The sequence below is a fragment of the Bacillus sp. CH30_1T genome (genome assembly GCF_008364765.1).
In the GTDB taxonomy this organism is placed as follows: domain Bacteria; phylum Bacillota; class Bacilli; order Bacillales; family Bacillaceae_B; genus Rossellomorea.
This window is the reverse complement of the sequence record NZ_VTUY01000018.1, coordinates 1-55,625: the sequence shown is the minus strand read 5'-3', so window position 1 is coordinate 55,625 and position 55,625 is coordinate 1. Positions and strand designations below refer to the sequence as shown.

At 41.7% G+C, this 55,625-nt stretch carries 72 protein-coding genes, 1 rRNA gene and 2 other annotated features (1 of these 75 running past the window's edge); of the genes, 71 read left to right on the top strand and 2 right to left on the bottom strand.

Features of this window, described 5'->3' with window-relative positions:
* The 68 genes from clpC to F0342_RS23120 form a co-directional block, all read left to right on the top strand.
* On the top strand, positions 1-646 hold the 3' end of the coding sequence (gene clpC / locus F0342_RS23455; RefSeq protein ID WP_149158161.1) for an ATP-dependent protease ATP-binding subunit ClpC. The gene continues 1,820 nt to the left of window position 1, outside the view; the window shows 646 of its 2,466 coding nt (coding positions 1,821-2,466); the start codon falls outside the window, past its left edge; its stop codon occupies positions 644-646.
* A gap of 457 nt (positions 647-1,103) precedes the next feature.
* On the top strand, positions 1,104-2,480 hold the full coding sequence (radA, locus tag F0342_RS23450; RefSeq protein WP_149158160.1) for a DNA repair protein RadA: 1,377 nt from the start codon (positions 1,104-1,106) through the stop codon (positions 2,478-2,480).
* A 3-nt stretch (positions 2,481-2,483) separates the two neighbouring features.
* Positions 2,484-3,557, top strand: a complete 1,074-nt coding sequence (gene disA / locus F0342_RS23445; RefSeq protein WP_149158159.1) for a DNA integrity scanning diadenylate cyclase DisA — start codon at positions 2,484-2,486, stop codon at positions 3,555-3,557.
* Positions 3,558-3,772: 215 nt separating this feature from the next.
* The gene (locus F0342_RS23440; RefSeq protein WP_149158158.1) at positions 3,773-4,864 is read left to right on the top strand and encodes a PIN/TRAM domain-containing protein; all 1,092 of its coding nucleotides are present in this window, start codon (positions 3,773-3,775) and stop codon (positions 4,862-4,864) included.
* A gap of 73 nt (positions 4,865-4,937) precedes the next feature.
* Positions 4,938-5,642: a 2-C-methyl-D-erythritol 4-phosphate cytidylyltransferase gene (gene ispD, locus F0342_RS23435; RefSeq protein WP_149158157.1), complete on the top strand. Its 705-nt coding sequence runs from the start codon at positions 4,938-4,940 to the stop codon at positions 5,640-5,642.
* Positions 5,635-6,111: a 2-C-methyl-D-erythritol 2,4-cyclodiphosphate synthase gene (gene ispF, locus F0342_RS23430; protein WP_149158156.1), complete on the top strand. Its 477-nt coding sequence runs from the start codon at positions 5,635-5,637 to the stop codon at positions 6,109-6,111. The genes ispD and ispF overlap by 8 nt, the downstream gene beginning before the upstream one ends.
* Before the next feature lie 87 nt (positions 6,112-6,198).
* On the top strand, positions 6,199-7,656 hold the full coding sequence (gltX, locus tag F0342_RS23425; RefSeq protein ID WP_149158155.1) for a glutamate--tRNA ligase: 1,458 nt from the start codon (positions 6,199-6,201) through the stop codon (positions 7,654-7,656).
* A gap of 43 nt (positions 7,657-7,699) precedes the next feature.
* Positions 7,700-7,921, top strand: a binding site (T-box leader).
* 78 nt (positions 7,922-7,999) lie between these two features.
* A complete protein-coding gene (gene cysE, locus F0342_RS23420; protein WP_149158154.1) occupies positions 8,000-8,650 on the top strand; it encodes a serine O-acetyltransferase in 651 nt (216 codons plus the stop codon).
* On the top strand, positions 8,647-10,047 hold the full coding sequence (gene cysS, locus F0342_RS23415) for a cysteine--tRNA ligase (RefSeq protein WP_149158153.1): 1,401 nt from the start codon (positions 8,647-8,649) through the stop codon (positions 10,045-10,047). Before cysE ends, cysS begins: the two co-directional genes overlap by 4 nt.
* Entirely contained in the window at positions 10,047-10,466 is a 420-nt protein-coding gene (locus F0342_RS23410) for a Mini-ribonuclease 3 (protein ID WP_149158152.1), read from the top strand. The genes cysS and F0342_RS23410 overlap by 1 nt, the downstream gene beginning before the upstream one ends.
* A gap of 2 nt (positions 10,467-10,468) precedes the next feature.
* Positions 10,469-11,212 carry a 23S rRNA (guanosine(2251)-2'-O)-methyltransferase RlmB gene (gene rlmB / locus F0342_RS23405; protein WP_149158151.1) on the top strand — a complete coding sequence of 248 codons (744 nt, stop codon included), beginning with the start codon at positions 10,469-10,471 and terminating at the stop codon, positions 11,210-11,212.
* Positions 11,213-11,218: 6 nt separating this feature from the next.
* Positions 11,219-11,728 carry an NYN domain-containing protein gene (locus F0342_RS23400; RefSeq protein ID WP_149158150.1) on the top strand — a complete coding sequence of 170 codons (510 nt, stop codon included), beginning with the start codon at positions 11,219-11,221 and terminating at the stop codon, positions 11,726-11,728.
* A 68-nt stretch (positions 11,729-11,796) separates the two neighbouring features.
* Positions 11,797-12,450 carry an RNA polymerase sporulation sigma factor SigH gene (gene sigH, locus F0342_RS23395; RefSeq protein WP_395940720.1) on the top strand — a complete coding sequence of 218 codons (654 nt, stop codon included), beginning with the start codon at positions 11,797-11,799 and terminating at the stop codon, positions 12,448-12,450.
* Between the two features lie 72 nt (positions 12,451-12,522).
* On the top strand, positions 12,523-12,669 hold the full coding sequence (gene rpmG, locus F0342_RS23390) for a 50S ribosomal protein L33 (protein ID WP_079534455.1): 147 nt from the start codon (positions 12,523-12,525) through the stop codon (positions 12,667-12,669).
* A gap of 48 nt (positions 12,670-12,717) precedes the next feature.
* Positions 12,718-12,897, top strand: a complete 180-nt coding sequence (gene secE, locus F0342_RS23385) for a preprotein translocase subunit SecE (protein ID WP_044340513.1) — start codon at positions 12,718-12,720, stop codon at positions 12,895-12,897.
* Positions 12,898-13,066: 169 nt separating this feature from the next.
* Positions 13,067-13,600, top strand: coding sequence for a transcription termination/antitermination protein NusG (gene nusG, locus F0342_RS23380; RefSeq protein ID WP_098353402.1), 534 nt, complete (start codon positions 13,067-13,069; stop codon positions 13,598-13,600).
* Positions 13,601-13,775: 175 nt separating this feature from the next.
* Positions 13,776-14,201, top strand: coding sequence for a 50S ribosomal protein L11 (rplK, locus tag F0342_RS23375; RefSeq protein ID WP_032085258.1), 426 nt, complete (start codon positions 13,776-13,778; stop codon positions 14,199-14,201).
* Positions 14,202-14,320: 119 nt separating this feature from the next.
* On the top strand, positions 14,321-15,022 hold the full coding sequence (gene rplA, locus F0342_RS23370; protein ID WP_148971231.1) for a 50S ribosomal protein L1: 702 nt from the start codon (positions 14,321-14,323) through the stop codon (positions 15,020-15,022).
* A 51-nt stretch (positions 15,023-15,073) separates the two neighbouring features.
* Positions 15,074-15,218, top strand: a sequence feature (ribosomal protein L10 leader region).
* A gap of 42 nt (positions 15,219-15,260) precedes the next feature.
* A complete protein-coding gene (gene rplJ, locus F0342_RS23365) occupies positions 15,261-15,761 on the top strand; it encodes a 50S ribosomal protein L10 (protein ID WP_149158149.1) in 501 nt (166 codons plus the stop codon).
* Positions 15,762-15,818: 57 nt separating this feature from the next.
* Positions 15,819-16,178 (top strand): 50S ribosomal protein L7/L12, encoded by a 360-nt coding sequence (gene rplL, locus F0342_RS23360; RefSeq protein WP_148971233.1) that lies wholly within the window; start codon positions 15,819-15,821, stop codon positions 16,176-16,178.
* Positions 16,179-16,334: 156 nt separating this feature from the next.
* Positions 16,335-16,943 carry a class I SAM-dependent methyltransferase gene (locus F0342_RS23355; protein WP_149158164.1) on the top strand — a complete coding sequence of 203 codons (609 nt, stop codon included), beginning with the start codon at positions 16,335-16,337 and terminating at the stop codon, positions 16,941-16,943.
* Between the two features lie 232 nt (positions 16,944-17,175).
* On the top strand, positions 17,176-20,733 hold the full coding sequence (gene rpoB / locus F0342_RS23350) for a DNA-directed RNA polymerase subunit beta (protein ID WP_148971235.1): 3,558 nt from the start codon (positions 17,176-17,178) through the stop codon (positions 20,731-20,733).
* A 51-nt stretch (positions 20,734-20,784) separates the two neighbouring features.
* Positions 20,785-24,384, top strand: a complete 3,600-nt coding sequence (gene rpoC / locus F0342_RS23345) for a DNA-directed RNA polymerase subunit beta' (RefSeq protein ID WP_149158148.1) — start codon at positions 20,785-20,787, stop codon at positions 24,382-24,384.
* Positions 24,385-24,544: 160 nt separating this feature from the next.
* Complete coding sequence (locus F0342_RS23340; RefSeq protein WP_148971237.1) at positions 24,545-24,793, top strand: 50S ribosomal protein L7ae-like protein; 249 nt, start codon at positions 24,545-24,547, stop codon at positions 24,791-24,793.
* Positions 24,794-24,892: 99 nt separating this feature from the next.
* Complete coding sequence (gene rpsL / locus F0342_RS23335; RefSeq protein ID WP_032085266.1) at positions 24,893-25,315, top strand: 30S ribosomal protein S12; 423 nt, start codon at positions 24,893-24,895, stop codon at positions 25,313-25,315.
* A gap of 44 nt (positions 25,316-25,359) precedes the next feature.
* Positions 25,360-25,830 carry a 30S ribosomal protein S7 gene (gene rpsG, locus F0342_RS23330; protein WP_034765993.1) on the top strand — a complete coding sequence of 157 codons (471 nt, stop codon included), beginning with the start codon at positions 25,360-25,362 and terminating at the stop codon, positions 25,828-25,830.
* 51 nt (positions 25,831-25,881) lie between these two features.
* Positions 25,882-27,960, top strand: a complete 2,079-nt coding sequence (fusA, locus tag F0342_RS23325) for an elongation factor G (protein ID WP_149158147.1) — start codon at positions 25,882-25,884, stop codon at positions 27,958-27,960.
* A gap of 129 nt (positions 27,961-28,089) precedes the next feature.
* On the top strand, positions 28,090-29,280 hold the full coding sequence (gene tuf / locus F0342_RS23320; protein WP_113970887.1) for an elongation factor Tu: 1,191 nt from the start codon (positions 28,090-28,092) through the stop codon (positions 29,278-29,280).
* A gap of 592 nt (positions 29,281-29,872) precedes the next feature.
* The gene (gene rpsJ / locus F0342_RS23315) at positions 29,873-30,181 is read left to right on the top strand and encodes a 30S ribosomal protein S10 (protein ID WP_007085291.1); all 309 of its coding nucleotides are present in this window, start codon (positions 29,873-29,875) and stop codon (positions 30,179-30,181) included.
* 35 nt (positions 30,182-30,216) lie between these two features.
* Positions 30,217-30,846: a 50S ribosomal protein L3 gene (gene rplC / locus F0342_RS23310; protein ID WP_148971239.1), complete on the top strand. Its 630-nt coding sequence runs from the start codon at positions 30,217-30,219 to the stop codon at positions 30,844-30,846.
* 30 nt (positions 30,847-30,876) lie between these two features.
* Positions 30,877-31,500 (top strand): 50S ribosomal protein L4, encoded by a 624-nt coding sequence (gene rplD, locus F0342_RS23305; protein WP_149158146.1) that lies wholly within the window; start codon positions 30,877-30,879, stop codon positions 31,498-31,500.
* On the top strand, positions 31,500-31,784 hold the full coding sequence (gene rplW, locus F0342_RS23300; protein ID WP_058300085.1) for a 50S ribosomal protein L23: 285 nt from the start codon (positions 31,500-31,502) through the stop codon (positions 31,782-31,784). Before rplD ends, rplW begins: the two co-directional genes overlap by 1 nt.
* A gap of 31 nt (positions 31,785-31,815) precedes the next feature.
* Positions 31,816-32,646, top strand: a complete 831-nt coding sequence (rplB, locus tag F0342_RS23295) for a 50S ribosomal protein L2 (protein WP_044340525.1) — start codon at positions 31,816-31,818, stop codon at positions 32,644-32,646.
* Between the two features lie 60 nt (positions 32,647-32,706).
* The gene (rpsS, locus tag F0342_RS23290) at positions 32,707-32,985 is read left to right on the top strand and encodes a 30S ribosomal protein S19 (RefSeq protein WP_148971241.1); all 279 of its coding nucleotides are present in this window, start codon (positions 32,707-32,709) and stop codon (positions 32,983-32,985) included.
* A gap of 19 nt (positions 32,986-33,004) precedes the next feature.
* A complete protein-coding gene (gene rplV / locus F0342_RS23285) occupies positions 33,005-33,346 on the top strand; it encodes a 50S ribosomal protein L22 (protein WP_034765976.1) in 342 nt (113 codons plus the stop codon).
* A gap of 3 nt (positions 33,347-33,349) precedes the next feature.
* Positions 33,350-34,006 (top strand): 30S ribosomal protein S3, encoded by a 657-nt coding sequence (rpsC, locus tag F0342_RS23280; protein ID WP_034765973.1) that lies wholly within the window; start codon positions 33,350-33,352, stop codon positions 34,004-34,006.
* A 2-nt stretch (positions 34,007-34,008) separates the two neighbouring features.
* Positions 34,009-34,443, top strand: a complete 435-nt coding sequence (gene rplP, locus F0342_RS23275; protein WP_044340527.1) for a 50S ribosomal protein L16 — start codon at positions 34,009-34,011, stop codon at positions 34,441-34,443.
* Positions 34,433-34,636, top strand: a complete 204-nt coding sequence (gene rpmC / locus F0342_RS23270) for a 50S ribosomal protein L29 (RefSeq protein WP_032085278.1) — start codon at positions 34,433-34,435, stop codon at positions 34,634-34,636. Before rplP ends, rpmC begins: the two co-directional genes overlap by 11 nt.
* Before the next feature lie 20 nt (positions 34,637-34,656).
* Positions 34,657-34,920 (top strand): 30S ribosomal protein S17, encoded by a 264-nt coding sequence (gene rpsQ, locus F0342_RS23265; protein ID WP_032085279.1) that lies wholly within the window; start codon positions 34,657-34,659, stop codon positions 34,918-34,920.
* 44 nt (positions 34,921-34,964) lie between these two features.
* Positions 34,965-35,333: a 50S ribosomal protein L14 gene (rplN, locus tag F0342_RS23260; RefSeq protein WP_032085280.1), complete on the top strand. Its 369-nt coding sequence runs from the start codon at positions 34,965-34,967 to the stop codon at positions 35,331-35,333.
* A gap of 40 nt (positions 35,334-35,373) precedes the next feature.
* A complete protein-coding gene (gene rplX / locus F0342_RS23255) occupies positions 35,374-35,685 on the top strand; it encodes a 50S ribosomal protein L24 (RefSeq protein ID WP_034765969.1) in 312 nt (103 codons plus the stop codon).
* Between the two features lie 26 nt (positions 35,686-35,711).
* Positions 35,712-36,251 carry a 50S ribosomal protein L5 gene (gene rplE / locus F0342_RS23250; RefSeq protein ID WP_148971242.1) on the top strand — a complete coding sequence of 180 codons (540 nt, stop codon included), beginning with the start codon at positions 35,712-35,714 and terminating at the stop codon, positions 36,249-36,251.
* 24 nt (positions 36,252-36,275) lie between these two features.
* On the top strand, positions 36,276-36,461 hold the full coding sequence (locus F0342_RS23245; protein ID WP_010191505.1) for a type Z 30S ribosomal protein S14: 186 nt from the start codon (positions 36,276-36,278) through the stop codon (positions 36,459-36,461).
* Positions 36,462-36,491: 30 nt separating this feature from the next.
* Positions 36,492-36,890, top strand: coding sequence for a 30S ribosomal protein S8 (rpsH, locus tag F0342_RS23240; RefSeq protein WP_060674108.1), 399 nt, complete (start codon positions 36,492-36,494; stop codon positions 36,888-36,890).
* A gap of 30 nt (positions 36,891-36,920) precedes the next feature.
* A complete protein-coding gene (rplF, locus tag F0342_RS23235) occupies positions 36,921-37,460 on the top strand; it encodes a 50S ribosomal protein L6 (RefSeq protein ID WP_148971243.1) in 540 nt (179 codons plus the stop codon).
* A 33-nt stretch (positions 37,461-37,493) separates the two neighbouring features.
* On the top strand, positions 37,494-37,856 hold the full coding sequence (rplR, locus tag F0342_RS23230) for a 50S ribosomal protein L18 (protein ID WP_149158145.1): 363 nt from the start codon (positions 37,494-37,496) through the stop codon (positions 37,854-37,856).
* A gap of 23 nt (positions 37,857-37,879) precedes the next feature.
* On the top strand, positions 37,880-38,380 hold the full coding sequence (rpsE, locus tag F0342_RS23225; RefSeq protein ID WP_113970896.1) for a 30S ribosomal protein S5: 501 nt from the start codon (positions 37,880-37,882) through the stop codon (positions 38,378-38,380).
* 13 nt (positions 38,381-38,393) lie between these two features.
* A complete protein-coding gene (rpmD, locus tag F0342_RS23220) occupies positions 38,394-38,576 on the top strand; it encodes a 50S ribosomal protein L30 (protein WP_044340532.1) in 183 nt (60 codons plus the stop codon).
* Positions 38,577-38,608: 32 nt separating this feature from the next.
* The gene (gene rplO / locus F0342_RS23215; RefSeq protein ID WP_113970897.1) at positions 38,609-39,049 is read left to right on the top strand and encodes a 50S ribosomal protein L15; all 441 of its coding nucleotides are present in this window, start codon (positions 38,609-38,611) and stop codon (positions 39,047-39,049) included.
* Complete coding sequence (secY, locus tag F0342_RS23210; RefSeq protein ID WP_113970898.1) at positions 39,049-40,341, top strand: preprotein translocase subunit SecY; 1,293 nt, start codon at positions 39,049-39,051, stop codon at positions 40,339-40,341. Before rplO ends, secY begins: the two co-directional genes overlap by 1 nt.
* A gap of 63 nt (positions 40,342-40,404) precedes the next feature.
* Entirely contained in the window at positions 40,405-41,055 is a 651-nt protein-coding gene (locus tag F0342_RS23205; RefSeq protein ID WP_034765951.1) for an adenylate kinase, read from the top strand.
* Positions 41,055-41,801: a type I methionyl aminopeptidase gene (gene map, locus F0342_RS23200; protein WP_148971245.1), complete on the top strand. Its 747-nt coding sequence runs from the start codon at positions 41,055-41,057 to the stop codon at positions 41,799-41,801. Before F0342_RS23205 ends, map begins: the two co-directional genes overlap by 1 nt.
* Positions 41,802-41,816: 15 nt before the next feature.
* A complete protein-coding gene (locus F0342_RS23195; RefSeq protein WP_148971246.1) occupies positions 41,817-42,140 on the top strand; it encodes a KOW domain-containing RNA-binding protein in 324 nt (107 codons plus the stop codon).
* On the top strand, positions 42,133-42,351 hold the full coding sequence (gene infA, locus F0342_RS23190; RefSeq protein ID WP_034765945.1) for a translation initiation factor IF-1: 219 nt from the start codon (positions 42,133-42,135) through the stop codon (positions 42,349-42,351). Before F0342_RS23195 ends, infA begins: the two co-directional genes overlap by 8 nt.
* A 38-nt stretch (positions 42,352-42,389) precedes the next feature.
* Positions 42,390-42,503 (top strand): 50S ribosomal protein L36, encoded by a 114-nt coding sequence (gene rpmJ, locus F0342_RS23185; protein ID WP_003156543.1) that lies wholly within the window; start codon positions 42,390-42,392, stop codon positions 42,501-42,503.
* A gap of 24 nt (positions 42,504-42,527) precedes the next feature.
* A complete protein-coding gene (rpsM, locus tag F0342_RS23180; protein WP_034765943.1) occupies positions 42,528-42,893 on the top strand; it encodes a 30S ribosomal protein S13 in 366 nt (121 codons plus the stop codon).
* Positions 42,894-42,918: 25 nt separating this feature from the next.
* Entirely contained in the window at positions 42,919-43,308 is a 390-nt protein-coding gene (rpsK, locus tag F0342_RS23175; RefSeq protein WP_032085294.1) for a 30S ribosomal protein S11, read from the top strand.
* 171 nt (positions 43,309-43,479) lie between these two features.
* Positions 43,480-44,424 (top strand): DNA-directed RNA polymerase subunit alpha, encoded by a 945-nt coding sequence (locus F0342_RS23170; protein WP_034765941.1) that lies wholly within the window; start codon positions 43,480-43,482, stop codon positions 44,422-44,424.
* 46 nt (positions 44,425-44,470) lie between these two features.
* The gene (gene rplQ / locus F0342_RS23165; RefSeq protein WP_034765940.1) at positions 44,471-44,833 is read left to right on the top strand and encodes a 50S ribosomal protein L17; all 363 of its coding nucleotides are present in this window, start codon (positions 44,471-44,473) and stop codon (positions 44,831-44,833) included.
* Between the two features lie 282 nt (positions 44,834-45,115).
* Positions 45,116-45,952 (top strand): energy-coupling factor ABC transporter ATP-binding protein, encoded by an 837-nt coding sequence (locus tag F0342_RS23160; protein WP_149158144.1) that lies wholly within the window; start codon positions 45,116-45,118, stop codon positions 45,950-45,952.
* Positions 45,928-46,797, top strand: coding sequence for an energy-coupling factor ABC transporter ATP-binding protein (locus F0342_RS23155; protein ID WP_149158143.1), 870 nt, complete (start codon positions 45,928-45,930; stop codon positions 46,795-46,797). Before F0342_RS23160 ends, F0342_RS23155 begins: the two co-directional genes overlap by 25 nt.
* Positions 46,794-47,591, top strand: coding sequence for an energy-coupling factor transporter transmembrane component T family protein (locus F0342_RS23150; RefSeq protein ID WP_149158142.1), 798 nt, complete (start codon positions 46,794-46,796; stop codon positions 47,589-47,591). The genes F0342_RS23155 and F0342_RS23150 overlap by 4 nt, the downstream gene beginning before the upstream one ends.
* Positions 47,592-47,604: 13 nt before the next feature.
* Positions 47,605-48,351 (top strand): tRNA pseudouridine(38-40) synthase TruA, encoded by a 747-nt coding sequence (truA, locus tag F0342_RS23145; RefSeq protein ID WP_149158141.1) that lies wholly within the window; start codon positions 47,605-47,607, stop codon positions 48,349-48,351.
* A gap of 418 nt (positions 48,352-48,769) precedes the next feature.
* Entirely contained in the window at positions 48,770-49,207 is a 438-nt protein-coding gene (gene rplM, locus F0342_RS23140) for a 50S ribosomal protein L13 (protein WP_044340542.1), read from the top strand.
* Positions 49,208-49,229: 22 nt separating this feature from the next.
* Complete coding sequence (rpsI, locus tag F0342_RS23135; RefSeq protein ID WP_148971251.1) at positions 49,230-49,622, top strand: 30S ribosomal protein S9; 393 nt, start codon at positions 49,230-49,232, stop codon at positions 49,620-49,622.
* A gap of 128 nt (positions 49,623-49,750) precedes the next feature.
* Positions 49,751-50,197, top strand: a complete 447-nt coding sequence (locus tag F0342_RS23130) for a DUF2521 family protein (RefSeq protein ID WP_149158140.1) — start codon at positions 49,751-49,753, stop codon at positions 50,195-50,197.
* A 105-nt stretch (positions 50,198-50,302) separates the two neighbouring features.
* A complete protein-coding gene (gene cwlD / locus F0342_RS23125; RefSeq protein ID WP_149158139.1) occupies positions 50,303-51,031 on the top strand; it encodes an N-acetylmuramoyl-L-alanine amidase CwlD in 729 nt (242 codons plus the stop codon).
* A gap of 145 nt (positions 51,032-51,176) precedes the next feature.
* Complete coding sequence (locus F0342_RS23120) at positions 51,177-52,226, top strand: P-loop NTPase (protein WP_149158138.1); 1,050 nt, start codon at positions 51,177-51,179, stop codon at positions 52,224-52,226.
* Between the two features lie 57 nt (positions 52,227-52,283).
* Here the strand turns inward: F0342_RS23120 and gerD are convergent, their stop codons facing one another.
* A complete protein-coding gene (gerD, locus tag F0342_RS23115; RefSeq protein ID WP_149158137.1) occupies positions 52,284-52,931 on the bottom strand; it encodes a spore germination lipoprotein GerD in 648 nt (215 codons plus the stop codon).
* 149 nt (positions 52,932-53,080) lie between these two features.
* On the opposite strand from gerD, the gene F0342_RS23110 reads away from it, so the two are divergent.
* Positions 53,081-53,716 (top strand): KinB-signaling pathway activation protein, encoded by a 636-nt coding sequence (locus F0342_RS23110; protein WP_149158136.1) that lies wholly within the window; start codon positions 53,081-53,083, stop codon positions 53,714-53,716.
* 46 nt (positions 53,717-53,762) lie between these two features.
* On the opposite strand, the gene pdaB is transcribed toward F0342_RS23110, so the two are convergent.
* Positions 53,763-54,512, bottom strand: coding sequence for a polysaccharide deacetylase family sporulation protein PdaB (gene pdaB / locus F0342_RS23105; RefSeq protein ID WP_149158135.1), 750 nt, complete (start codon positions 54,510-54,512; stop codon positions 53,763-53,765).
* A 140-nt stretch (positions 54,513-54,652) separates the two neighbouring features.
* Between pdaB and F0342_RS23100 the strand changes: the two genes are divergently transcribed.
* Positions 54,653-54,880 carry a hypothetical protein gene (locus tag F0342_RS23100; protein WP_113970914.1) on the top strand — a complete coding sequence of 76 codons (228 nt, stop codon included), beginning with the start codon at positions 54,653-54,655 and terminating at the stop codon, positions 54,878-54,880.
* Positions 54,881-55,256: 376 nt separating this feature from the next.
* Positions 55,257-55,625 (top strand): 16S ribosomal RNA (locus tag F0342_RS23095); the annotation flags it as partial.

The window sequence follows — 55,625 nt, the reverse complement described above, 5'->3', positions numbered from 1 at the left end:
CCGTAAACCGTATTCCGTCGTTCTATTGGATGAAATTGAAAAAGCACACCCAGATGTATTTAACATTCTTCTGCAAGTCTTGGAAGATGGTCGATTGACGGATTCTAAAGGAAGAACGGTAGACTTTAGAAACACGGTGTTAATTATGACATCTAACGTTGGTGCCCAGTCCCTTAAGAGCAATAAATATGTTGGGTTCAATATTCAAGATGGAAAACAGGATTATAAGGATATGAAAGGCAAGGTAATGGAGGAGCTGAAACGAGCGTTCCGACCAGAGTTCCTTAACCGTATCGATGAAATCATTGTGTTCCATTCCCTTGAAAAAGACCACTTAAAAGAGATTGTGACCTTGATGTCCAACCAATTGACAAACCGCTTGAAAGAGCAGGATATTCATTTAGAGCTTTCAGTTGCTGCTAAAGAAAAAATTGCAGATGAAGGATTCGATCCTGAATACGGTGCGCGTCCACTGCGTCGTGCCATTCAAAAACATGTAGAGGATAGACTGTCTGAAGAGCTATTAAGAGGCAAGGTACTGACAGGACAGAATATATTAATCGATGTAGAAGATAGTGAGTTTGTTGTGAAGGTAAAAGAAGCAGAAGCAGAAGCAGAAGCAGAAGCAGCTAATACTACTACTTAATACAAGAGGTATAAAAGAGGTACACGTATTTTTTTTTCGTGTACCTCTTTTATAATAATAGAGCTTTTCCTGGGCAACTTGTCGGGCCTGAGCAAGCCGGCTGCGCTTTTCTGATTGTCTAGCTCCGCTGGCTAGAGGCTCGAGGTCATAAGCCAAGTTAACCAAAAAGGCAAAAAGCGCCTTTCCGGTTTACTCGTCTTATGCTTGTCGCCTCTGAACAAGCCACCTGCGATTTTCTGATTGTCTAGCTCCGGTGGCTAGTCCCTCGAGGTCATAAGTCAAGCTCGCCAAAAAGGCAAAGACCGCCTTTTCAGCGAGCTGCCTTATGCTTGTCTGGCCTGATCAAGCCACCTGCGCTTTTCTTGTAACCATTACATAAAACCGTTACAATCATTCCAAAAGGGTATTTATATGGAATGGTTAGAGTACAAATAGAGTAAAAGAGGAGAAGAATAGATTGGCAAAGAAAAAGACAAAGTTTGTATGTTCATCATGTGGATATGAGTCTGCTAAATGGATGGGGAAATGTCCAGGATGTAACGAGTGGAACACGATGGTGGAAGAGGTTGAGATGACTGGAAAGAAGCCTCGTGGGTCGTTTATGCATTCTGAAAATAGCGGGCCAACTAAAGCAGAGAAGCTTATCTCAATCGAAACAAAGCAAGAACCAAGAGTATTGACCGAGTCAAAAGAGCTGAATCGGGTGTTGGGTGGAGGAGTCGTTCCGGGATCACTTGTGTTGATCGGTGGAGATCCGGGAATCGGTAAATCTACTTTATTGCTCCAGGTTTCTGCCCAGCTGGCTGATCAAAAGCAGAAGGTTTTATATATATCCGGAGAAGAATCCATCAAGCAAACAAAACTTCGGGCAGATCGATTACATGTGAAATCCGATGATCTATATATATATGCAGAAACAAATCTTGAGTTGATTCATCAGACGATTGAACAGATTTCACCTGATTTTGTCATCATCGACTCGATTCAAACGATTTTTCACCCTGAAGTGACGTCTGCTCCAGGCAGTGTTTCTCAGGTAAGGGAATGTACAGCGGAATTAATGAGAATAGGGAAAACAAAAGGCATCGCCATCTTTATTGTAGGGCATGTTACAAAAGAAGGATCAATTGCAGGGCCTCGTTTATTGGAGCATATGGTTGATACCGTGCTTTATTTTGAAGGGGAGCGTCATCATTCGTATCGTATTTTAAGGGCCGTAAAGAATCGCTTTGGGTCGACGAACGAGATGGGGATTTTTGAAATGAAGGAGCTTGGCTTGGAGGAAGTCGCAAATCCTTCTGAGATATTCCTGGAGGAGCGCTCCCAAGGCGCGGCAGGCTCAACGGTCGTTGCTTCCATGGAAGGTACAAGACCTGTTCTAGTGGAGATACAAGCCCTTGTCACTCCGACCAGCTTCAATAACCCGCGACGGATGGCAACAGGGATTGATCATAGTCGTGTTTCACTCATTATGGCCGTATTGGAGAAACGGGCAGGAATGCTATTGCAGCAGCAGGATGCCTATCTGAAAGTGGCAGGTGGAGTTAAACTGGATGAACCGGCGATTGATTTGGCCGTAGCAGCGAGTATTGCGTCGAGTTTTCGTGATAAAGCGTCAAGTGCCCACGATTGTATCATTGGAGAAGTCGGTTTGACAGGTGAAATAAGAAGGGTTTCGAGGATTGAGCAACGTGTTCAGGAAGCAGCTAAACTAGGCTTTAAACGTGTGATTATTCCCCAAAATAACATAAGTGGGTGGCAGCCGCCTTCTGATATAGAGGTCACAGGAGTATCAAATATAAACGAAGCGCTGGCTATTATTTTAGGAGGATAGGAAATGGAAGATAAGAAGGCAAGAGAGAAGTCCATGTCGGATATTTTACAATTCGTTGCTCCTGGTGCCCCGATCAGGGATGGCATTGATAATGTGCTGAGAGCCAATACAGGGGGACTCATTGTTGTTGGCTACAATGATAAGGTGAAGTCTGTACTGGACGGCGGATTTCATATCAATTGCGCTTTTTCTCCTAGCTATCTATATGAGCTGGCCAAGATGGATGGGGCCATCATCCTGAATGAAGCGGGTACGAAGATTATTTTGGCCAATGCACAGCTGGCTCCCGATGTGTACGTTCCTTCCACTGAAACTGGAATGAGACACCGTACGGCTGAGCGGGTTGCAAGACAGACCAATGCCCTTGTTATCGCCATCTCTCAACGGAGGAACGTCATCACCCTGTATCAAGGTAACTTTCGATATGCATTAAAGGACATCTCTGTCATCTTGACGAAGGCCAACCAGGCGATTCAAACATTGGAGAAGTATAAGGTGGTTTTGGATCAGAGCATTTCTAATTTATCAGTGCTGGAGTTTGAGGAGCTTGTGACACAAAGCGACTTGCTGCAAGTACTTCATCGATTCGAGATGGTTTTAAGGATAAAAAACGAGTTATTGACCTATTTAAGCGAGTTGGGTGTTGAAGGCAGGTTGATCCGCCTTCAGATGAATGAGCTATTGGCGGATATTGAAGATGAGGCGATGCTCATTATAAGGGATTATTCCCAGGAAAGAAATATAAAGCCGTTCGAACTCCTCTATAAATTTCAGGAGCTTGTTCATTCAGAGGTATTAGAGGATAACGTCCTATTAAAACTATTAGGCTATCATGGGTATGTTCATCACGATGATGCCATCTACCCAAGAGGATATCGCGTGTTGAATAAAATTCCCCGGTTACCGATTGTGATCATAGAAAATCTAATAACAAGGTTCGAAACCCTCCCTCATGTAGTGAGTGCTTCAGTGGATGATTTGGATGACGTGGAAGGAATCGGAGAGGTCAGGGCACGGAAAATCAAAGAGGGATTAAAACTGATCAAAGAACAAACGTTTGCTGATCGACAGTTATAGGTATGTGGTCCTGTATGTGCCATATATGGTATAATTGAAGCATTTTCAAAAAATTGACAGTCTCTATAAGACATGTTAGCCTTCACTTAAGGAAGCTAGTTAAGATGGGATAAGTATATCAAAATGGTTTCCATTTTATTAAATTTGAAATTTTCAAGGGCTAAGACGTTTCAAAAATAGTAAATTGTTTATAATGAATAGGAGGAGGTGAGGGAATGTTAAAAAGAATCGTTCAAGCGTGCTTCCTTATCGTCGGGGGAACACTAGGGATTTTTCTTCTTCCCGAATTATTTACCGTCATAAATTTATCAGACATTCCTTTAATAAATAACCCTTATATGACTGCTATATTTGGTGCCATAATCTTTTATATTCTTACGTTTTGGGCAGTCGAGTATGTCGTCAATTTCGTCAAGTGGTTTGAAGATAGTTTAGTAAAAGCTCCAGTAACGGATCTGTTATTTGGCAGTTTAGGACTTATTATCGGTCTTTTTGTTGCGTATCTGTTTGGGATCCCTTTCAATCAAATGGAGATTCCGATTGTCAACACAGTGGTTCCGATTCTATTAACGTTGCTTCTTGGATATTTAGGATTTCAAGTTGGCTTTAAGAAAAGGGATGAGCTGGTCGGTTTGTTTGGTACCTCAAATAGGGGTAAGAAAAAAGGGACTGACGAAGATTCTGATGAGGTTGGTGTGAAAACCCTGAAGATACTGGATACGAGTGTGATTATCGATGGACGTATCGCAGATATCTGCCAAACTGGATTCTTAGAAGGAATTGTTGTGATTCCACAGTTCGTGCTGGAAGAGCTTCAGCATATTGCGGATTCTTCAGACGTGTTAAAACGAAACCGAGGACGACGCGGGCTTGATATCCTGAATCGAATTCAAAAGGAGCTACCTGTAGAGGTTCAGATTTATGAAGGTGACTTTGATGAAATTCAGGAAGTTGATTCGAAGCTGGTGAAATTAGCGAAGCTTACGAATGGGATCGTTGTCACGAATGATTTCAACTTGAACAAAGTATGCGATCTTCAAGGTGTACAAGTATTGAATATCAATGATTTAGCTAACGCCGTTAAGCCTGTTGTATTACCTGGAGAAGAATTGAAGGTTCAGGTAATCAAAGACGGGAAAGAACATAACCAAGGGATCGCCTATCTCGATGATGGAACGATGATCGTTGTAGAAGAAGGACGCAATTATATCGGCAAGTACATCGATGTACTTGTAACATCTGTTCTTCAAACCTCTGCAGGCCGGATGATCTTTGCCAAGCCCAAACAATTAGAAAAAGCTTTATAAGTAATCATTGCCCTGACTCTATTTGGGTAAGGTATAATAAATAGTATTACTCGAGTGTTAAAGGAGTTATCGTATGGAATATGAAGTTGTCATTCCGGCTGCAGGGCAAGGGAAACGAATGAAAGCGGGCAAGAACAAACTGCTCCTCGAGCTGAATAGCTGTCCAGTCATTATTCATACACTGCGCGTTTTTGAACATGACTTCCATTGTCAGGGAATCTATTTAGCGATTCATCCATCTGAGCGGAATGCGTTCAAGAGTTTATTAGACCTTTTTGGTATTACAAAGGTCGTTAAGCTTGTAGATGGTGGGGAAGAAAGACAGCATAGTGTATACAATGCATTGCTTGAGGTTGATCATGAAATTGTTCTTGTGCATGACGGAGCAAGACCATTTATTAAAGAATCCACGATTCACCAATTAGTAGAAAAAACCCAATCAACAGGAGCTGCCATTGCTGCTGTTCCTGTTAAAGATACGATTAAAAAAGTACTGGATGGGGAAGTCGAGGAAACGATTGAACGCTCAAGCTTGTGGATGGTTCAAACTCCACAAGCTTTTCGTGTTTCATTGTTGAAAAGAGCGCACGGGGAAGCGGAGCAAGATGGTTTTCTTGGAACAGACGATGCTTCTCTAGTGGAACGAATGGATGTTGAGGTTGCTGTTGTTGAGAGTGATTATGACAATATTAAACTGACGACACCTGAGGACTTATATTTCGCTGAGGCCATTTTGAAGAAGCAAGAGGAAATGAGTGGAGGAGACAACCATGTTTAGGATCGGACAAGGTTTTGATGTTCATAAATTAGTAGAAGAGAGACCTCTTATTATGGGAGGTATAACGATACCATATGAAAAGGGATTATTAGGTCATTCAGACGCAGATGTATTATTACATGCTGTAGCAGATGCATGTTTGGGGGCTGTTGCTGCAGGGGATATCGGCAAGCATTTCCCAGACACAGATCCTGAGTTCAAGGATGCAGATTCAGCAAAGCTTCTTGAGCATGTGTGGGCTCTTGTGAAAGAGGAAGGGTATGAATTAGGGAATATTGATTGCACGATCATTGCGCAGAAACCGAAGATGGCTCCTTATATTGATGCAATGAGACAAAGCATCGCAACGTTATTAGAAGCAGATATAACTCAAGTGAACGTAAAAGCCACCACCTCTGAGCAGCTTGGTTTTACCGGGAGAGGCGAAGGGATCGCAGCGCAAACAACAGTGTTGATCAAAAAGAAGTAAGGGGACAAATTTGCTTTATTCCCTTTCATAACGGTGTTAAAATAGGTCAGAGACTTTAATGCAGGAATACAAAGAGGAGGAAACCAAATGACAAAAGAAGTACGCGTCCGTTATGCTCCAAGTCCAACGGGTCATTTACATATTGGTAATGCAAGAACCGCTTTATTTAACTATCTATACGCTCGAAGTGTAGGTGGAAAGTTCATCATCCGTATTGAAGACACGGATAAGAAACGTAATATTGAAGGCGGAGAAGAAAGTCAGCTTAAATATCTTCAATGGCTTGGAATCGATTGGGACGAAAGCGTAGATAAGCCTGGTGACTATGGCCCTTATCGCCAATCAGAGCGTAACCATATTTATGAGCAGTATCTAAACGAGCTGCTGGAAACAGGACAAGCGTATAAGTGCTACTGTACGGAAGAAGAGCTTGAAGCTGAACGAGAAGCGCAATCAGCATCAGGTCAAATGCCCCGCTACTCCGGGAAATGTCGCAACCTGACGAAAGAAGAGCAAGAACGATTAGCAGCAGAGGGCCGTCAACCGAGCATTCGTTTCCGTGTTCCTGCAGGAAAGGTCTATTCTTTCAATGATATCGTGAAAGAAGATGTAGCCTTCGAGTCAGACGGGATCGGTGATTTTGTCATTGCAAAAAAAGACGGAACGCCAACGTATAACTTTGCCGTTGCAGTAGATGATTATCTAATGAAAATTTCACACGTTCTACGTGGGGAAGATCATATTTCCAATACGCCAAAACAATTAATGGTTTTTGAAGCTCTTGGATGGGAAGCCCCCGTCTATGGACATATGACATTAATCGTTAATGAAAGCCGTAAAAAGCTAAGTAAGCGTGATGAAAGTATCATTCAGTTCATCGAGCAATACGAAGCATTAGGTTATTTACCGGAAGCTTTATTCAACTTTATTGCGTTACTAGGCTGGTCTCCAAAAGGAGAAGAAGAGCTATTTTCTAAAGATGAGTTTATAGAAATCTTTGACCCTGAGCGTCTATCAACTTCTTCTGCTCTGTTTGATAATCAGAAGCTTACATGGATGAACAATCAGTACATGAAGAATCTTGACTTAAGTCAAGTTGTGGAGCTATCCCTTCCCCACTTAATCAGTGCGGGTAAACTGGATGAGAATATGTCAGACGAGCAGCGTGAATGGGCGAGTCGTGTCATCTCTTTATACCAGGAACAAATGAGCTTCGGTGCTGAAATCGTAGAGCTGTCTGAAATGTTCTTCAAGGTAGATCTTGAATATGATGAGGATGCCAAAGCGGTCTTGGAAGAAGAGCAGGTTCCTGAAGTTCTTCAAGCCTTCTTGAATGAAATCGAAGCTCTTGAAAATTATGAAGCGGCAGAAATTAAATCGTCTATCAAGGCGGTGCAAAAGTCGACTGGTCATAAAGGGAAAAAGCTGTTTATGCCGATTCGTGTAGCCGTAACAGGTCAGACTCACGGTCCTGAATTGCCGAATGCGATTGAGCTTTTAGGGAAAGATACCGTTAAACATCGTCTGCAAATTCTTTTAGGTTAACATTTTGGATGTTATGTAATATAGTAAGAGTATCACAATAAATGATATCGCGTTGATGAGGAGAAGTAAGAAAAGGATGCTTAATAGAGAGAACCATCACCGGCTGAAAGTGGTTTAAGCCCCTCCGATTCTGAAATGCACCTCTGAGCCCGTTACTGAAATATAGTAGGTAAAGGCGGTTTCCTACCGTTAACAGGATTTGAGTTGGAGAAGGTTGTTTTTCTTTTCAATCAGAGTGGAACCGCGCTACCTAAGCGTCTCTGTCATTTTATTGACAGGGGCGTTTTTTTATTTTCTGACCAACCCGCCAGCGCTTTTATTTTTTCGAAGAGAGGGGATCCGAATGTTTAAGTCATTTAAGGAAGATATAGAAGTAGTGTTTGATCAGGATCCGGCAGCGAGGAATTATCTCGAGGTCATCCTTACGTATTCGGGTCTTCATGCCATTTGGGCCCACCGCATTGCCCATGCTTTTTTCAAAAGGAAGTTCTTTTTTATCGCTCGCGTTATTTCACAGGTAAGCCGCTTTTTCACCGGTGTTGAGATTCACCCGGGGGCAAAGATCGGCCGCCGATTCTTTATTGATCATGGGATGGGAGTCGTGATTGGTGAAACGTGTGAAATCGGAGATAATGTTACGCTCTTTCAAGGGGTGACCCTTGGTGGAACAGGCAAAGAAAAAGGGAAGCGGCACCCTACGATTCAGGATAATGCCCTTATCGCCACGGGAGCGAAAGTATTAGGATCGATTGTAGTTGGGGAAAATTCTAAGGTAGGGGCTGGATCGGTCGTGCTAAAAGATGTTCCTCCCAACTCAACCGTCGTCGGTATTCCCGGGAAGGTCGTCATTCAGGATGGCATCAAGATACAGAAGGATCTGAATCACTGTGATCTCCCGGATCCGATGAATGATCGTATGAAACAACTGGAAATGGAATTGAACGAGGTAAAATCATTATTAAGGGAATATGAAGGAAGGAGTCGATCATATTGACGATTCGTTTATATAACACATTGACAAGAAAAAAAGAGGAATTCAAACCCCTGGAAGAGGGTAAAGTTAAAATGTATGTGTGTGGGCCGACGGTTTATAACTATATTCATATAGGAAATGCACGCCCTGCCATTGTCTTTGATACGGTGAGACGCTATTTGGAATACAGAGGGTATGATGTTCAATTTGTCTCTAACTTCACAGATGTGGATGATAAATTGATTCGGGCGGCAAAGGAGCTGGGAGTGGATGTTCCGACGGTTGCCCAGCGCTTTATCCAGGCGTACTTTGAAGATACCGGAGCACTTGGATGCAAGAAAGCGGATGTTCATCCGACTGTAACAGACAATATTGATACCATCATTGATTTTATCTCTGCTCTTGTTGAAAAAGGGTTTGCTTACGAATCACAAGGCGACGTTTATTATCGTACAAGAAAGTTTGATGGCTACGGTAAGCTTTCTCATCAGCCGATCGATGAGCTTAAAGCAGGTGCCCGCATAGACGTAGGGGATAAAAAAGACGATGCTCTTGATTTCGTATTATGGAAAGCAGCGAAAGAAGGGGAAATTTCTTGGGAAAGCCCTTGGGGTGAAGGCCGTCCCGGCTGGCATATTGAGTGCTCTGCCATGGCAAAGCGCTACTTGGGGGATACCATCGATATTCACGCCGGGGGCCAGGATTTAACCTTCCCTCATCACGAGAATGAAATCGCACAATCAGAAGCACTTACAGGTAAGCCATTCGCAAAGTACTGGATGCACAATGGATATATAAATATTGATAATGAGAAAATGTCTAAATCACTTGGGAATTTTGTATTGGTTCATGACATCATTAAAGAACAGGATCCACAAGTCCTTCGTTTCTTTATGCTATCTGTTCATTACCGTCACCCTATCAACTACAATTTAGAGCTTCTTCAAAATGCAGAGTCCGCTTTAGATAGAATTAAGACTGCTTATGAGAACTTGGAGCACCGTAAGGAATCAAGTACAGACTTAACGGATAACAACCGGGAATGGCTGGACAAAATCGCTGGGTTGAAAGTGCAGTTCATCTCTGAGATGGATGATGATTTTAACACAGCTAACGGAATTTCCGTATTATTCGAATTATCCAGGCAAGCCAATTATTATTTGATGGAGAAGAATACAGCTACAGAAGTCATTGATGCGTTCTTGAGCCAATTCGAAGATTTCTTCTCTGTCCTGGGACTAAGCCTTCAGGAAGCAGAACTGTTGGATGAAGAAGTGGAAGAACTGATCGAAAAACGCATTCAGGCACGTAAAGATCGTAACTTCCAATTAGCAGATGAAATTCGTGACACGTTAAAAGAGATGAATATCATCCTGGAAGATACTCCTCAAGGCATTCGCTGGAAAAGAGGATCTTAATGCTTCACGAGATAAATGAACAAATCGATGCGAAACAAATCAATGCACTTGCGCTGGCTTATATGGGGGATGCTGTATATGAAACGCATGTAAGACAGCTCCTATTAACAAAAGGAAAGATCAAACCGAATCAGCTGCACAGAGCGGCGACGAAGTATGTGTCTGCTAAAGCTCAAGCGGCAATTCTCAAAACGTTATTCGATCAGGACGTCTTAACGGAAGAAGAGATTTCGATTGTCAAGCGTGGCCGGAATGCAAAATCCGGGACAACGCCAAAAAACACAGATGTACAAACGTATAAACACAGCACTGCTTTTGAGGCGCTTATTGGATATTTGTTTTTACTTAATCGGACAGAACGATTAGAGGAACTGTTGAAGATGATATTTGAACAAGCCCAGGCAGGAAAGGAGGAGTAGAAATGAGTAAAGATTTTATCGGAGGAAGAAATCCGGTTATAGAAGCATTGAAGTCAGGAAGGGATATCAATAAGATTTGGATTGCAGAAGGTTCTCAGAAAGGCTCCATCCAGCAAATTGTTGGACTTGCTAAAGAATCGAATGTGATGGTTCAATACGTACCTAAGAAGAAGATTGAACAAATGGTACTGGAAAACCATCAAGGGGTCGTGGCCTCTGTAGCTGCTTATCAGTATGCGGAAATCGATGATTTGTTTCATAGAGCCGAAAAAAATGGGGAAGATCCATTCATACTGATCCTGGATGAATTAGAGGATCCTCATAATCTGGGTTCGATCATGAGAACAGCGGATGCTGCAGGTGCCCATGGAATCATCATCCCGAAGAGGAGAGCGGTAGGGCTTACGTCAACGGTAGCGAAAGCATCCACGGGCGCCATTGAGCACATTCCGGTTGCACGTGTAACCAACCTTTCGAGAGCGGTTGATGAACTGAAAGAACGTGGTGTATGGGTGGCAGGAACCGATGCGAAAGGAAAGCAGGATTTCCGCCAGTTGGATGGTACGCTGCCTATCGGCTTAATTATCGGAAGCGAAGGTAAGGGGATGAGCCGAATACTCAGGGATAAATGTGATTTCCTTGTTCAGTTGCCAATGATCGGTCATGTAACATCATTAAACGCTTCGGTGGCAGCTAGTATTTTAATGTATGAGGTCTATCGTAAACGCCACCCGTTGGGAGAATAGAGAGAGATGGATATTCTCCTAGTGGATGGCTATAACATAATCGGTGCCTGGTCAGAGCTGAATGAGTTGAAACATAAAGATTTGGCCGCAGCAAGAGATCGCCTTGTAGAACTAATGGCAGAATATCAAGGATATACGGGCTACCGGGTCATTGTCGTGTTTGATGCTTATTACGTTCAGGGGATTGCCCGTAAATATAGAAATTATAAGGTGGAAGTCATTTTCACGAAAGAAAATGAAACAGCGGATGAACGCATTGAAAAATTAGCCATAGAGTTAAGTAATATCAAAACTCAAATTCATGTAGCGACTTCTGATTTCACGGAGCAATGGGCGATTTTTGGTCAGGGAGCCCTCCGTAAATCAGCAAGGGAGCTTCTTACGGAAGTAAAAGTCATCGAAAAAAAGATCGAAAGAAAAGTACGGAATTCAAGTGATAAAAGGCCCGCTTCCAAGATCCAATTATCAGATGAAATTGCTGAAATTTTCGAAAAATGGCGCCGCGGGGAACAATGAGAGGTTGACGATTGAATTTTCTGTAATGTATAATATTTCTATCTATTGTTTTGCGCGGGGGGATGTGTGTGAGCAATATCACCAGGACAGAAGCATTTGATAATCGATTAGAAGGCATGGATGATGAAGAGATAATAGAAGCCGTCCATCAGGGTCACAGCGAAGCGTTAGATTTTTTAATCAGGAAATATCGTAATTTTGTAAGGGCGAAAGCCCGCTCGTATTTTTTAATTGGGGCAGATAAGGAAGATATCGTCCAAGAGGGTATGATTGGATTATACAAAGCGATCCGTGATTATAAAGAGGACAAGCTGACTTCTTTTAAAGCGTTTGCGGAACTTTGTATCACAAGACAAATCATTACAGCCATTAAGACCGCCACGAGACAGAAGCATATACCGTTGAATTCTTATGTTTCATTGGATAAGCCCATTTATGATGATGAGTCAGACCGAACGCTCTTAGATGTTATTTCAGGTGCGAAAGTAATGGATCCGGAAGCGCTAATTATCAACCGTGAAGAATTCGATAATATGGAAGACAAGATGGCTCAGTTATTAAGTGATCTTGAGAGGAAAGTCCTAGCTCTTTATTTAGACGGGCAATCCTATCAGGAGATTTCTGAAGAACTGAACCGCCATGTGAAATCCATCGACAATGCCTTGCAGCGAGTGAAGAGAAAGCTTGAACGATACTTGGAAGTTCGCGAAATAACGATGTAAAGTCATATTGACACAAATTGGTGGTCGTGTTATTTTTGATAGGACTTACTATGGATAGTATAGGTGGAATATATGACTACTAAATTAATACTTGCTTGTACGGTGTGTGGTTCCAGGAATTATAGTGTACCGGGTAATCGTAATCAAGCAGTTCGATTAGAATTAAAGAAATTCTGTAATACATGTAATGCTCACACCCTACACAAAGAAACAAAATAGTGGAGCACCAAGTCTTGCGTATTGATATTAGTTGGAGGTTACAAACGGATGTTTAAATTCTTTCGCAATGTTGCATCAGAAATGAGAAAGGTCAGCTGGCCTAAACGTAAAGAGTTAACACGCTATACGATTACCGTTATTACAACAGTTGTATTTGTTGCCCTTTTCTTTGCTGTCATTGACCTGGGCATCTCAGAACTTATGCGATTGATCATTGGTTCTAAGTAAGAGAAACATAGAATTAGTTGTATATATACCGTGAAAGCATGGTATAATGAATGTTAATAGAGTACATGACCTTAGAGCCCGTTATCTTTTTACGGGTTTTTTCATTTGGAGAAAAAGGCAAAAGAGTATTCTTAAATAGCGAGGAGGGACGGACGTTTAGTCCTATTAAATGGAGAAGAATTGGTATGTAGTTCATACTTATTCAGGATACGAGAATAAGGTTAAAGCAAACCTTGAGAAACGTGTAGAAACGATGGGGATGCAAGACAAAATCTTCCGCGTGATCGTACCTGAAGAAGAAGAAACAGATTTTAAGAACGGTAAGAAGAAAGTCGTTAAGAAGAAAGTATTCCCTGGTTACGTGATTGTTGAAATCGTCATGACGGATGATTCCTGGTATGTTGTACGTAATACACCTGGAGTTACCGGATTTGTCGGTTCATCGGGATCCGGATCAAAGCCTACTCCGTTACTGCCGGAAGAAGTAACAAACCTTCTGAAGCAAATGGGCATGACAGAGAAAAAGGTAGAGATCGACTTCGAATTAGGAGAAACAGTAAAAGTAAACGAAGGTCCGTTTGCTAACTTCACTGGCTCAATCGAAGAGATAGATAATGCGAAAGCAAAAGTGAAAGTCCATGTTAATATGTTTGGCAGAGATACCCCGGTAGAACTGGATTTCTCCCAAATTGATAAATTATAATGGAAAAGAACTTGAAATCATTCTGAAAAAATGGTACTATTTCATAAGTCAGTGCGTCTCCACAAAGAGATACTGAAACTAATAGACGTTCTTTATGTTGATAAAGACATTTTTTACATGAGTGGGAGGGTGAAAAACCCAATAACCACATCACGGACTTAAGGAGGTGTGTCTCGTGGCTAAAAAAGTTATCAAAATGGTTAAATTGCAGATTCCTGCCGGTAAAGCTAATCCAGCTCCACCAGTTGGTCCTGCACTAGGTCAAGCAGGTGTTAACATCATGGGATTCTGTAAGGAATTCAATGCTCGTACAGCAGATCAAGCTGGCTTAATCATTCCTGTTGAAATTACGGTATTTGAAGACCGTTCATTTACATTCATCACAAAAACTCCACCCGCTGCAGTTTTACTTAAAAAAGCAGCTGGTATCGAGTCTGGTTCAGGCGAACCGAACAGCAAGAAAGTGGCAACACTTAAACGCGACAAAGTACGTGAAATTGCTGAAACAAAAATGCCTGACTTAAATGCAGCTAGTGTTGAATCAGCTATGCGCATGGTAGAAGGAACTGCGCGCAGCATGGGTATCGTCATCGAAGACTAATCCCTGCTTCGTTAAAGGTCCTGTTGAACGAGGTTGCGATGATGAAATGTACGTTTCACTCGCAACCTTATTTCGTGGGAGGTTATTCCGCTAAAACCACATATAGGAGGAAATATAAAATGGCAAAAAAAGGTAAAAAGTTTCTTGAAGCTCAAAAGCTTGTAGATCGTACTACAGCTTACTCAGTTGAAGAAGCAATCGAACTAGTTAAGAAAACAAATTTCGCTAAGTTTGACGCGACGATCGAAGTAGCGTTCCGCTTAGGTGTAGATACTCGTAAAAACGACCAGCAAATCCGTGGAGCAGTTGTGCTTCCGCACGGAACTGGTAAAACTCAAAAAGTTCTTGTATTCGCTAAAGGCGATAAAGCAAAAGAAGCAGAAGCTGCTGGCGCTGATTTCGTAGGTGATGCAGAGCTTATCAACAAAATCAACCAAGGTTGGTTCGAGTTCGACGTAATCGTAGCAACTCCGGACATGATGGGTGAAGTTGGTAAACTTGGTCGTGTATTAGGACCTAAAGGATTAATGCCAAACCCTAAAACTGGAACAGTTACTTTCGACGTAACAAAAGCTGTTAATGAAATCAAAGCAGGTAAAGTTGAATACCGTGCTGACAAATCAGGTAACGTTCACGTTCCTGTTGGAAAGATTTCATTCGACAACGACAAGCTTGTTGAAAACTTTGCTACAATGTATGAAACAATGCTTAAAGTTAAACCTGCTGCTGCAAAAGGAACTTACATGAAAAACGTTTCTGTAACTTCCACTATGGGACCTGGCGTTAAAGTCGATCCTTCATCTTTCGCAGTTAAGGCATAATTTGGTATTGACTTACTAGGGACTAGTGATTATAATTAGTTCTGTTGTTAAAAAACGAATACATTTGTACCGTAGACAGTAGGTGCTCGTTAAGAGCTTAATGCCCTGCCGAGGTAATTGCGATAAAATAACCGCTTATAGCGTGTTTGCAATGCCCTTATGTCTACCTTGATATAAGGGCATTTTTTATTGGATGACGGTATAAATGTTCATCAGTCAATCTACAGGAGGTGTAATGATGAGCAGCATTCTAGAACAAAAGAAACATATCGTTGGAGAAATCTCTGACAAGCTAAAAAACAGCGTATCTACAATCGTTGTAGATTACCGTGGTCTTGATGTTTCCGAAGTAACTGAGCTTCGTAAACAACTTCGTGAAGCTGGCATCGACTTCAAAGTGTACAAAAACACTATGGTACGTCGTGCGGCAGAAGAAGCTGGTCTTGAAGGGTTAAACGAATTCTTAACTGGTCCTAACGCAATCGCGTTCAGCAGTGAAGAAGTAGTTGCACCTGCAAAGATTCTTAACAGCTTTGCTAAAGAACACGAAGCGCTTGAAATCAAAGCGGGTGTCATCGAAGGAACAATCACTTCAGTTGAGGATGTTAGAGCAATCGCTGAACTTCCAAGCCGCGAAGGACTTCTTTCTATGCTACTCAGCGTGCTTCAAGCACCAATGCGCAACTTTGCATTGGCAACAAAAGCCGTTGCAGATCAAAAAGAAGAGCAAGGCGCGTAAGTTAAAGCAAGTCGTTTAAATAAAAATTAAGCACACATTACAAGGAGGAAATTTAAAATGAGTAAAGAGCAAATCATTGACGCGATTAAAGAAATGTCAGTTCTTGAATTAAATGATCTAGTTAAAGCAATCGAAGAAGAATTCGGAGTAACTGCTGCTGCACCTGTAGCTGTAGCTGCTGGTGGCGGAGAAGCTGCTGCAGAAAAAACTGAATTCGACGTAATCCTTGAGAGCGCTGGATCTCAAAAAATCAAAGTTATCAAAGTTGTTCGTGAAATCACAGGTCTTGGCCTTAAAGAAGCGAAAGAAGTTGTTGATAACACTCCAAAAGCTCTTAAAGAAGGTATTTCTAAAGAGGAAGCTGAAGAACTTAAAGCTAAACTTGAAGAAGTTGGAGCTGGCGTAGAAGTTAAGTAATGATTGTATAGATGAAAAGCTCGCTATATTTGGCGGGCTTTTTTCTTGTCTGGCTTCTAACAGAATTTAAACATGGATGTTTATCGTCTGTTATCTTCAGTCCATTTGGGCATGATGGTTAATAGACGTGATGTAAGAATGGATGGAGATGATATAATGACCAATCACTATTATTCTCATAACCCTGATGTAGAGAGTAACCCCCAAACGATCACCTTTGAGTTGAGAGGACATGCGTTCCGTTTCAAAACGGATCAAGGTGTTTTCTCGAAGAAGGAGGTTGACTTTGGTTCTAGAGCTTTGATTGAAACGTTTGAATTACCTGGCGTAACGGGTCCGTTACTGGATGTCGGTTGTGGGTATGGTCCGATCGGTTTGTCTTTAGCGAAAGAAAATGATGATCGTATGGTTCATATGATTGATGTAAATGAGAGAGCGTTGTCTTTAGCGAAAGAAAATGCTAGAGGGAATAAAGTTCAAAACGTGTGCATCTATCAAAGTGACCGATATACGAATGTCGTTGAAACGGAATTTGCGGCCATTTTAACGAACCCGCCGATAAGAGCAGGGAAAGAAACGGTTCATTCGATACTTGAAACTAGTTATGACTACCTGAAGGAGAATGGTGAATTGTGGGTCGTTATTCAGAAGAAACAAGGTGCTCCGTCTGCCATAGATAAAATGGAAGAGCTGTTTTCAAATGTAGAAATAGTCGCTAGAAAAAAGGGATACTACATCTTGAAATCGGTAAAAGAAATCCGTTGACGTAGCATTACTGCTATGATAACATTATAAAATGCAAAAATATTATTTTCCGGTATTATGTCCATATGTATACATATTGGATAAATTGGAAAAGATTATAAAATAATAGTTCGTCATATGAAAATGAGGTTTTATCATTAAAACCCTTTTTCTTTTTGTCTTGTGTAGAGTAGCATTCCTACTTGAAGGCATATAGACACAACCAAAACGCTTGATTTGAGGGGTGAATCAGTTGACAGGTCAACTAGTTCAGTATGGACGACACCGCCAACGCAGAAGTTTTGCGCGTATCAGTGAAGTTTTAGAATTACCGAATTTAATCGAAATTCAAACTTCCTCGTATCAATGGTTTCTTGATGAGGGGTTAAGAGAAATGTTCCGTGACATTTCTCCGATTGAGGACTTCACTGGTAATCTCTCTTTGGAATTCATTGACTATAGTCTGGGAGAGCCAAAGTACTCGGTGGAAGAATCAAAGGAAAGAGATGTTACTTACTCTGCACCGCTTAGAGTGAAAGTCCGTCTTGTGAACAAGGAAACAGGAGAAGTGAAAGATCAAGACGTATTTATGGGTGACTTCCCATTAATGACAGACACAGGTACTTTTGTCATTAATGGTGCTGAGCGCGTTATCGTATCTCAGCTAGTACGTTCACCTAGTGTTTACTTTAGCGGAAAAGTAGATAAGAACGGAAAGAAAGGGTTTACTGCTACCGTTATACCAAACCGCGGAGCTTGGCTTGAGTATGAAACAGATGCGAAAGATGTTGTATATGTGCGAATTGATCGAACTCGCAAACTACCGGTAACGGTTCTTTTACGTGCCCTTGGGTTTGGCTCTGATCAAGAAATCATCGATTTGATCGGTGATAATGAGTACATTCGTAACACGCTCGAGAAAGACAACACGGAAGGTATCGACAAGGCATTGCTCGAGATTTACGAGCGTCTGCGTCCAGGAGAGCCTCCTACAGTAGAAAATGCTAAAAGTTTACTCGTTTCTCGTTTCTTTGATCCTAAGCGTTATGACTTAGCAAACGTTGGACGTTACAAAATGAACAAAAAGCTTCACATTAAGAACCGTTTATTCGGTCAAACTCTAGCAGAAACTCTAGCAGATCCGGAAACGGGTGAGATTCTGGCGGAGAAAGGCACGGTTCTTGATCGTCGCGCTCTGGATAAGGTTATTCCTTATTTAGAAAATGGCATCGGGTTTAAAAACTACCAACAGTCTGGTGGCGTGTTAGAAGAAGACGTCGTTCTTCAATCTATCAAAATCTATTCTCCTAACGAAGAGGGAGAATTTGAGATTAATGTCATCAGCAATGCGTATGTTGAAGAAGAGGTTAAGTACATTACACCTGCAGATATCATCTCTTCTATTTCTTACTTCTTTAACTTATTACATGGAGTAGGACTAACGGATGATATTGACCATTTAGGTAACCGTCGTTTACGTTCTGTAGGTGAATTGCTTCAAAACCAATTCCGTATCGGTTTATCACGTATGGAGCGTGTAGTTCGTGAAAGAATGTCCATTCAGGACACGAACACGATCACACCTCAGCAACTGATTAACATCCGTCCGGTAATCGCATCAATTAAAGAGTTCTTTGGAAGCTCTCAATTGTCTCAATTTATGGATCAAACGAATCCTCTTGCAGAATTAACGCACAAACGTCGTCTTTCTGCTTTAGGACCTGGTGGATTAACGCGTGAACGTGCAGGATTCGAAGTACGTGACGTACATTACTCCCACTATGGTCGTATGTGTCCGATTGAAACGCCTGAGGGACCAAACATCGGACTGATCAACTCACTTTCTTCATTTGCGAAAGTGAATAAATTCGGCTTTATCGAAACGCCGTATCGTCGTGTTGACCCTGATTCAGGGAAAGTAACCGATCGTATCGATTACTTGACGGCAGACGAAGAAGATAACTATGTAGTGGCACAAGCAAACGCGCGTCTTGGTGATGACGGAGCATTCCTTGATGAAGAAGTCATCGCTCGCTTCCGTGGTGAAAACACGGTTATCAAACGTGAACGTCTGGACTACATGGATGTATCTCCTAAACAAGTAGTATCAGCTGCGACAGCATGTATTCCTTTCTTGGAGAACGATGACTCTAACCGTGCTCTTATGGGAGCGAACATGCAGCGTCAAGCAGTACCTTTAATGAATCCGGAATCACCGATTGTCGGAACGGGTATGGAACACGTATCTGCGAAAGACTCCGGTGCAGCTGTGATTTGTAAATATGAAGGTATTGTAGAAAAGGTTGAAGCGAAACAAGTTTGGGTACGTCGTGTGAAAGAAATCGACGGTCAAGAAGTAAAAGGTGACCTCGATAAATATCGTATGCAGAAATTCATCCGTTCTAACCAGGGTACATGTTACAACCAGCGTCCGATCGTAAGTGAAGGTGACCGGGTAGTTAAAGGAGAAATCCTTGCTGATGGTCCTTCAATGGAAAAAGGTGAACTCGCCTTAGGACGTAACGTAATGGTTGGATTCATGACTTGGGACGGTTACAACTATGAAGATGCGATCATCATGAGTGAGCGTCTTGTAAAAGACGATGTATATACTTCAATTCATATTGAAGAATATGAGTCTGAGTCCCGTGATACGAAATTAGGACCTGAAGAAATCACCCGTGATATTCCAAACGTTGGTGAAGATGCACTTCGCAATCTTGATGAGCGTGGAATCATCCGCATCGGTGCTGAAGTGAAAGATGGCGACTTACTTGTCGGTAAAGTAACGCCTAAGGGTGTAACGGAGTTGACTGCTGAAGAACGCCTGTTACATGCAATCTTCGGTGAGAAAGCTCGTGAAGTCCGGGATACATCACTTCGTGTACCACATGGTGGGGGAGGAATCATCCTCGATGTCAAAGTCTTCAATCGTGAAGACGGCGATGAATTACCACCAGGTGTAAACCAGCTTGTACGTGTATACATCGTTCAGAAGCGTAAGATTTCTGAAGGGGACAAAATGGCTGGTCGTCACGGTAACAAAGGTGTTATCTCAAGGATCCTTCCTGAAGAAGACATGCCGTTCTTACCAGACGGTACACCGATCGATATCATGTTGAACCCATTAGGGGTACCATCACGTATGAATATCGGACAGGTGCTTGAACTTCACTTAGGTATGGCAGCAAGATATCTTGGTGTACATGTCGCTTCACCGGTATTTGATGGAGCGCGTGAAGAAGACGTATGGGCAACCATCGAAGAAGCCGGTATGGCACGTGATGCGAAAACCGTTCTTTATGATGGTAGAACAGGTGAACCGTTTGATAACCGTGTATCAGTGGGAATCATGTATATGATCAAACTTGCACACATGGTCGATGACAAACTTCACGCACGTTCAACAGGTCCTTATTCACTTGTTACGCAGCAACCGTTGGGTGGTAAAGCTCAATTCGGTGGACAGCGTTTCGGTGAGATGGAGGTATGGGCACTTGAAGCTTATGGTGCTGCTTATACTCTGCAAGAAATTCTGACGGTTAAGTCTGATGATGTTGTGGGTCGTGTGAAAACATACGAAGCCATTGTCAAAGGTGAAAACGTTCCTGAACCGGGAGTTCCGGAATCATTCAAAGTTCTGATCAAAGAGCTTCAAAGTTTAGGTATGGATGTTAAGATCCTCTCTAGTAACGAAGAAGAAATTGAAATGCGTGACTTAGAGGATGAAGAAGAAGTACAACAAGCAGACACGCTAAATATCTCTGAATCTAATGCACAAGAATCCGAGACAGTAGGGTCGAAAGAATAAATTTAGAGCAATTAGGGTTAGAGCCTGTAGATTAAAAGGGAGGTAGGCCCCTTGCTAGATGTAAATAATTTTGAGTATATGAAAATTGGTTTAGCTTCCCCCGATAAGATCCGTTCGTGGTCTTTCGGGGAGGTTAAAAAACCTGAAACGATTAACTATCGTACATTAAAACCTGAAAAAGACGGTTTGTTCTGTGAACGTATCTTCGGTCCTACGAAGGACTGGGAATGTCACTGTGGAAAATATAAACGCGTCCGTTATAAAGGCGTCGTTTGTGACCGCTGTGGTGTTGAAGTAACAAAGGCTAAAGTTCGTCGTGAACGTATGGGTCACATTGAGCTGGCTGCCCCTGTATCCCACATCTGGTACTTCAAAGGAATCCCAAGCCGTATGGGACTTGTTTTAGACATGTCTCCCCGCGCTTTGGAAGAAGTTATTTACTTCGCTTCCTATGTTGTAACAGAACCGGGTGACACGGCTCTGGAAAGAAAGCAACTTCTTTCTGAGAAAGAGTACCGTGCGTATCGTGAGAAATACGGAGTGAAATTCCAAGCTGCAATGGGAGCTGAAGCGATTAAAAAGCTTCTTCAAGACATTGACCTGGATAAAGAAGCTGATTTCCTTAAAGAAGAACTGAAAACAGCTCAAGGTCAACGCCGTACCCGTGCAATCAAACGTTTAGAAGTAGTGGAATCTTTCAGAAACTCAGGAAATGATCCGGATTGGATGATTCTTGATGTACTACCTGTCATTCCTCCAGAGCTTCGCCCGATGGTTCAGCTTGACGGTGGACGCTTTGCAACTTCTGACTTAAATGATTTATATCGTCGTGTTATTAACCGTAATAACCGCTTGAAACGTTTATTGGACCTTGGTGCTCCAAGTATCATCGTTCAAAACGAGAAGCGTATGCTTCAAGAAGCGGTCGACGCTTTAATTGATAATGGCCGTCGCGGACGTCCAGTTACTGGACCAGGTAACCGTCCATTAAAATCCCTTTCACACATGCTTAAAGGGAAGCAAGGTCGTTTCCGTCAGAACCTTCTTGGTAAACGTGTTGACTATTCAGGTCGTTCTGTAATCGTCGTTGGACCTAACCTTAAAATGTATCAATGTGGTCTTCCTAAAGAAATGGCTCTTGAGTTATTCAAACCATTTGTTATGAAAGAACTTGTTGAAAAAGGATTGGCTCACAACATTAAGAGTGCAAAACGCAAGATCGAACGCGTACAACCGGAAGTATGGGATGTATTAGAAGGGGTTATTAAAGAACATCCAGTTCTCTTAAACCGTGCACCTACTCTTCACAGACTTGGTATTCAAGCATTTGAACCAACTCTTGTCGAAGGTAGAGCGATCCGTCTTCACCCACTTGTATGTACTGCATACAACGCGGATTTTGATGGTGACCAAATGGCGGTTCACGTGCCTCTATCTTCTGAAGCACAAGCTGAAGCACGCATGCTGATGCTTGCTGCCCAAAACATTCTTAATCCGAAAGACGGTAAGCCAGTTGTTACTCCGTCCCAGGATATGGTATTAGGTAACTATTACCTTACACTTGAGCGTGAAAATGCTGTTGGTGAAGGTATGATCTTCAATGATGCAAATGAAGTCATCCTTGCTTATCAAAATGGTTATGTACACTTGCATACCCGTATTGCGATCCATGCCAGCACAATCAACAACAAAACGTTCACTGAGAAGCAAAATAAACAATTATTATTAACAACGGTAGGTAAAGTAATCTTTAACGAGATCTTGCCTGATACATTCCCGTTCATTAACGAACCAACAAGAACGAACTTGGAAGTAGCTACTCCTGAGAACTACTTTGTTGATCCGTCAACGGACGTTAAAGAAGTATTCCAAAACCGTGATTTAATCAACCCGTTCAAAAAAGGATTCTTAGGGAATATCATTGCGGAAGTATTCAAGAAGTTTGCTATAACTGAAACGTCTCGTATGCTTGATAAGATGAAAGACTTAGGATTCAAATACTCTACTAAAGCCGGTATTACGGTTGGTATCGCAGATATCGTCGTACTAGCGGAAAAAGAAGAAATCTTAATCGAAGCACAAAGTAAAGTAGACAACGTATTAAAACAATTTAAACGTGGTCTTATTACAGAAGATGAAAGATACGATCGTGTTATCTCAATCTGGAGTGCTGCGAAAGATACTATTCAAGGTAAATTAATGGCGACACTGGATAAACGCAACCCGATCTTCATGATGAGTGATTCAGGTGCCCGTGGTAACGCATCTAACTTTACTCAGCTTGCTGGTATGCGTGGACTGATGGCCAACCCGGCTGGTCGTATCATTGAGTTACCGATCAAATCAAGTTTCCGTGAAGGTTTAACGGTTCTTGAGTACTTTATCTCTACACATGGTGCCCGTAAAGGTCTTGCCGATACAGCACTGAAAACAGCTGACTCAGGTTACCTGACACGTCGTCTTGTTGATGTGGCCCAGGATGTAATCGTTCGTGAAGAAGACTGCGGGACGGACAGAGGCCTACTTGTAGGATCCATTAAAGAGGGTACAGAAATCATCGAGCCTCTTGAAGAACGTTTGCTTGGTCGTTACTCACGTAAAACATTACGTCACCCTGAGACAGATGAAATCATCATCACAGAAAATCAGCTGATCACAGAAGACTTAGCTAAGACGATCATTGATGCTGGTGTCGAACATGTTTCGATCCGTTCTGCTTTCACATGTAACACTAGACATGGTGTTTGTGAGAAATGTTACGGAACGAACTTGGCAACAGGACAAAAAGTCGAAGTAGGGGAAGCTGTTGGGATCATCGCTGCTCAATCCATCGGGGAACCGGGTACACAGTTAACGATGCGTACGTTCCATACTGGTGGGGTTGCAGGAGACGATATCACTCAAGGTTTACCGCGTATCCAAGAGATCTTCGAAGCGCGTAATCCTAAAGGTCAAGCCGTTATTTCTGAAATTGATGGTGTAATTACTTCCATCAGTGAAGGAAAAGATCGTCAGTACGAAATTACCGTTCAAGGTGATGTGGAAACGAGAAGTTACACAGCACCTTACACAGCCCGATTGAAATTCGCTGTGAATGATAAAGTAGTACGCGGTCAGGAAATCACTGAAGGTTCAATCGATCCAAAAGAACTTCTTAAAGTGCGTGATGTGTCAGCTGTACAAGAATACTTGCTGCGTGAGGTACAAAAAGTATACCGTATGCAAGGGGTTGAAATCGGCGACAAACACGTTGAGGTTATGGTTCGTCAAATGTTACGCAAGGTTCGTGTTATTGATGCGGGTGAATCTGAGGTACTACCAGGTACTCTTATGGACATCCATCAATTCAGAGATGCGAACGAAAAAGCCCTATTTGGCGGAAAGCTTCCAGCAACAGGACGTCCTGTACTGCTCGGAATCACCAAAGCTTCACTTGAAACGGACTCCTTCTTATCAGCAGCATCGTTCCAGGAAACAACTCGTGTGTTAACGGACGCTGCCATTAAAGGAAAACGTGATGAGTTACTTGGATTGAAAGAAAATGTTATCATCGGTAAATTGGTTCCTGCCGGTACAGGTATGCAACGTTACCGCAAGGCAGAGCCGGTATTAGCAGAAGATACTAGTGAAGAAACAGTAACAGTCGAGTAATCTATTTAGGCTAACTCTTAGGCGCGTTTGATTGCTCAAACATAAGCTCTAAGAGTTAGCTTTTATAAATCTTTTAAATCTATGTTGACACAGAGATTTTAAGATGATAATATATTCAAGGTTGCTCCTATTAATAACCTGTTACTTTGGAGGATATGGAATGTCTTATGAAAAAGTAGCGCAGGCTAAAGAAATTATTGTAGGAACAAAGCAAGCAGTGAAAGCTCTAAAAACAGGTCATGTACTAGAAGTTGTTATTGCGGAGGATGCTGATCCCAAAGTTACAGCGAAAGTAGTTCAGGCCGCTATTGATCTTAAAGTACCGGTTAACAAAGTCGATTCTATGAAGAAACTTGGTAAATCGTGCGGAATAGATGTTGGAGCAGCAGCTGTTGCGATTATACAGTAAAATAGTTTTTGTAGAAGCTATCTGCAAAAACTTTACTTTTACCCAAAAAAGAACCACCTGGATGTGTGGGCTTACCAAATAAGAAGGGAGGAAAACAAAATGCCAACTATTAACCAATTAGTTCGCAAGCCTCGTCAGTCTAAATCAACTAAATCAAAGTCACCTGCACTTAACAAAGGTTATAACAGCTTTAAGAAAGTGCACACGAACTTGTCTTCTCCACAAAAACGTGGTGTATGTACTCGTGTTGGTACAATGACTCCAAAGAAACCGAACTCGGCGCTACGTAAATATGCTCGTGTTCGTTTAACAAATGGAATCGAGGTTACTGCTTACATTCCTGGTATCGGACATAACCTTCAAGAGCACAGTGTTGTTCTTATCCGTGGAGGACGTGTAAAGGATTTACCGGGAGTACGTTATCACATCGTACGTGGTGCGCTTGATACAGCTGGAGTTGAAGGCCGTATGCAAGGACGTTCTAAATACGGAACTAAGCGCCCTAAAGCAGCAAAAAAATAATAAAAAAATCATAAATTCATTTCTCGTTGAAAGGAGGAAATCACATGCCACGTAAAGGTCCTGTAGCAAAAAGAGACGTTTTACCTGATCCAATGTACAATTCAAAATTAGTTACTCGTTTAATCAACAAAATCATGATTGACGGTAAAAGAGGTAAAGCTCAAAAGAAACTATACGCTGCGTTTGATATCATTAGCGAGCGTTCAGGTAAAGATGCAATGGAAGTATTCGATGCAGCTCTTAAAAATATCATGCCGGTATTAGAAGTTAAAGCTCGTCGTGTTGGTGGTTCAAACTATCAAGTACCTGTAGAGGTGCGTCCAGAGCGTCGTACTACACTAGGTCTTCGTTGGTTAGTAAACTACTCTCGTCTTCGCGGTGAGAAGACAATGGAAGAGCGTTTAGCTAACGAAATCCTTGATGCAGCTAATAACACTGGAGCTTCTGTTAAGAAGCGTGAAGATACACACAAGATGGCTGAAGCGAACAAAGCGTTTGCTCACTATCGTTGGTAATCTGATTTTAAACAAACAAATCATTCTCATATAAGGAAGGAGAAAGACCGCATGCCTAGAGAGTTCTCCTTAGAAAACACTCGTAATATCGGTATCATGGCTCACATCGATGCTGGTAAAACAACTGCAACTGAGCGTATCCTATTTTATACAGGTCGTATCCATAAAATTGGAGAAACTCACGAAGGTGCTTCTCAAATGGACTGGATGGAGCAAGAGCAGGAGCGTGGTATCACTATCACTTCTGCTGCGACAACAGCTCAATGGAAAGGTCATCGTATTAACATCATCGATACACCGGGACACGTAGACTTCACTGTTGAAGTTGAGCGTTCATTGCGTGTACTTGATGGTGCAGTTGCAGTACTTGATGCTCAATCTGGTGTTGAGCCTCAAACTGAAACTGTTTGGCGCCAAGCGACAACATACGGGGTTCCCCGTGTTGTGTTCGTTAACAAAATGGACAAAATCGGTGCTGACTTCCTTTACTCTGTTGGGACACTTCATGAACGTTTACAAGCGAATGCGCATCCTATTCAGCTTCCAATCGGTGCTGAGGATGATTTCGAAGGTATCATCGACTTAGTAGAAATGAAAGCTTACTTCTATGAAGATGACCTTGGAACACGTGCAGACGCTCGTGACATTCCTGAAGAGTACAAAGATCAAGCTGATGAATACCGCGGAAAGTTAATTGAAGCAGTTTCTGAACTTGATGAAGAGCTTATGATGAAGTACTTAGAAGGTGAAGAGCTTTCTAACGAAGAAATCAAAGCTGCTATCCGTGCGGCAACACTGACTGTTGAGTTCTACCCGGTAGTTTGTGGATCTGCATTTAAAAACAAAGGGGTTCAATTATTAATTGACTCAGTTATTGACTATCTTCCAGCGCCAACAGATGTTGAAGATATCAAAGGTTTTGTTCCTGATACAGAAGAAGAAGTAACTCGTCCATCAGCTGACGATGCGCCATTCTCTGCTTTAGCGTTCAAAGTTGCAACTGACCCTTATGTTGGTAAATTAACATTCTTCCGTGTGTACTCAGGAACATTAGATTCTGGTTCATACGTAAGAAACTCTTCTAAAGGTAAACGTGAGCGCGTAGGACGTATCCTGCAAATGCACGCTAACTCCCGTGAAGAAATCTCTACTGTTTACGCTGGAGACATTGCAGCAGCAGTTGGACTGAAAGATACAAGTACTGGAGATACACTATGTGATGAAAAGAGTCTTGTGATTCTAGAATCAATGGTATTCCCAGAGCCGGTTATCTCTCTATCTGTTGAGCCTAAATCAAAGGCTGACCAAGATAAAATGACTACTGCTCTACAAAAACTTCAAGAGGAAGATCCAACATTCCGTGCGCATACTGACCAGGAAACTGGACAGGTTATCATCGCGGGTATGGGTGAGCTTCACTTAGATATCATCGTTGACCGTATGAAACGTGAATTCAAAGTAGAAGCAAACGTAGGTGCTCCTCAAGTATCTTATCGTGAGACTTTCCGTGATACGGCTAAAGTTGAAGGTAAGTTCGCCCGTCAATCTGGTGGACGTGGACAATTCGGACACGTTTGGATCGAATTCTCACCTAACGAAGAAGGTAAAGGATTCGAATTCGAGAACGGTATCGTCGGTGGTGTTGTTCCTCGTGAATACATCCCTGCAGTACAAGCCGGTCTATCTGACGCTTTAGAAAATGGTGTCTTAGCTGGTTTCCCACTTGTTGATGTTAAAGCAAGATTATTCGATGGTTCATACCATGATGTTGACTCCTCTGAAATGGCGTTTAAAATCGCTGCTTCAATGGCACTTAAGAATGCTGCTTCTAAATGTAAGCCAGTAATCTTAGAGCCAATGATGAAGGTTGAGGTTGTTATCCCTGAGGAATACCTTGGAGATATCATGGGTGATGTAACTTCCCGTCGTGGACGTGTAGAAGGTATGGAAGCACGCGGTAACGCTCAAGTCGTTAAAGCGTTCGTACCTCTATCAGAAATGTTTGGATATGCAACATCCCTTCGTTCTAACACACAAGGACGTGGAACATACTCCATGCACTTCGATCACTATGAAGAAGTACCTAAATCGATTTCTGAAGAAATCATCAAAAAAAATAAAGGTGAATAATTGATTTATTCCCTTTTATAAAGTATAAATACTAATGTAAGCAATTGTTGTGTCAGAGATGGTTATTTAGCTATCTCTGAGGCATCCAAAATATACTTATTTTCTTTAAAATCAAAGGAGGATTTTCAAATGGGTAAGGAAAAATTTGATCGTTCCAAGCAACATGCGAATATCGGTACAATCGGTCACGTTGACCATGGTAAAACAACTCTAACAGCTGCAATCACAACTACACTTCACAAGAAGTATGGTCGTGGAACTGCAATGGCATATGACCAAATTGACGGTGCTCCAGAAGAAAGAGAGCGTGGAATCACAATCTCTACTGCGCACGTTGAGTATGAAACTGATACTCGTCACTATGCACACGTTGACTGCCCAGGACATGCTGACTATGTTAAAAACATGATCACTGGTGCAGCACAAATGGATGGTGGGATCCTAGTAGTTTCTGCTGCTGATGGCCCAATGCCACAAACTCGTGAGCACATCCTTCTTTCTCGTCAAGTAGGTGTTCCATACCTAGTTGTATTCATGAACAAATGTGACATGGTAGACGACGAAGAGCTACTTGAATTAGTAGAAATGGAAGTACGTGACCTTCTTTCTGAGTACGATTTCCCTGGCGATGACGTACCAGTAATCAAAGGTTCTGCTCTTAAAGCTCTTGAAGGAGAAGCTGAGTGGGAAGAAAAAATCTACGAACTTATGGAAGCTGTAGATAGCTACATCCCAACTCCAGAGCGTGACACTGAAAAGCCATTCATGATGCCTGTTGAGGATGTATTCTCAATCACAGGTCGTGGTACAGTTGCTACTGGTCGTGTTGAGCGTGGACAAGTTAAAGTTGGAGACACTATCGACATCATCGGTCTTTCTGAAGAGCCAAAATCTACAACTGTAACAGGTGTAGAAATGTTCCGTAAGCTTCTTGACTATGCTGAAGCTGGAGACAACATCGGTGCACTACTTCGTGGTGTAGCTCGTGAAGATATCCAACGTGGACAAGTACTTGCTAAGCCAGGTACAATCACTCCACACACAAAGTTCAAAGCAGAAGTTTATGTTCTTTCTAAAGAAGAAGGTGGACGTCATACTCCATTCTTCACTAACTACCGCCCACAGTTCTACTTCCGTACAACTGACGTAACTGGTATCTGTAACCTTCCTGAAGGTGTAGAAATGGTTATGCCTGGCGATAACATCGAAATGACTGTTGAGCTTATCGCTCCAATCGCTATCGAAGAAGGTACTAAGTTCTCTATCCGTGAGGGTGGACGTACTGTAGGTGCTGGAGTAGTAGCTACAATCACTGAGTAATCATTGCTATCAAAAACAGATGGACATCATGTCCATCTGTTTTTTTGTGTTTAAATAGCTATATACTGGTAGAGTGTTTTAACTAACAAGATAGAAGTTTGACGAGTTTCTTCTATAGAGTACTTATATTCTGCGATAATGAAATATCACTTATATTAATGGTGCTAACTTGTGTAATATGTTCAGGATCGAAGCGCAATTGTAAAAACTAAGTTGATTGGAGCGGAAATCAACAAGCACTCACTCTTGAGGAAATAGTATAGCAAAGAGCTATTTAAGAATGGTTAATATTTTTCTATGGATTAAAGTACTTTGATCCATTAATACTGTTATATTAAATATTGTGAAAATACCACATAACCTTGAAAATAACACGGTTCGTTTGTATAATAGAGAAAGTATGCAAAACATAAAGAATTTGCAAGAAACAGTTGCATCTTCTAGGTGTTTTAGTTATAATAGACAATGTTGGTCTTTGACTGCGATGAAACAGAAGGTTGCTGACACACACGGCCGCTTTGCCATGGCGAGTGTGTGGGAAATTTCTGTGGAGAATGTCTATTCAAAAATAGGCGATAAAGGAGGGAAAATAATGGCAAAACAAAAGATTCGTATCCGTTTAAAGGCTTATGATCACAGAATTCTTGATCAATCAGCTGAGAAAATTGTTGAAACAGCAAAACGTTCTGGTGCGGCGGTTTCTGGACCGATCCCACTACCGACTGAAAAGTCTGTTTACACAATCTTACGTGCTGTGCACAAATACAAAGATTCTCGTGAGCAATTCGAAATGCGTACTCATAAACGCTTAATCGACATTGTAAACCCAACACCTCAAACTGTTGATGCGCTTATGCGTTTAGACTTACCATCAGGTGTAGATATCGAAATCAAACTTTAATTCATAAAAACCATAATTATTAGGAGGTGTGACTTATGACCAAAGGAATCTTAGGAAGAAAGATTGGTATGACTCAAGTTTTTGCTGAAAACGGTGATCTTATCCCTGTAACTGTTATCGAAGCTGCTCAAAACGTGGTACTTCAAAAGAAATCTATCGATGTTGATGGCTACGAAGCTATCCAAGTAGGTTTTGAAGACAAACGTGAAAAGCTTTCTAACAAACCAGAGAGAGGCCACGTTGCTAAAGCTGAAACTGCTCCTAAGCGCTTCATCCGTGAAATCCGCGGTGTAAACGTAGAAGAGTACGAAGTTGGTCAAGAAGTCAAAGTTGATATTTTCGCGGCAGGCGAAATCGTAGATGTAACAGGAGTTTCAAAAGGTAAAGGATTCCAAGGTGCTATCAAGCGTCATAACCAATCTCGCGGACCTATGTCCCATGGTTCTCGTTATCACCGTCGTCCTGGTTCAATGGGTCCTGTTGATCCAAACCGTGTATTCAAAGGTAAATTACTACCTGGACGTATGGGCGGAGAGCAAATTACAATTCAAAACCTTGAAATTGTAAAAGTTGATGCTGATCGTAACCTTATCTTAGTTAAAGGTAATGTACCTGGACCTAAGAAACAACTGATCAAAGTAAAGTCAGCTATTAAAGCAAACTAATAGAACTTTTCAAGAAAGGAGGAAACAAGAATGCCGAAAGTAGCATTATTTAACCAAAGCGGTTCTAAAGTTGGTGATATCGAACTTAATGACACTGTTTTTGGTATCGAACCAAACAAACATGTAATGTTTGAAGCAGTATTGATGCAAAGAGCTTCTTTACGTCAAGGGAATCACAAAGTAAAAAATCGTTCTGAAGTACGTGGCGGTGGGCGTAAGCCTTGGCGTCAAAAAGGAACTGGCCGTGCTCGTCAAGGGTCAATCCGTTCTCCACAATGGCGCGGTGGTGGTACTGTATTTGGACCAGTTCCACGCAGCTACAGCTACAAACTTCCTAAGAAAGTTCGTCGCTTAGCGATCAAATCTGCACTTTCTTCTAAAGTAGTAGAAGAAAACATCTTAGTATTAGAAGCATTATCATTCGATGCTCCTAAAACAAAAGAATTTGCTAGCGTTCTTAAAGGTCTTTCTGTTGATTCTAAAACATTAGTAATCACTGATGGCATCGACGAAAACGTAGCACTTTCAGCTCGTAACATCCCTGGTGTAACTGTTGTTCCTGCTGATGGAATTAGCGTTCTGGATGTATTAGGACACGACAAACTAGTGATCACTAAATCAGCTGTTGAAAAAGTAGAGGAGGTGCTTGCATAATGGATGTACGTGAAATCATTAAGCGCCCCGTAATTACAGAGGCTTCAACTGATCTTATGTCTGAGAAAAAGTATACTTTCGAAGTTGATACTAGAGCTAACAAAACTCAAGTAAAAGACGCTGTTGAAGAAATCTTTGACGTGAAAGTAGATAAAGTTAACATCATGAACTACAAAGGTAAGTTCAAACGTATGGGTAAACACGCTGGTTACACTAACAAGCGTCGTAAAGCAATCGTTAAGCTTACTGCTGATAGTAAAGAAATCGAATTCTTTGAAGTATAAAATTCTTTAATTAAGAAGAGGAGGGAAAAACATGGCGATTAAAAAGTATAAACCTACCTCTAATGGTCGTCGCGGCATGACTAGTTCTGATTTCGCTGAAATCACTACAGATTCTCCGGAAAAGTCACTTTTAGCACCCCTACACAAAAAGGGTGGCCGTAACAACCAAGGTAAGTTAACAGTTCGTCATCAAGGTGGCGGTCATAAGCGCCAATACCGTATCATCGATTTCAAACGTGAAAAAGATGGTATACCTGGACGCGTTGCTACGATCGAATACGATCCAAACCGCTCAGCAAACATTGCACTAATTAACTACGCTGATGGGGAAAAACGTTACATTCTTGCACCGAAAACAATCGAAGTAGGTATGGAAGTAATGTCTGGACCTGAAGCAGATATTAAAGTGGGTAACGCATTACCACTAATCAACATCCCAGTTGGTACAATTGTACACAATATCGAACTTAAACCAGGTAAGGGTGGCCAGTTAGTACGTTCTGCTGGAACATCTGCTCAAGTACTTGGTAAAGAAGGTAAATATGTACTTGTACGTCTTAACTCTGGTGAAACTCGTATGATTCTTTCTGCTTGTCGTGCTACTGTAGGTCAAGTTGGAAATGAACAACACGAACTTATCAACATTGGTAAAGCCGGACGTTCTCGTTGGTTAGGTAAACGCCCAACAGTTCGTGGTTCTGTAATGAACCCTAACGATCACCCACACGGTGGTGGTGAAGGACGCGCTCCAATCGGACGTAAATCACCAATGTCTCCATGGGGTAAACCTACTCTTGGATACAAGACACGTAAGAAAAACAACAAATCTGATAAATTTATTGTGCGTCGTCGCAAAAAATAACGGGATTGTACTACGGTTCCTGAAAAGAGCCGTAGATCAATCACGAAGGGAGGTTCAAACATGGGTCGTAGCTTAAAAAAAGGACCTTTTGTTGATGATCATTTAATGAGTAAGGTTGAGAAATTGAACGAAACTGAAGGCAAACAAGTTGTTAAAACTTGGTCTCGTCGCTCAACGATCTTCCCAGCATTCATCGGTCACACTATCGCAGTTTACGATGGTCGTAAACATGTACCTGTATACGTCACTGAAGACATGGTAGGACACAAGCTTGGTGAATTCGCACCATCTCGTACTTACAAAGGTCATGCAAGTGATGATAAGAAAACAAGACGCTAATTGAGAGGAGGGTATCCTAATGCAAGCAAAAGCTGTTGCAAGAACAGTACGTATTGCTCCTCGTAAAGTACGTTTAGTCGTTGATCTAATCCGAGGTAAGCAAGTTGGAGAAGCGGTTGCTATCTTAAAGCATACACCTAAAGCTGCTTCACCAGTAATCGAAAAAGTACTTAAGTCTGCTATTGCGAACGCAGAGCACAACTTTGACATGGATATTAATAGCCTAGTGGTAACTGAGGCTTATGTAAATGAAGGACCAACACTTAAACGTTTCCGTCCTCGTGCGATGGGACGTGCAAGTCAAATTAACAAACGTACAAGTCACATTACACTTGTCGTATCAGAAAAGAAGGAGGGATAAGCTGTGGGTCAAAAAGTACATCCGGTCGGACTTCGTGTCGGTATAATCCGTGATTGGGAATCTAAATGGTACGCAGATAAAGATTACGCTAATCTATTACACGAAGACATTAAAGTACGTGAATATATTGCAAAACGTTTAGTAGACGCTTCTGTTTCTAAAGTAGAAATCGAGCGCGCTGCAAATCGTATTAACATTACTGTTCATACAGCTAAGCCTGGTATGGTTATCGGTAAAGGTGGTACAGAAGTTGAAGCTCTTCGTAAAGCACTTAACGAACTTACTTCAAAACGTGTACACATCAACATCGTTGAAATCAAAAGAGCTGACGTTGATGCTAAATTAGTGGCAGAAAACATTGCTCGTCAATTAGAAAACCGTGTTTCTTTCCGTCGTGCTCAAAAGCAATCAATCCAACGTGCTATGCGTGCTGGAGCAAAAGGAATCAAAACACAAGTATCTGGTCGTTTAGGCGGAGCAGATATCGCTCGTGCAGAACATTACAGTGAAGGTACTGTTCCACTTCATACACTACGCGCTGACATTGACTATGCTCATGCAGAAGCTGACACAACTTATGGTAAGCTTGGCGTTAAAGTATGGATCTATCGTGGAGAAGTTCTTCCTACAAGAAAGAAATCTGAGGAAGGAGGCAAATAATTATGTTATTACCTAAACGCGTTAAACATCGTCGCGAACACCGCGGAAAAATGCGTGGACGTGCTAAAGGCGGTCAAGAGGTAGCGTTCGGTGAATACGGTTTACAAGCAGTTGAAGCTTCTTGGATCACAAACCGTCAAATCGAGGCAGCTCGTATCGCTATGACTCGTTACATGAAACGTGGCGGTAAAGTATGGATTAAAATCTTCCCTCATAAACCTTACACTGCAAAACCTTTAGAAGTACGTATGGGTTCAGGTAAAGGTGCTCCAGAAGGTTGGGTAGCAGTAGTTAAGCCTGGAAAAATCATGTTTGAAATCGCTGGTGTGTCTGAAGAGGTAGCTCGTGAAGCACTTCGTCTAGCATCACACAAACTTCCAATCAAAACGAAGTTTGTAAAACGTGAGGAAATTGGTGGTGAATCAAATGAAAACTAATGAAATTCGTGACCTAACCACTGCTGAAATTGAACAAAAAGTAAAAACTCTAAAAGAAGAGTTATTTAACCTTCGCTTCCAACTTGCGACTGGGCAATTAGAAAATACAGCTCGCATCCGTGAAGTCCGCAAAGGGATCGCTCGTATGAAAACTGTAATCCGTGAAAGAGAGATCGGGGTTAACAATCGATAAATGAGAGGAGGTTTGCTTAAATGAGTGACCGCAACCAACGTAAGGTATACACTGGCCGTGTTGTTTCCGACAAAATGGATAAAACAGTAACGGTTATGGTAGAAACTTATAAAAAGCATTCTCTATACGGCAAGCGCGTTAAGTACTCTAAGAAGTTTAAAACTCATGATGAGAACAACGAAGCAAAAGTAGGCGATATCGTACGTATCATGGAGACTCGTCCACTATCTGCTACAAAACGTTTCCGTTTAGTAGAAGTTGTTGAAAAAGCAGTTATTATCTAATATATTTGTTCGGATATTTTATATTCCGAAGGGAGGTTACCTACATGATTCAACAAGAATCACGTTTAAAAGTTGCTGACAACTCTGGTGCTCGTGAAGTATTAACTATCAAAGTGCTTGGTGGTTCTGGACGCAAAACAGCTAACATCGGTGATGTTATCGTGTGTACAGTAAAACAAGCAACACCAGGTGGCGTTGTTAAAAAAGGTGACGTAGTAAAAGCGGTTGTTGTACGTACTAAATCTGGTGTACGTCGTCAAGACGGTACTTACATTAAGTTCGACGAGAACGCTTGTGTAATTATCCGTGACGATAAGGGACCACGTGGAACTCGTATCTTCGGACCTGTTGCTCGCGAACTACGTGACAGCAACTTTATGAAAATTGTATCTTTAGCTCCAGAAGTTCTTTAATAGATATTTAGCATTGGGCCATTCAAGGAGGTGCGATGAAATGCATGTAAAAAAAGGCGATAAAGTAATGGTCATTACTGGGAAAGATAAAGGCAAAACAGGTGTTGTTCTTGCTTCATTCCCTAAGAAAGACCGAGTGCTAGTTGAAGGAATCAACGTTGTGAAAAAACACGCTAAGCCTTCACAGATGAACCCGCAAGGCGGAATCATCAGCCAAGAAGCATCTATCCATGTATCAAATGTTATGCTTCTAGATCCGAAATCTAACGAGCCAACTCGTGTAGGTTATAAGACAGAAGACGGCAAAAAAGTACGTGTAGCAAAAAAATCAGGTGAAGTTCTAGATAAATAGTACGATTAAGAAGGGAGGTATTCTGAATGAACCGCCTAAAAGAAAAATTTCAACAAGAAATCAGTCCAGCTCTAGTGAGCAAATTCAATTACAAATCAGTAATGGAAGTACCTAAAGTTGAAAAGATCGTTGTCAACATGGGTATCGGTGAAGCTGTTCAAAACTCAAAAGCTCTTGATGTAGCTGTTGATGAGTTGACTCAAATCACTGGTCAAAAGCCAGTTGTAACGAAAGCTAAAAAATCTATCGCAGGCTTCCGTCTTCGTGAAGGTATGCCTATCGGTGCAAAAGTTACTCTTCGCGGAGAGCGTATGTACCAATTCTTAGATAAATTAATTTCTGTTTCACTTCCACGTGTACGTGACTTCCGTGGTGTTTCTAAAAAAGCATTCGACGGTCGCGGTAACTACACATTAGGAGTTAAAGAGCAATTGATTTTCCCTGAGATTGACTATGATAAAGTGTCTAAAGTACGTGGTATGGATATCGTAATCGTAACAACTGCGAACACAGACGAAGAAGCTCGTGAATTATTGACACAAATCGGAATGCCATTCCAAAAGTAATCGCTATATAAGGGAGGCGAAAATGTGGCTAAAAAATCTATGATTGCGAAACAAAAACGCACGCCAAAGCATAATGTTCAAGCGTACACACGTTGCGAACGTTGCGGACGTCCTCATTCAGTTATCCGTAAATTCAAGCTTTGCCGTATTTGTTTCCGTGAACTTGCATACAAGGGTCAGATTCCTGGCGTTAAGAAAGCTAGTTGGTAATACCCTATATTGGGAAGGAGGTAAATTATTATGACAATGACAGATCCAATTGCAGATTTGCTTACTCGCATCCGTAATGCGAACATGGTTCGTCACGAAAGATTAGAAGTTCCTGCTTCTAACATCAAGAAAGAAATTGCAGAAATCCTTAAACGTGAAGGTTTCGTACGTGACGTAGAATATGTAGAAGATAACAAGCAAGGTGTTATCCGCATTTTCTTAAAATATGGAGCAAACAACGAACGTGTAATTACTGGATTAAAGCGTATCTCTAAACCTGGTTTACGTGTATATGCGAAATCTACAGAAGTACCTAGAGTATTAAACGGTTTAGGTATCGCACTTGTTTCTACTTCTACAGGTGTTTTAACTGATAAAGAAGCTCGTGCTCAACAAGTAGGCGGAGAAGTACTAGCTTACGTTTGGTAATATTTTTTATATGAATGGAGGTGCAACAGGATGTCACGTGTAGGAAAACTACCAATCGAAATTCCATCTGACGTTACTCTAACAGTAGGTGAAGATAACACTGTAACTGTAAAAGGACCTAAAGGGGAACTTTCTCGTACATTCAATTCTGATATTAAAGTAGAATTAGAAGGAAACGTAGCAACAGTTACTCGCCCTTCTGATGCAAAAGAACACCGCGCGTTACACGGTACAACTCGTGCCCTAATCGCGAACATGGTTGAAGGTGTATCTAAAGGATTCCAAAGAAATCTTGAGCTTGTCGGTGTAGGTTACCGTGCTCAAAAACAAGGTACTAAGCTTGTACTTAACGTTGGTTACTCTCACCCAGTTGAGATCGAACCAGAACAAGGTATCGAGATCGAAGTACCGGCAAACACAAAGATATCTATCAAAGGTATCGATAAAGAACGTGTTGGAGCATTAGCTGCAAACATTCGTGCTGTACGCTCTCCTGAGCCTTACAAAGGAAAAGGTATTCGCTACGAAGGTGAATATGTTCGTCGTAAAGAAGGTAAAACAGGTAAATAATGCCGCGTAGGCAAAAGAAAGGAGTGACCGTAGGTGATTACTAAGCCAGATAAGAACAAAACACGTAAGAAGAGACATGCTCGTGTCCGTTCAAAAATTACTGGAACTGAAACTCGTCCTCGTTTGAACGTTTTCCGTTCTAACAAAAATATCTACGCTCAACTTATCGATGACGTGAACGGTGTTACTCTAGCAAGTGCATCTTCTCAAGATAAAGATTTCGATCTAGACTCAGCTGCTACTATCGATGCAGCAGCAAAAGTTGGAGAACTAGTAGCGAAACGTGCAGTAGATAAAGGAATGAAATCCGTGGTATTTGACCGTGGAGGATATTTATATCATGGCCGTATCAAAGCTTTAGCTGAAGCAGCTCGTGAAAACGGCTTAGAATTTTAATAAAAAAAGGAGGGACAATCCAGATGCGTCGTATTGATCCAAGTAAACTAGAATTTGAAGAACGCGTAGTTACAATCAATCGTGTTGCGAAAGTTGTTAAAGGTGGACGTCGTTTCCGTTTCGCTGCTCTTGTAGTAGTAGGCGACAAAAACGGTCACGTTGGTTTCGGAACTGGTAAAGCTCAGGAAGTACCTGATGCAATCCGTAAAGCGATTGAAGATGCGAAGAAAAATCTAATTGAAGTTCCTATGGTTGATGGTACAACACCTCACCTAGTAACTGGACGATTTGGTGCTGGTCAAATTCTGATCAAACCTGCTTCTGCGGGTACAGGAATTATTGCTGGTGGACCTGTTCGTGCCGTACTTGAATTAGCTGGTGTTCAAGATATCCTATCTAAATCTTTAGGATCTAACACTCCAATTAACATGGTTCGCGCTACTATCGAAGGTTTAAAACAATTAAAGCGTGCTGAAGACGTTGCAAAATTACGTGGTAAATCAGTAGAAGAGATATTAGGATAAGGGAGGGATAACGATGGCTAACAAACTAGAAATTACCCTCACTCGCAGTACAATTGGACGTCCACAAGATCAACGTAAAACTGTTGAAGCTTTAGGACTTCGCAAAATGCATCAAACAGTTGAACAACAAGATAATGCTGCTATCCGCGGTATGATCAACAAAGTTGCTCACCTTGTAACGGTTACAGAAAAATAATCGATTTCTTTCGAAAAAAAGGAGGTGCCGACATGAAATTACATGAGTTAAAGCCTACAGAAGGTTCACGTAAGGTCCGCAATCGTGTAGGACGTGGTATTGGTTCAGGTAATGGAAAGACTTCTGGTAAAGGTCATAAAGGACAAAACGCTCGTTCAGGTGGCGGAACTCGTCCTGGCTTTGAGGGTGGTCAAACACCATTATTCCAACGTCTACCTAAACGTGGATTCACGAACATCAATCGTAAAGAATATGCAATCGTCAACCTTGACGCATTGAATCGCTTCGAAGATGGTACAGAAGTTACTCCAGCTCTACTTGTAGAAACTGGCGTAGTGAGTAACGAAAAAGCGGGAATTAAGATTCTTGGTAAAGGTTCAATCGAGAAAAAGCTTACAGTAAAAGCACAAAAATTCTCAACCACTGCTAAAGAAGCTATCGAAGCTGCTGGCGGTACATCCGAGGTGATCTAATGTTTCAAACTATCTCCAATTTTATGCGCGTGGGTGATATAAGAAATAAAATTATTTTCACCCTTCTAATGTTAATAGTCTTCCGTCTTGGTACCTTCATTCCGGTGCCAAACGTAGACGCTAATGTATTGAAAATGCAAGACCAGGCAGGGATTCTCGGATTCCTGAATACATTTGGTGGCGGTGCACTGCAAAACTTCTCCATCTTTGCGATGGGAATTATGCCTTACATTACCGCTTCTATCATCGTACAACTCCTGCAAATGGATGTTGTTCCGAAGTTTACAGAGTGGTCTAAGCAAGGTGAAGTCGGACGCCGAAAATTAGCTCAGTTCACACGTTATTTCACCATCGTTCTCGGATTTATCCAAGCTTTAGGTATGTCCTATGGTTTCAATAGAATATATGGTGGAATGCTTATCCAAAGCCCAGGAGTTAGTACGTACCTACTAATAGCGTTAGTTCTAACAGCTGGTACGGCTTTTCTTATGTGGTTAGGTGAACAAATCACAGCTAAAGGTGTAGGGAATGGTATTTCGATCCTGATCTTTGCAGGTATCGTTGCTGCTATCCCTAACACAGTAAACCAAATCTATGCTCAACAAATTGAAGGGGCAGGCGAACAGCTCTTCCTTCGAATTGTGGTTCTTGCACTTCTTGTTTTAGCAGTTATTGCAATCGTTGTTGGTGTCGTGTTTATTCAACAAGCACTTCGTAAAATTCCGATTCAATATGCAAAACGTTTAGTGGGGCGTAGTCCGGTTGGTGGACAATCAACACATCTACCGTTAAAGGTAAATGCTGCGGGTGTTATTCCAGTTATCTTTGCGATATCTTTCATAATCACACCACAGACCATTTCATCTTTCTTCGGAGAAAATGATGTGACAAGTACTATTCAGTACATCTTTGATTACACTAAACCAGTTGGTATGATCATCTATGTAGCTCTGATCGTTGCCTTTACGTATTTCTATGCTTTCATTCAAGTGAATCCAGAACAAATGGCTGAAAACTTGAAGAAGCAAGGTGGATATATCCCTGGTATTCGTCCAGGTAAAACCACACAAGAGTATCTCACTCGCGTTCTGTATCGTCTAACATTTGTTGGGGCAATCTTCTTAGCTGTCATCTCTATTCTTCCTGTTTTCTTCATTAACTTTGCGGGATTACCTCCTGCAGCTCAAATCGGTGGAACAAGCTTACTCATCGTAGTAGGGGTTGCACTTGAGACAATGAAGCAACTGGAAGCGCAGTTAGTGAAACGTCACTACAAAGGATTTATTAAATAAGAGGGTTTTCGGGAACGTATTGTTCCTGAAGCCATTTTATAGACAATTAGGGGGAGTTCGAGAGTGAATATAGTTCTTATGGGCTTACCAGGCGCAGGAAAAGGCACTCAAGCTGAAAAGATCGTAGATAAATATGGTATCCCCCATATATCTACTGGCGATATGTTCCGTGCAGCTATTAAAGAGGGTACCGAACTAGGCTTGAAGGCTAAATCATTCATGGATAATGGCGACCTTGTTCCTGATGAAGTAACAATCGGTATCGTTCGTGAACGTTTAAGCAAAGAGGACTGTGAAAAAGGCTTCTTACTGGATGGGTTTCCAAGAACGGTTGCTCAGGCAGAAGCACTTGAAAACATCCTGGCTGATCTTGGTAAAAAAATGAATTACGTCATTAATATAAATGTAGATAAGGACATCCTGATGGAGCGCTTGACAGGTCGCAGGATCTGTAAAGAGTGCGGCGCTACTTATCATCTTGTCTTTAATCCGCCAACAGAAGAGGGCGTTTGTGATCGCTGCGGCGGCGAGTTATATCAACGCGCAGATGATAACGAAGAAACGGTTCAAAACCGTTTAGACGTAAACATCAAACAAACCCAACCACTATTGGCTTACTACGAAGATAAAGGCTATCTGAAAAACATTGACGGTCAACAAGACATCCATAGAGTGTTTGATGACATTGATGAACTACTTGGAGGCCTTTCATAATGATCATTTCTAAAACTCCGAGAGAGATTGAGATTATGCGGCAAGCTGGAAAGATTGTGGCATTAACTCATGCGGAATTGCAAAAGCATATTTCTCCGGGAATATCGACGAAGGAATTGGATGCAATTGCTGAAAAATTCATTCGTAAACATGATGCAATTCCATCTTTTAAAGGGTATAATGGGTTTCGTGGCAGCATCTGTGCTTCCGTCAACAATGAGTTGGTTCATGGAATTCCGGGCGATCGGGTTTTAAAGGATGGCGATATAATCAGCATCGATATCGGTGCTAAGTATAACGGTTATCACGGTGACTCAGCTTGGACATATCCAGTTGGAACAATAGATGATGAAACCCAGAAGCTTCTGGATGTTACGGAAGAATCGTTATTTCTGGGACTTAAGGAAGCTAAACCAGGCGAGCGTCTGTCGAATATCTCTCATAGTATACAAACATTTGTTGAGGCTAATGGCTTTTCTATCGTTAGAGAGTATGTGGGGCACGGAGTTGGTCAAGACTTACATGAGGATCCGCAAATTCCTCATTATGGACCACCCAACAAAGGTCCTCGTTTAAAGCCTGGCATGGTACTGGCTATTGAACCAATGGTTAATGCAGGAAGTCGATATGTTAGAACGTTATCAGATAACTGGACAGTCGTCACAGTAGATGATAAAATGTGTGCTCACTTTGAACACACCATTGCAATTACTGAAGACGGCTATGAGATATTGACGAAAGCCTAAGTGAAGGTGATTGGATTGATCGAGTCAGATTCGACGATTCCGAGGATAGGCCAGATTGTTCAAACCCTTAAAGGGAGAGAAACAGGAAGCTACTCGGTCGTTGTTCAGCAATTGGATGAACGTTTTGTACTCATAGCAGATGGAGATCGAAGAAAGTTTGATCGCGCCAAGCGAAAGAACATCGCTCATCTTCACTTGTGTGACTATGTTTCTCCAGAAGTTCAAAACAGTATTATAGAAACAGGAAGAGTTACGAACGGTAAACTGCGTTATGCTGTTTCAAAGTTTGTTAACGAAGTTTTAAATGATGAGAAGAAGGGAGACATGTTCGATGGCTAAGGATGATGTAATTGAAGTTGAAGGTAAGGTCGCGGAGACTTTGCCCAATGCGATGTTTAAGGTAGAATTAGAAAATGGTCATACAGTACTGGCACATGTTTCAGGAAAGATCCGTATGCATTTCATTCGTATCCTACCTGGTGACAAGGTAACAGTAGAATTATCACCGTATGACTTAACTCGTGGTAGAATCACTTATCGTTATAAATAATCTATTGCACTCCGTACTATTAAGGAGGTTAGAATAAGATGAAAGTTAGACCATCTGTTAAACCAATCTGCGAAAAATGTAAAGTTATTCGTAGAAAAGGTAAAGTCATGGTTATCTGTGAAAACCCTAAACACAAACAAAAACAAGGCTAATCTTAAAGGAGGTGCGCTATCACTATGGCACGTATTGCTGGTGTAGACATTCCACGTGACAAACGTGTTGTCATTTCATTAACATACATCTACGGTATTGGTAAAAATACTGCAGCGAAAATCTTATCTGAAGCTGGTGTATCTGAGGATACTCGCGTTCGCGATCTAACTGACGACGAACTAGGAAAGATTCGTGATATCGTTGATAAATTAAAAGTAGAAGGTGATCTTCGTCGTGAAGTATCACTAAACATCAAACGTCTTATGGAAATCGGTTCATACCGCGGTCTTCGTCACCGTCGTGGACTACCTGTTCGTGGACAACATACGAAGAACAATGCTCGTACACGTAAAGGTCCTCGTAAGACTGTAGCTAACAAGAAAAAATAATAGGTAAAGGAGGTTACTTCTTAGTATGGCACGTAAAACAAACACTCGTAAACGTCGTGTGAAAAAGAATATCGAAGCTGGTATTGCACACATTCGTTCTACATTCAATAACACAATCGTAACTATTACTGATGTTCACGGAAATGCTGTTGCTTGGTCAAGTGCAGGTTCACTAGGATTCAGAGGTTCTCGTAAATCCACTCCATTCGCAGCGCAAATGGCAGCTGAAACTGCAGCGAAAGCTTCTCAAGAACATGGTTTAAAAACTCTTGAAGTAACAGTTAAAGGTCCTGGTGCTGGTCGTGAAGCAGCTATCCGTGCTCTTCAAGCAGCAGGTCTAGAAGTTACTGCAATCAGAGACGTTACTCCAGTTCCTCATAATGGATGCCGTCCACCAAAACGTCGCCGCGTTTAATTTTTCTGTATAAATTTTGTATCGTTGTCTATAATGGGATATGATACAAGATACGTTCATTCAGAAAAGTAACCAGTTGTTGGTGCACAATAGGGAACGTAAACATGGGGAATTTCGGACTTTAACTTATTTAGCCCGGAGTTTCGACGTTTTGAAGGAGGGTAAATATTAATGATCGAAATTGAAAAGCCAAAAATTGAAACGGTTGAGATCAGCGATGATGCCACATATGGAAAGTTCGTCGTAGAACCACTTGAGCGTGGATATGGTACAACTTTGGGTAACTCCTTACGTCGTATCCTACTATCGTCACTCCCAGGTGCTGCTGTCACATCTATTCAAATAGATGGAGTACTGCATGAGTTTTCAACAATTGAAGGCGTCGTAGAGGATGTCACATCCATCATTTTGAATATCAAGAAGTTAGCGTTAAAGATCTACTCTGATGAAGAAAAAACGCTAGAAATTGATGTACAGGGCGAAGGAGTTGTAACGGCTGCTGATATTACTCATGATAGTGATGTAGAAGTGTTAAATCCTGATTTACACATCGCAACATTATCTAAGAGTGGACACTTCCGTGTGCGTTTAAGCGCATCACGTGGACGTGGATACAGACCAGCAGACCAGAACAAACGTGAGGATCTTCCTATTGGCGTGATCCCAATCGATTCTATTTACACTCCAGTTTCACGCGTTAACTATCAAATAGAAAATACTCGTGTTGGTCAAATGACTAACTACGATAAACTTTCTCTTGATGTATGGACTGATGGAAGTATTGGACCAAAAGAAGCGATTTCTTTAGGTGCTAAGATTCTAACAGAACACTTAAATATTTTCGTTGGCCTTACAGATGAAGCGCAGAATGCTGAAATCATGGTAGAAAAAGAAGAAGACCAAAAAGAGAAAGTTCTTGAGATGACGATCGAAGAATTAGATCTTTCTGTTCGTTCTTATAACTGCCTGAAGCGTGCTGGAATCAATACTGTTCAAGAGCTTGCTAACAAGACAGAAGAAGATATGATGAAAGTGCGTAACTTAGGACGTAAATCACTTGAAGAGGTTAAAGTTAAACTTGAAGACCTTGGACTTGGCTTACGTAAAGACGACTGATAACATCTTCTTTCATATATAGATTCAACAAAGGAGGGAACCCTTAATGGCTTACAGAAAGTTAGGACGTACCAGTGCTCAACGTAAAGCGATGCTACGTGATTTAGCTACAGACCTAATCATTAACGAGCGCATCGAAACAACTGAAACTCGTGCGAAAGAGCTTCGTTCAGTTGTGGAAAAAATGATCACTTTAGGTAAACGTGGTGACATTCACGCGCGTCGTCAAGCTGGTGCATTCATTCGTAAAGAAGTTGCAAACGCTGAAAACAACCAAGATGCTCTACAAAAGTTATTCTCTGACATCGCTCCTCGTTACACAGAGCGTCAAGGCGGATATACTCGCATTATGAAGGTTGGTCCTCGCCGTGGTGACGGTGCTCCAATGGCAATCATCGAATTAGTTTAATAATTCGTGACTTCTAACATTAAGGGCAGGACAGTTAATCCTTAACTGCTTCTTTGCCCTTTTTGTATAAGTGCATGTTGATGAAAAGCAGAGCGTTACGATGAGCAGCTCCGGCTGACTCGTCTAGCTCGTGCACCCCTTCCAACTTCTATTTTCATAGAAGCTGTTCAATGGTTGAACAAGAAAAGTTCTCTTTTCTTTGGTCGGGGTGCAGGCTTTTTTTTATATGCAGAGATTTTTTAGCAGAGCTGAGTATGAAGAGCGTAGAGGAGGTTGCAAAAATTGAAAGAAATCATTCAAGTAGACGATGTACATTTCAGATACCCTGATCAGAATACCTACGCCCTTAAAGGCATTAGCCTGACTGTCAATCAAGGTGAATGGTTAGCGATTGTCGGTCATAACGGATCCGGTAAGTCGACTCTTGCCAAAATGTTGAATGGGCTTCATTTTCCTGAAAAGGGGAAGGTAACGGTGGACGGTATCGTTCTTGAGGAGAGCTCTATTTGGGAAATCCGTTCAAAGCTGGGTATGGTCTTTCAGAATCCCGATAATCAATTTGTTGGTGCTACAGTAGAAGATGATGTGGCTTTTGGGTTAGAAAACCATGGGGTACCTTATGAATCAATGGTACAGCGAGTCAATGATGCTTTAAAAAGTGTCCATATGGAGAATTTTCTTAATCAAGAGCCGCACCATTTATCAGGTGGTCAAAAGCAGCGTGTAGCAATTGCCGGGGTCGTAGCTCTTCAGCCATCGATCATCATCTTAGATGAAGCGACATCGATGCTTGATCCCAAAGGAAGAAAAGAAGTTCTTGAAACAGTACGCAAGTTGAAAGACGAAGAAAACCTGACAGTGATCTCCATTACCCATGATTTGGAAGAAGCAACAAGAGCCGATCGAATGATTGTATTAAATCAAGGAATGGTCTTTAAGGAAGGAACCCCGGAAGAAATCTTCTTATTAGAGGACGAGTTAATCAAGCTGGGCCTGGATTCTCCTTTTACAATAAAGCTAACTGGGGCCCTTAAAGAAGCAGGTATACCCTTGTCAAAAACATATTTTACAGAAGAAGAGTTGGTGGATGAATTATGCAAATCACATTTCAACAGGTAGAATACCGATATTCATTCAACACTCCATTCGAAAAACTCGCCATTCAAGATATCAATCTTTCCATCCCAACAGGTCAATTTCTCGCGGTGATCGGTCACACCGGTTCAGGGAAATCAACACTCCTGCAGCATTTAAACGGACTGTTAAAGCCTACAGAGGGCCTTGTCCAAGTAGGAGAGCATCAAATAAAAGCCAAACAAAAGGCAAAAAGCTTAAAGCCTGTCAGACAGAAGGTAGGCATCGTCTTTCAATTTCCTGAGCATCAGTTGTTTGAAGAAACCGTACTTAAAGACATCTGTTACGGACCAATGAACTTTGGCGTATCAGAAGAAGAAGCGATAAGAAGAGCGAAGAATCTGATCGTAAAGGTTGGACTATCAGAGGAAGTACTTAATAAATCCCCTTTTGATTTATCAGGAGGGCAAATGAGACGTGTAGCCATTGCAGGTGTACTTGCTATGAACCCTGATGTCATTGTACTCGATGAACCTACTGCTGGACTCGATCCAAGGGGTCAGCGTGAAATCATGGACATGTTCTATGAGCTTCATAAAGAAAAAGGACTGACGACCATTCTCGTCACCCATAGCATGGAAGACGCTGCTCATTATGCAGAAGAGATTGTGATCATGCAGAATGGCCGTCTTAAGAGAAAAGGAAGTCCTGAAGAGATATTCTCTTCGGCGGATGAACTGTTTGAGATGGGTTTGGACGTGCCCGACGTCGTTCGGTTTCAATATCAATTTGAACACAAATCAGGGAAGAAGCTACCGAAGACCTGTTTAACGATAGAGGAATTAGCTTCATCCATCCGTAGAGTCAGGGACGGAGGTGAAGCCCTATGATGGAGAAGATGATCTTTGGTCGCTACGTACCCGCTAAATCCATCCTTCATCAGATGGATCCGAGGGCAAAACTATTATTTATCTTCGGATTTATATGTGTCGTCTTTCTGGCAAATAATTTTGTTACGTATGCATTGCTCGGTCTTTTTACGTTTAGCGCACTCATTCTTTCTAATCTTTCCTTGCGTTTTATTATCGGTGGATTGAAGCCTATCCTATGGTTGATTCTGTTTACGTTCTTTTTACACGTGTTTTTCACCAAGGAAGGCCCCGTCATCCTGGACTTAGGCTTATTATCTGTTCATGAAGAGGGGTTAAGGCAGGGAATATTTATTTCTTTACGATTCTTTTATCTGATTCTCGTCACGTCTTTATTAACGCTGACGACCTCCCCCATCACAATTACGGATGGCCTCGAGACGCTTTTGAACCCATTGAAAAAAGTGAAATTTCCCGTTCATGAGCTGGCCCTTATGATGTCGATCTCCTTAAGGTTCATTCCGACTCTGATGGAGGAAACGGATAAAATCATGAAGGCCCAAATTGCTAGGGGGGCTGAGTTTTCTTCCGGTCCCATTAAAGATCGGATCAAAGCCATCATCCCTTTACTGATCCCTCTTTTCGTCAGTGCTTTTAAACGTGCAGAGGACTTGGCAACAGCCATGGAAGCAAGAGGGTATCAAGGTGGAGAGGGCAGGACGAAATACCGGCTGTTATCCTGGCATAAGAAGGATACGGGAGCGTTAATCGTACTTGCCCTCCTGACAGCGGTATTAATTATTTTCAGAGGATAACGGAGTGTCGTGTATGCAGAGAGTGAAATGTACCATCGCATATGATGGAACGTATTTTCATGGTTATCAAGTACAACCCAATCAACGTACCGTCCAGGGCGTCATAGAGGACATCTTGTCCACTATCCATAAAGGCGAGCGGATTCGGATCAGCGGGTCTGGCCGGACCGACGCTGGTGTTCATGCAAACGGTCAGGTTTTTCATTTTGATACATCCTTATCTATCCCTGAAGAGAAATGGCCGGTCGTGCTGAACACACGCTTACCGGATGAAATAACCGTTAAAGAAGCTGAGTTTGTTCCAACTGAATTCCACTCAAGGTTCTCTGTCGTACAGAAGGAATATCGTTACCGTGTTTATAAGGGAGAGTCGAGAAGTCCGTTTAACCGTCACTTCGCCCTTCATTATCCGTATGATCTTTCAGTGACGGATATGGAGCTTGCTGCAAGGCATCTCATCGGGGAGCATGACTTCACGAGTTTTTGTTCAGCTAAGACGGAAGTTGAAGACAAAGTAAGAACCATTCACCATATTGACATTCAAGAACATGAAGGAGAAATCATTTTTTCTTTTGTGGGAAATGGATTTTTATACAATATGGTCAGGATATTGGTTGGTACCTTATTAGAAGTAGGCTCCGGGGATTTACCGGTAGAGGAGATCCCTGAAATACTGGAAGCACGGGATCGCAATAGAGCTGGAAAGACAGCGCCTCCTCATGGGTTATATCTGTGGAAGGTTGATTATGGTTGTAATTAGAATTAGTGGATGATTAACATTCTGAAAGATAGTTTATATCAGAACCCTTGAAGTTGATTGGAGCGGAAGTTGCTCGACTCCTGCGGGAATAGCGGGACAGGTGAGACCCCGCAGGTGAAGCCAAGGAGGCTCATCGCCCGCCCCGCGGAAAGCGAGCACCTGGAGCGGAAATCAACCACTACTATCTGGGTATAGACATACCTTATCGCAACTATAAAATGAATTGGTTAATTAAAGATGATAATCAAGTTTTAAAAAAAATTCTAAAACAACTAATCCTGGTGTAACATTCTCTTGACAATAGACTGGGAACAAGATAATATAGCATATGGTATGTTATTAACCCCACGATAAGCCCCGGAAACTTATTGTGATTAGAAAATAAATACTACGGATTCATTAAATAGGAGGTTAAATCATGCGTACAACGTATATGGCAAAAGCCAACGAAATCGATCGTAAATGGTTCGTTGTAGATGCTGAAGGCAAAACTCTAGGACGTTTAGCTAGTGAAGTTGCTTCTATTCTACGCGGAAAACACAAACCAACATTCACACCACATGTAGACACTGGTGATCATGTTATCATTCTTAATGCTTCAAAAATCGAACTAACTGGTAAAAAGTTAACGGACAAGATTTACTACCGTCACACTAATCACCCAGGTGGTTTAAAGCAACGTACAGCATTAGAAATGCGTACAAACTACTCAGAGAAAATGTTAGAGCTTACTATTAAAGGTATGCTTCCAAAAGGTTCTCTAGGTCGTCAAATGTTCAAGAAATTACATGTATATGCTGGAGCAGAGCATCCGCATCAAGCACAACAACCTGAAGTTTACGAACTTCGTGGATAATTAATAAGAGGAGGTTATTATCTTGGCTCAAGTTCAATATTACGGAACTGGTCGTCGTAAGAGCTCAGTAGCTCGTGTACGTTTAGTACCAGGTAACGGAAACATCGTTATCAATGATCGTGAAGTAGAAGTATATATCCCATTCGCAGCACTAAGAGAAGTAATTAAGCAACCATTAGTTGCAACTGAAACTCTTGGTAACTATGACGTTTTAGTAAACGTTCATGGTGGAGGCTATGCTGGTCAAGCTGGTGCGATCCGTCACGGAATCGCTCGTGCTTTACTACAAGCAGACCCTGAGTACCGTGGAACTCTAAAACGCGCTGGATTATTAACTCGTGACTCTCGTATGAAAGAACGTAAAAAATACGGTCTTAAAGGTGCACGTCGCGCGCCACAATTCTCTAAGCGTTAATTATTATTTCAAACAAAAGCTCAACCGATTCTTATCGGTTGGGCTTTTTTTGTTGTAAAATTGGTAACAGTTACTCGAATGAAGTGTTGTGTTAAGTAGGAAAATACGTTCAAAGGGGTGGATGATCTTTGAACGTTATTACAACTTTCAATACAAAGAGAAGAGAAAAACAAATTAAGACGGAAAGAACATTGTTGAAAGAGATTTCGATTAAAATGCTTCAGGAGAGTGTCCGAAAGCATTTTGGATATATAAAGGTTCAAGGCGGTGTATTTATGCAGCAAGGTTTTGATGAGGCATGCTTTGATGTGGCCATTGAAGCCTATCTGCTCGGTGGAAAGGTCAGCAAGTTTGGTTATACCGGCGAACCTACAGACCTCGTGAAAAAGCGGTGCGAGGAAGAATTAAAACACTTTATTGATACACTTTATAATTTCTGGTTGTATTGGTCAGAGATGGGCGTCTCGAATCAAGTGGATGAATCCTTTTATTTCTGCTGCGAGCACTTTGTGGAAACATGGTGGTCAGAAGGGTATGAAAAGGGGATCAAGCGTCATAAACTGCGTTTGAATTAATCATTTCAGTTCTAAAAATCATTCTCGTCCCATATTTTTTAGTAAGGAGAGCGGAGCTATAAAGAGGTTATACTCCGGGTTGAAACTGGAAATGGGAGGACTGGAATGATTCAGAAACTAAAGGTTATCGGGATGATTTCTGCACTGGCGATATTATTATTCATTATTCAATATAAGATTCTGGACAAGGATACGTGGGATTCCTGGAATCTCCCTTTATCAGGTAAAATCATCTATATAGATCCCGGACATGGCGGGCCGGACGGTGGAGCTGGTGATCAGGATGCCCTGGAAAAGGACATCGCTTTAAATGTGTCTCTGATGATAAGGGATTATCTCCAGGAACAAGGGGCTCTTGTAATCCTGACCCGTGAAAAAGACGAAGACCTTGCCGATGAAGGAACTAAAGGATACAGCCGCCGAAAAGTGGAGGATTTAAAGAAGAGGCTAAGCTTAATCAATGAATCTGAAGCAGACTTATTTTTAAGTATTCATCTGAACTCCATTCCATCTGCTAAGTGGAGCGGAGCCCAAACATTCTATAATCCAAAGTATAAAGAAAATAAAGCCCTTGCAAAAGCCATTCAGGGAGAGCTTATACGCAATTTAGAAAACACCAAACGTGAAGCGAAGGGCATTCAAAATGTGTATATCTTAAAACACGCCAAAAAGTCAGGAGCCTTAGTGGAAATCGGATTCCTATCCAATCCAGGAGAGCGGGCTAACTTACTTAAAGAAGACTACCAGCAAAAAATTGCTGCCTCTGTATACCAGGGGGTTCTCAATTATTTAACAATGGAAGATGAAGATAAAGAAAAAGCTGATGAGGAATAACCTCTCAGCTTTTATTATTTATCAATAAATCATTTCATTATTCAACAAAAGCATTCAAAACCTTTTGATCATTCATTCAACTAAGAATATGTTATACTGAAAGCAGATTGATTGAAAACGAATACATAGAAAAGGGTGGTTATTCATGTTAACTGAACAACAGACACGCGAACTTTTATTTGGATTAAAAGATCCTTTTTTAAATAAAACGTTAGAAGAAACAAACGGTATCGCAGAAATTTCAATTAAGGAAGAAAAGAAGCATGTAAGCGTGAAGATCGCCATTGCCAAGACAGGTACTGGTGAACAAATGCAATTCCAGCAAAAGATCGTGCAAGTCTTAAAGGATAATGGAGCTGAATCTGTCGGGATCCGCTTCACCGAGCTTCCACAGGAAGAGCTTGAAAAGCATAGAGGATCCGGTGGACAAGGAACTGATTTATTATCACCTGCAAGTAATACAACGTTTATTGCGATTGCCAGTGGAAAAGGCGGAGTAGGGAAGTCGACAGTTTCTGTTAACTTAGCTGTGTCCTTGGCCCGTCAAGGCAAAAAAGTAGGGCTCGTGGATGCTGATATTTACGGGTTCAGTGTGCCGGATATGATGGGAATCGTGAAACGACCAGTGGTTCGGGGAGAAAGAATTATTCCAGTTGAACGTTTTGGTGTAAAAGTCATTTCAATGGGCTTCTTTGTTGAAGACAATGCTCCCGTTATTTGGAGAGGTCCTATGCTCGGGAAAATGCTGAATAATTTCTTCTCGGAAGTAGAGTGGGGAGAACTGGACTATTTACTGCTGGACCTGCCGCCGGGAACAGGAGACGTTGCCCTTGATTTGCATACAATGCTTCCACATTGTAAGGAAATCATTGTCACGACACCGCATCCAACAGCAGCGTTTGTAGCGGCTCGAGCAGGCGCAATGGCCCTGCAAACCGATCATGACATTCTGGGTGTGGTTGAGAACATGTCCTATTTCGAAAGTAAACAAACAGGCGAAAAAGAATTCGTATTCGGTCAAGGCGGAGGAGAGAAGCTTACGGAAGAACTCCGTACCGACTTATTAGGTAAGCTTCCACTTCAACAACCTGACTGGAACGAAGAGGATTTTGCTCCTTCCATCTACGCAGAGGACCACCGTTTAGGGCAGATCTATGGTGACATCGCTCATAAAGTGATTGAAAAACTATCTTAATGAAACTAAAAAAGGACAAATGCTGAGGCTTGCCCCGCATTTGTCCTTTTTAAAAATTTATTGGCCTCCGCCACCGCTACCGGAACCTCCAGAATCTCCAGATTCTCCGCCACCGCCGGATTCTCCGCCGCCTTGTTCACCACCACCAGATTCGCCGCCTTCTTTCATTTCACCGGCAGCCTTCAATAATACATCCTGAATCTTAGCCTTAAATAGAGGGCTTTCAAATGTTTCCGTAATGACTTTTTGCAGATGTTCCCTATATTCTTGGCTTTTTAATGTCTCGGTTAGTTCTTTTTGGAATTCTGGATCCTTAAAGAGGTCCATCATCATTTTTTGATACTCAGGATCCTTCATGAGGTCTTTGAGTAATTTTTCATTTCCATCCTTCATGCTTTTAGCCATAGCCTCGGCAAATTTAGGGTCTTCGAATGACTTTTTCCAGAATTCAGTTCCTTTTTCTGACGTTAACGTCTTCGTGATTGTCTCAGTGACAACCCCCTGGTCCATAATAAGTTCTGATTTCATTTTTTCATCAGACATGATTTCTTGAATCGCTTTTTTACCATCATCGGTCTTTAATATATCGACAACCATTTTCTTGGTTTCTTCATAATCCGTTTTCCCACCGCCTGTTTCTCCACCACCGCCGCAAGCGGACAGGAGAAGAATCGACAGTAGAAAAAGAAAGGAATATCTTTTCATGGGTAGGCTCCTTCCATACAAATTCCTTTACACTTAATATGAGAAATAACGAAAAAAATATGCACAATAAAAACTGGAACCTGGATTTTTTATAGTAGCGTTGGTACAATCAAATGAGTGTATATTTTTATATTTGGAGGAAAATAGAAGTGACCATCCGCAATTGGATTCGTTTTTTTATTCATACGTTAGTGATCGGTGGAGCTGTAACTGCCATCGCCGCACTTCTCATTAGATGGGATCAGTTCGGACCATACATTCAAGACGGTAACGTGATTGGCATATTATCCAGTCTACTTTGGTTTATATTTGTAGGTTTCACCTTTAGTGTAATCAGTCAGATGGGCTATTTCGCATATCTAACCATCCATCAATTCGGGATGGGAATGTTTAAGAGCTTATGGAATCCTGTTCAAGTGGTGCTGATTGCCCTCGTCCTGTTTGATTTAATCTACTTCCGATTCAGAGCTTTCGCTGAGGAAGGCGAGTCGTATACGCCTTATATTTTTCTTGGGATCGGAATATTGGTCGTTGGCTTAGTCGTAGCTTATATGAAGAATCAGCAATCAGAAGCCAAGACGAACACATTTGTGTCTGCCCTATTCTTTATGATTGTTGTAACGACATTGGAGTGGCTGCCGGTTTTACTGGTGAATTCCGTTAAATGGCTGTACCTTATGCTGCTGGCTTTATTGGCATGTAATGCATTTCAGCTTCTGCGCCTTCCTAAATATATCGAGAAATCCCAATTGGACAGACAACATAAGCAGCCAACTAAGAGATAAACAAATAAAAGCCCGCTGGTGAATTCCCTTCATCAGCGGGCTTTTATTACTGTATGAGGGAGGACTCGGCATCCCCGTTTGAAATCATGTCGGAAACCGTAATGAAGTTACCTTTTCCTTTCAACTCTTTCACGATGGTCGGCAAAGCGGATTTCGTTTGTTTAGCTGAATCCGATGCGTGAAGGAGAATGATGTCCCCTTTTTTGGCTTTCTTCACATTATTGATAATTTCATCTACACCAGGATTCGTCCAATCTTTAGAGTCTACACTCCAGTGAACCACAGTAAGTCCAAGAGAGTCAGCTACCTTTAATGTTTCTTTATTAAAGTGTCCCGTTGGCACGCGTAATAACTTCACATCTTTTACATTCAGCTTCTTAAAAACGGTATCGGCTTTTAAAATGTCCTGCTTGATCTTATTTGGTTCCATATCCGTATAATCAGAATAGGCATAGCCAAGATTTCCGATTTCATATCCCTGCTTCACAATTTGCTCCACTAAATCAGGGTGTCTCTCAGCCCAGGCTCCGGAAAGAAAGAAGGTAGCTGACTGGACATTCATCTTCTTTAATTCTTCAAGAATCGGCCTAGCTTTTTCATCTCCCCAACCAATATTGAATGTAATCGCGACTCCCTTTTCTCCTCTGTAGATCGCTTTCGGTCCATCCTTCGTACTAAAAACAGAAAGAGTCGAAAGGTTACTGCTATATACAAACAAGGCAGTAAAAAATGAAATCACGATAATCAGACTGATTTGCTTTAACTTCTTAGCATTAACTGTGTGAAACGTATTCAATATTTCATCCCTCCGTTCAACCGTCTATCTCTACTAAAGATATGCATGTCCCCGGAAAAAATATCTAACTTATAAAAAAATGATTATAAATTTCTTTTAATGGAAAAAACTACAAATACAAACATTAAGGGGTGACATACTTGCTGGGGTTAATGATTAATGACAGAGAGAAACAAGAAATAGAGTATTTGTTAAAAAGAGAGATGGATGAAATACTGTTCGACCTAAAAGATTCTCGAATTGATCATATCGTTAAGAGAGCAATGGATGAACGGTACAAAATCTTATTTTCACTCTTTAAAAGGTTTGCCAGTCATAAGGAATGTCTAAAGTATATGAAGACGGCAGCGAAGAAAGAAACATATTGATGAAAATCAGCTTCCGTATGTATCCGAACGGGAGCTTTATTATTTGTGAATGATGGGAGCGGCTAGCTGAATTAAGAGGCGGGAGTGTAAAAGCGGTAATGTGTTTTAAAATTTTTTTGAGAAAGTTCATGAAATGTATTGACCCCTCCCGATAAACTTGGTATATTAATAAACGTCGCTGAAACGCAATGAATTATTTAGAAGAAACACCAATAAATAATCTTTAAAAAACAGTTGACATCACATGAGGATATGTGATAAATTAATAAAGTCGCTTCAAACAGAAACGGCGGACATTGAACCTTGAAAACTGAACAAAACAAGACAATACGTCAACGTTAATTCTAGATTTATTTTTAAAGAGCTATTCAAACTTTTATCGGAGAGTTTGATCCTGGCTCAGGACGAACGCTGGCGGCGTGCCTAATACATGCAAGTCGAGCGGATTGATGGGAGCTTGCTCCCRTCARTCAGCGGCGGACGGGTGAGTAACACGTGGGTAACCTGCCTGTAAGACTGGGATAACTCCGGGAAACCGGGGCTAATACCGGATAACTCATTTCCTCGCATGAGGAAATGTTGAAAGGTGGCTTTTAGCTATCACTTACAGATGGACCCGCGGCGCATTAGCTAGTTGGTGAGGTAACGGCTCACCAAGGCRACGATGCGTAGCCGACCTGAGAGGGTGATCGGCCACACTGGGACTGAGACACGGCCCAGACTCCTACGGGAGGCAGCAGTAGGG

What these genes read in the sequence shown, in the direction of transcription:
- disA (WP_149158159.1), top strand. Translation starts at nt 2,484, where the DNA reads ATGGAAGATAAGAAGGCAAGAGAGAAGTCCATGTCGGATATTTTACAA.
- F0342_RS23440 (WP_149158158.1), top strand. Translation starts at nt 3,773, where the DNA reads ATGTTAAAAAGAATCGTTCAAGCGTGCTTCCTTATCGTCGGGGGAACA.
- ispD (WP_149158157.1), top strand. Translation starts at nt 4,938, where the DNA reads ATGGAATATGAAGTTGTCATTCCGGCTGCAGGGCAAGGGAAACGAATG.
- ispF (WP_149158156.1), top strand. Translation starts at nt 5,635, where the DNA reads ATGTTTAGGATCGGACAAGGTTTTGATGTTCATAAATTAGTAGAAGAG.
- gltX (WP_149158155.1), top strand. Translation starts at nt 6,199, where the DNA reads ATGACAAAAGAAGTACGCGTCCGTTATGCTCCAAGTCCAACGGGTCAT.
- cysE (WP_149158154.1), top strand. Translation starts at nt 8,000, where the DNA reads ATGTTTAAGTCATTTAAGGAAGATATAGAAGTAGTGTTTGATCAGGAT.
- F0342_RS23410 (WP_149158152.1), top strand. Translation starts at nt 10,047, where the DNA reads ATGCTTCACGAGATAAATGAACAAATCGATGCGAAACAAATCAATGCA.
- rlmB (WP_149158151.1), top strand. Translation starts at nt 10,469, where the DNA reads ATGAGTAAAGATTTTATCGGAGGAAGAAATCCGGTTATAGAAGCATTG.
- F0342_RS23400 (WP_149158150.1), top strand. Translation starts at nt 11,219, where the DNA reads ATGGATATTCTCCTAGTGGATGGCTATAACATAATCGGTGCCTGGTCA.
- rpmG (WP_079534455.1), top strand. Translation starts at nt 12,523, where the DNA reads ATGACTACTAAATTAATACTTGCTTGTACGGTGTGTGGTTCCAGGAAT.
- secE (WP_044340513.1), top strand. Translation starts at nt 12,718, where the DNA reads ATGTTTAAATTCTTTCGCAATGTTGCATCAGAAATGAGAAAGGTCAGC.
- nusG (WP_098353402.1), top strand. Translation starts at nt 13,067, where the DNA reads ATGGAGAAGAATTGGTATGTAGTTCATACTTATTCAGGATACGAGAAT.
- rplA (WP_148971231.1), top strand. Translation starts at nt 14,321, where the DNA reads ATGGCAAAAAAAGGTAAAAAGTTTCTTGAAGCTCAAAAGCTTGTAGAT.
- rplJ (WP_149158149.1), top strand. Translation starts at nt 15,261, where the DNA reads ATGAGCAGCATTCTAGAACAAAAGAAACATATCGTTGGAGAAATCTCT.
- rplL (WP_148971233.1), top strand. Translation starts at nt 15,819, where the DNA reads ATGAGTAAAGAGCAAATCATTGACGCGATTAAAGAAATGTCAGTTCTT.
- F0342_RS23355 (WP_149158164.1), top strand. Translation starts at nt 16,335, where the DNA reads ATGACCAATCACTATTATTCTCATAACCCTGATGTAGAGAGTAACCCC.
- F0342_RS23340 (WP_148971237.1), top strand. Translation starts at nt 24,545, where the DNA reads ATGTCTTATGAAAAAGTAGCGCAGGCTAAAGAAATTATTGTAGGAACA.
- rpsL (WP_032085266.1), top strand. Translation starts at nt 24,893, where the DNA reads ATGCCAACTATTAACCAATTAGTTCGCAAGCCTCGTCAGTCTAAATCA.
- rpsG (WP_034765993.1), top strand. Translation starts at nt 25,360, where the DNA reads ATGCCACGTAAAGGTCCTGTAGCAAAAAGAGACGTTTTACCTGATCCA.
- fusA (WP_149158147.1), top strand. Translation starts at nt 25,882, where the DNA reads ATGCCTAGAGAGTTCTCCTTAGAAAACACTCGTAATATCGGTATCATG.
- tuf (WP_113970887.1), top strand. Translation starts at nt 28,090, where the DNA reads ATGGGTAAGGAAAAATTTGATCGTTCCAAGCAACATGCGAATATCGGT.
- rpsJ (WP_007085291.1), top strand. Translation starts at nt 29,873, where the DNA reads ATGGCAAAACAAAAGATTCGTATCCGTTTAAAGGCTTATGATCACAGA.
- rplC (WP_148971239.1), top strand. Translation starts at nt 30,217, where the DNA reads ATGACCAAAGGAATCTTAGGAAGAAAGATTGGTATGACTCAAGTTTTT.
- rplD (WP_149158146.1), top strand. Translation starts at nt 30,877, where the DNA reads ATGCCGAAAGTAGCATTATTTAACCAAAGCGGTTCTAAAGTTGGTGAT.
- rplW (WP_058300085.1), top strand. Translation starts at nt 31,500, where the DNA reads ATGGATGTACGTGAAATCATTAAGCGCCCCGTAATTACAGAGGCTTCA.
- rplB (WP_044340525.1), top strand. Translation starts at nt 31,816, where the DNA reads ATGGCGATTAAAAAGTATAAACCTACCTCTAATGGTCGTCGCGGCATG.
- rpsS (WP_148971241.1), top strand. Translation starts at nt 32,707, where the DNA reads ATGGGTCGTAGCTTAAAAAAAGGACCTTTTGTTGATGATCATTTAATG.
- rplV (WP_034765976.1), top strand. Translation starts at nt 33,005, where the DNA reads ATGCAAGCAAAAGCTGTTGCAAGAACAGTACGTATTGCTCCTCGTAAA.
- rplP (WP_044340527.1), top strand. Translation starts at nt 34,009, where the DNA reads ATGTTATTACCTAAACGCGTTAAACATCGTCGCGAACACCGCGGAAAA.
- rpmC (WP_032085278.1), top strand. Translation starts at nt 34,433, where the DNA reads ATGAAAACTAATGAAATTCGTGACCTAACCACTGCTGAAATTGAACAA.
- rpsQ (WP_032085279.1), top strand. Translation starts at nt 34,657, where the DNA reads ATGAGTGACCGCAACCAACGTAAGGTATACACTGGCCGTGTTGTTTCC.
- rplN (WP_032085280.1), top strand. Translation starts at nt 34,965, where the DNA reads ATGATTCAACAAGAATCACGTTTAAAAGTTGCTGACAACTCTGGTGCT.
- rplX (WP_034765969.1), top strand. Translation starts at nt 35,374, where the DNA reads ATGCATGTAAAAAAAGGCGATAAAGTAATGGTCATTACTGGGAAAGAT.
- rplE (WP_148971242.1), top strand. Translation starts at nt 35,712, where the DNA reads ATGAACCGCCTAAAAGAAAAATTTCAACAAGAAATCAGTCCAGCTCTA.
- rpsH (WP_060674108.1), top strand. Translation starts at nt 36,492, where the DNA reads ATGACAATGACAGATCCAATTGCAGATTTGCTTACTCGCATCCGTAAT.
- rplF (WP_148971243.1), top strand. Translation starts at nt 36,921, where the DNA reads ATGTCACGTGTAGGAAAACTACCAATCGAAATTCCATCTGACGTTACT.
- rpsE (WP_113970896.1), top strand. Translation starts at nt 37,880, where the DNA reads ATGCGTCGTATTGATCCAAGTAAACTAGAATTTGAAGAACGCGTAGTT.
- rpmD (WP_044340532.1), top strand. Translation starts at nt 38,394, where the DNA reads ATGGCTAACAAACTAGAAATTACCCTCACTCGCAGTACAATTGGACGT.
- rplO (WP_113970897.1), top strand. Translation starts at nt 38,609, where the DNA reads ATGAAATTACATGAGTTAAAGCCTACAGAAGGTTCACGTAAGGTCCGC.
- secY (WP_113970898.1), top strand. Translation starts at nt 39,049, where the DNA reads ATGTTTCAAACTATCTCCAATTTTATGCGCGTGGGTGATATAAGAAAT.
- map (WP_148971245.1), top strand. Translation starts at nt 41,055, where the DNA reads ATGATCATTTCTAAAACTCCGAGAGAGATTGAGATTATGCGGCAAGCT.
- infA (WP_034765945.1), top strand. Translation starts at nt 42,133, where the DNA reads ATGGCTAAGGATGATGTAATTGAAGTTGAAGGTAAGGTCGCGGAGACT.
- rpmJ (WP_003156543.1), top strand. Translation starts at nt 42,390, where the DNA reads ATGAAAGTTAGACCATCTGTTAAACCAATCTGCGAAAAATGTAAAGTT.
- rpsM (WP_034765943.1), top strand. Translation starts at nt 42,528, where the DNA reads ATGGCACGTATTGCTGGTGTAGACATTCCACGTGACAAACGTGTTGTC.
- rpsK (WP_032085294.1), top strand. Translation starts at nt 42,919, where the DNA reads ATGGCACGTAAAACAAACACTCGTAAACGTCGTGTGAAAAAGAATATC.
- F0342_RS23170 (WP_034765941.1), top strand. Translation starts at nt 43,480, where the DNA reads ATGATCGAAATTGAAAAGCCAAAAATTGAAACGGTTGAGATCAGCGAT.
- rplQ (WP_034765940.1), top strand. Translation starts at nt 44,471, where the DNA reads ATGGCTTACAGAAAGTTAGGACGTACCAGTGCTCAACGTAAAGCGATG.
- F0342_RS23155 (WP_149158143.1), top strand. Translation starts at nt 45,928, where the DNA reads ATGCAAATCACATTTCAACAGGTAGAATACCGATATTCATTCAACACT.
- F0342_RS23150 (WP_149158142.1), top strand. Translation starts at nt 46,794, where the DNA reads ATGATGGAGAAGATGATCTTTGGTCGCTACGTACCCGCTAAATCCATC.
- truA (WP_149158141.1), top strand. Translation starts at nt 47,605, where the DNA reads ATGCAGAGAGTGAAATGTACCATCGCATATGATGGAACGTATTTTCAT.
- rplM (WP_044340542.1), top strand. Translation starts at nt 48,770, where the DNA reads ATGCGTACAACGTATATGGCAAAAGCCAACGAAATCGATCGTAAATGG.
- cwlD (WP_149158139.1), top strand. Translation starts at nt 50,303, where the DNA reads ATGATTCAGAAACTAAAGGTTATCGGGATGATTTCTGCACTGGCGATA.
- F0342_RS23120 (WP_149158138.1), top strand. Translation starts at nt 51,177, where the DNA reads ATGTTAACTGAACAACAGACACGCGAACTTTTATTTGGATTAAAAGAT.
- gerD (WP_149158137.1), bottom strand. Translation starts at nt 52,931, where the DNA reads ATGAAAAGATATTCCTTTCTTTTTCTACTGTCGATTCTTCTCCTGTCC.